Source organism: Halovenus carboxidivorans, assembly GCF_009831575.1.
GTDB lineage: Archaea > Halobacteriota > Halobacteria > Halobacteriales > Haloarculaceae > Halovenus > Halovenus carboxidivorans.
On record NZ_WUUT01000001.1, the window covers coordinates 55863 to 112231 of the forward strand.

The 56369-nt window shown below is 65.3% G+C and carries 52 protein-coding genes and 1 tRNA gene (2 of these 53 cut by a window edge); 29 read left to right on the forward strand and 24 right to left on the reverse strand.

Annotated features, from left to right (window positions below; all coding sequences use genetic code 11):
• Positions 1-630 carry the 5' portion of a ribose-phosphate diphosphokinase gene (locus GRX03_RS00275; RefSeq protein ID WP_159762211.1) on the reverse strand. Its footprint begins 213 nt before the window's first position, so the window shows 630 of its 843 coding nt (coding positions 1-630); its start codon is at positions 628-630; its stop codon lies off the left edge, out of view.
• A gap of 120 nt (positions 631-750) precedes the next feature.
• Between GRX03_RS00275 and GRX03_RS00280 the strand changes: the two genes are divergently transcribed.
• From GRX03_RS00280 to GRX03_RS16445, 3 genes are all read left to right on the forward strand, one after another.
• A tRNA-Pro gene (locus tag GRX03_RS00280) sits at positions 751-823 on the forward strand.
• A gap of 184 nt (positions 824-1007) precedes the next feature.
• Positions 1008-2054: a sensor histidine kinase gene (locus GRX03_RS00285; RefSeq protein ID WP_159762212.1), complete on the forward strand. Its 1047-nt coding sequence runs from the start codon at positions 1008-1010 to the stop codon at positions 2052-2054.
• A gap of 81 nt (positions 2055-2135) precedes the next feature.
• Complete coding sequence (locus tag GRX03_RS16445) at positions 2136-2282, forward strand: DUF7560 family zinc ribbon protein (RefSeq protein ID WP_201289143.1); 147 nt, start codon at positions 2136-2138, stop codon at positions 2280-2282.
• Here the strand turns inward: GRX03_RS16445 and mdh are convergent.
• Positions 2275-3189 (reverse strand): malate dehydrogenase, encoded by a 915-nt coding sequence (mdh, locus tag GRX03_RS00290; protein WP_159762213.1) that lies wholly within the window; start codon positions 3187-3189, stop codon positions 2275-2277. The two genes, GRX03_RS16445 and mdh, sit on opposite strands and share 8 nt — an antisense overlap.
• 164 nt (positions 3190-3353) lie before the next feature.
• On the opposite strand from mdh, the gene GRX03_RS00295 reads away from it, so the two are divergent.
• Complete coding sequence (locus tag GRX03_RS00295; protein ID WP_159762214.1) at positions 3354-4796, forward strand: replication factor C large subunit; 1443 nt, start codon at positions 3354-3356, stop codon at positions 4794-4796.
• Between the two features lie 6 nt (positions 4797-4802).
• Here GRX03_RS00295 and GRX03_RS00300 read toward each other — a convergent pair whose 3' ends face one another.
• Positions 4803-5294: a cytochrome AA3 biosynthesis protein gene (locus tag GRX03_RS00300; RefSeq protein WP_233739751.1), complete on the reverse strand. Its 492-nt coding sequence runs from the start codon at positions 5292-5294 to the stop codon at positions 4803-4805.
• A 130-nt stretch (positions 5295-5424) separates the two neighbouring features.
• Between GRX03_RS00300 and GRX03_RS00305 the strand changes: the two genes are divergently transcribed.
• A complete protein-coding gene (locus GRX03_RS00305) occupies positions 5425-7677 on the forward strand; it encodes an NADP-dependent malic enzyme (RefSeq protein WP_159762215.1) in 2253 nt (750 codons plus the stop codon).
• Positions 7678-7731: 54 nt separating this feature from the next.
• Here the strand turns inward: GRX03_RS00305 and GRX03_RS00310 are convergent, their stop codons facing one another.
• From GRX03_RS00310 to GRX03_RS00320, 3 genes are all read right to left on the reverse strand, one after another.
• Positions 7732-8190 (reverse strand): hypothetical protein, encoded by a 459-nt coding sequence (locus GRX03_RS00310; RefSeq protein WP_159762216.1) that lies wholly within the window; start codon positions 8188-8190, stop codon positions 7732-7734.
• Positions 8191-8254: 64 nt separating this feature from the next.
• The gene (locus GRX03_RS00315) at positions 8255-9361 is read right to left on the reverse strand and encodes a tRNA (guanine(26)-N(2))-dimethyltransferase (RefSeq protein WP_159762217.1); all 1107 of its coding nucleotides are present in this window, start codon (positions 9359-9361) and stop codon (positions 8255-8257) included.
• 41 nt (positions 9362-9402) lie between these two features.
• A complete protein-coding gene (locus GRX03_RS00320) occupies positions 9403-9933 on the reverse strand; it encodes a hypothetical protein (protein WP_159762218.1) in 531 nt (176 codons plus the stop codon).
• A gap of 254 nt (positions 9934-10187) precedes the next feature.
• Between GRX03_RS00320 and GRX03_RS00325 the strand changes: the two genes are divergently transcribed.
• The 6 genes from GRX03_RS00325 (at position 10188) to cmk (ending at position 14507) form a co-directional block, all read left to right on the forward strand.
• On the forward strand, positions 10188-11177 hold the full coding sequence (locus tag GRX03_RS00325; protein WP_159762219.1) for a metal-dependent hydrolase: 990 nt from the start codon (positions 10188-10190) through the stop codon (positions 11175-11177).
• Positions 11178-11224: 47 nt separating this feature from the next.
• The gene (locus GRX03_RS00330; protein ID WP_159762220.1) at positions 11225-11848 is read left to right on the forward strand and encodes a hypothetical protein; all 624 of its coding nucleotides are present in this window, start codon (positions 11225-11227) and stop codon (positions 11846-11848) included.
• On the forward strand, positions 11835-12485 hold the full coding sequence (locus GRX03_RS00335) for a hypothetical protein (RefSeq protein ID WP_159762221.1): 651 nt from the start codon (positions 11835-11837) through the stop codon (positions 12483-12485). The genes GRX03_RS00330 and GRX03_RS00335 overlap by 14 nt, the downstream gene beginning before the upstream one ends.
• Positions 12486-12530: 45 nt before the next feature.
• A complete protein-coding gene (locus tag GRX03_RS17115) occupies positions 12531-12647 on the forward strand; it encodes a DUF7859 family protein (RefSeq protein ID WP_449271931.1) in 117 nt (38 codons plus the stop codon).
• A gap of 53 nt (positions 12648-12700) precedes the next feature.
• Complete coding sequence (locus tag GRX03_RS00340; RefSeq protein WP_159762222.1) at positions 12701-13783, forward strand: aminopeptidase; 1083 nt, start codon at positions 12701-12703, stop codon at positions 13781-13783.
• A 106-nt stretch (positions 13784-13889) separates the two neighbouring features.
• Positions 13890-14507 carry a (d)CMP kinase gene (gene cmk, locus GRX03_RS00345; RefSeq protein ID WP_159762223.1) on the forward strand — a complete coding sequence of 206 codons (618 nt, stop codon included), beginning with the start codon at positions 13890-13892 and terminating at the stop codon, positions 14505-14507.
• On the opposite strand, the gene GRX03_RS00350 is transcribed toward cmk, so the two are convergent.
• On the reverse strand, positions 14502-15863 hold the full coding sequence (locus GRX03_RS00350) for a D-aminoacyl-tRNA deacylase (RefSeq protein WP_159762224.1): 1362 nt from the start codon (positions 15861-15863) through the stop codon (positions 14502-14504). The two genes, cmk and GRX03_RS00350, sit on opposite strands and share 6 nt — an antisense overlap.
• Before the next feature lie 108 nt (positions 15864-15971).
• Between GRX03_RS00350 and GRX03_RS00355 the strand changes: the two genes are divergently transcribed.
• Genes GRX03_RS00355 through GRX03_RS00370 form a run of 4 tightly spaced genes read left to right on the forward strand, consistent with a single transcriptional unit; the run spans position 15972 to position 19892 of the window.
• Positions 15972-17069, forward strand: coding sequence for a branched-chain amino acid ABC transporter permease (locus GRX03_RS00355; protein ID WP_159762225.1), 1098 nt, complete (start codon positions 15972-15974; stop codon positions 17067-17069).
• Positions 17066-18376, forward strand: a complete 1311-nt coding sequence (locus GRX03_RS00360) for a branched-chain amino acid ABC transporter permease (RefSeq protein ID WP_159762226.1) — start codon at positions 17066-17068, stop codon at positions 18374-18376. The genes GRX03_RS00355 and GRX03_RS00360 overlap by 4 nt, the downstream gene beginning before the upstream one ends.
• A complete protein-coding gene (locus GRX03_RS00365; RefSeq protein ID WP_159762227.1) occupies positions 18373-19191 on the forward strand; it encodes an ABC transporter ATP-binding protein in 819 nt (272 codons plus the stop codon). The genes GRX03_RS00360 and GRX03_RS00365 overlap by 4 nt, the downstream gene beginning before the upstream one ends.
• A complete protein-coding gene (locus GRX03_RS00370) occupies positions 19188-19892 on the forward strand; it encodes an ABC transporter ATP-binding protein (protein ID WP_368277880.1) in 705 nt (234 codons plus the stop codon). Before GRX03_RS00365 ends, GRX03_RS00370 begins: the two co-directional genes overlap by 4 nt.
• A 3-nt stretch (positions 19893-19895) precedes the next feature.
• Here the strand turns inward: GRX03_RS00370 and GRX03_RS00375 are convergent, their stop codons facing one another.
• On the reverse strand, positions 19896-21149 hold the full coding sequence (locus tag GRX03_RS00375; RefSeq protein ID WP_159762228.1) for an ABC transporter substrate-binding protein: 1254 nt from the start codon (positions 21147-21149) through the stop codon (positions 19896-19898).
• Positions 21150-21322: 173 nt separating this feature from the next.
• Here GRX03_RS00375 and leuS point away from each other — a divergent pair, with 173 nt between their 5' ends.
• Positions 21323-23956: a leucine--tRNA ligase gene (gene leuS / locus GRX03_RS00380; protein WP_159762229.1), complete on the forward strand. Its 2634-nt coding sequence runs from the start codon at positions 21323-21325 to the stop codon at positions 23954-23956.
• Positions 23957-24212: 256 nt separating this feature from the next.
• Positions 24213-26345 (forward strand): catalase/peroxidase HPI, encoded by a 2133-nt coding sequence (katG, locus tag GRX03_RS00385; protein ID WP_159762230.1) that lies wholly within the window; start codon positions 24213-24215, stop codon positions 26343-26345.
• 32 nt (positions 26346-26377) lie between these two features.
• Here the strand turns inward: katG and GRX03_RS00390 are convergent, their stop codons facing one another.
• Genes GRX03_RS00390 through GRX03_RS00400 form a run of 3 tightly spaced genes read right to left on the reverse strand, consistent with a single transcriptional unit; the run spans position 26378 to position 30244 of the window.
• Positions 26378-27385, reverse strand: coding sequence for a sodium:calcium antiporter (locus tag GRX03_RS00390; RefSeq protein WP_159762231.1), 1008 nt, complete (start codon positions 27383-27385; stop codon positions 26378-26380).
• Between the two features lie 47 nt (positions 27386-27432).
• Positions 27433-28575 (reverse strand): acyl-CoA dehydrogenase, encoded by a 1143-nt coding sequence (locus GRX03_RS00395; protein WP_159762232.1) that lies wholly within the window; start codon positions 28573-28575, stop codon positions 27433-27435.
• A 52-nt stretch (positions 28576-28627) separates the two neighbouring features.
• Positions 28628-30244 (reverse strand): ATP-binding protein, encoded by a 1617-nt coding sequence (locus tag GRX03_RS00400; protein WP_159762233.1) that lies wholly within the window; start codon positions 30242-30244, stop codon positions 28628-28630.
• A 109-nt stretch (positions 30245-30353) separates the two neighbouring features.
• Between GRX03_RS00400 and GRX03_RS00405 the strand changes: the two genes are divergently transcribed.
• The gene (locus tag GRX03_RS00405) at positions 30354-31370 is read left to right on the forward strand and encodes a BtrH N-terminal domain-containing protein (RefSeq protein WP_159762234.1); all 1017 of its coding nucleotides are present in this window, start codon (positions 30354-30356) and stop codon (positions 31368-31370) included.
• A 4-nt stretch (positions 31371-31374) separates the two neighbouring features.
• Here GRX03_RS00405 and GRX03_RS00410 read toward each other — a convergent pair whose 3' ends face one another.
• From GRX03_RS00410 to GRX03_RS00420, 3 genes are all read right to left on the reverse strand, one after another.
• Positions 31375-32253 (reverse strand): DUF6159 family protein, encoded by an 879-nt coding sequence (locus tag GRX03_RS00410; RefSeq protein WP_159762235.1) that lies wholly within the window; start codon positions 32251-32253, stop codon positions 31375-31377.
• 67 nt (positions 32254-32320) lie between these two features.
• Positions 32321-32596, reverse strand: a complete 276-nt coding sequence (locus GRX03_RS00415) for a hypothetical protein (protein WP_159762236.1) — start codon at positions 32594-32596, stop codon at positions 32321-32323.
• Positions 32597-32653: 57 nt separating this feature from the next.
• Entirely contained in the window at positions 32654-34318 is a 1665-nt protein-coding gene (locus GRX03_RS00420; RefSeq protein ID WP_368277881.1) for a long-chain fatty acid--CoA ligase, read from the reverse strand.
• Positions 34319-34447: 129 nt separating this feature from the next.
• Here GRX03_RS00420 and GRX03_RS00425 point away from each other — a divergent pair, with 129 nt between their 5' ends.
• Complete coding sequence (locus GRX03_RS00425) at positions 34448-34870, forward strand: acyl-CoA thioesterase (RefSeq protein WP_159762238.1); 423 nt, start codon at positions 34448-34450, stop codon at positions 34868-34870.
• A 4-nt stretch (positions 34871-34874) separates the two neighbouring features.
• Here GRX03_RS00425 and GRX03_RS00430 read toward each other — a convergent pair whose 3' ends face one another.
• On the reverse strand, positions 34875-36326 hold the full coding sequence (locus GRX03_RS00430; RefSeq protein ID WP_159762239.1) for an amidase: 1452 nt from the start codon (positions 36324-36326) through the stop codon (positions 34875-34877).
• 56 nt (positions 36327-36382) lie between these two features.
• Positions 36383-36949, reverse strand: coding sequence for a hypothetical protein (locus GRX03_RS00435; protein ID WP_201289144.1), 567 nt, complete (start codon positions 36947-36949; stop codon positions 36383-36385).
• Between the two features lie 126 nt (positions 36950-37075).
• Here GRX03_RS00435 and GRX03_RS00440 point away from each other — a divergent pair, with 126 nt between their 5' ends.
• The gene (locus GRX03_RS00440; RefSeq protein WP_159762240.1) at positions 37076-37498 is read left to right on the forward strand and encodes a TRAM domain-containing protein; all 423 of its coding nucleotides are present in this window, start codon (positions 37076-37078) and stop codon (positions 37496-37498) included.
• A gap of 8 nt (positions 37499-37506) precedes the next feature.
• Here GRX03_RS00440 and proS read toward each other — a convergent pair whose 3' ends face one another.
• Together proS and GRX03_RS00450 are read right to left on the reverse strand one after the other, a co-directional pair.
• Positions 37507-38967 (reverse strand): proline--tRNA ligase, encoded by a 1461-nt coding sequence (proS, locus tag GRX03_RS00445; RefSeq protein WP_159762241.1) that lies wholly within the window; start codon positions 38965-38967, stop codon positions 37507-37509.
• 371 nt (positions 38968-39338) lie between these two features.
• Entirely contained in the window at positions 39339-40409 is a 1071-nt protein-coding gene (locus tag GRX03_RS00450; protein WP_159762242.1) for an isocitrate lyase/PEP mutase family protein, read from the reverse strand.
• A gap of 346 nt (positions 40410-40755) precedes the next feature.
• Here GRX03_RS00450 and ilvD point away from each other — a divergent pair, with 346 nt between their 5' ends.
• The gene (ilvD, locus tag GRX03_RS00455) at positions 40756-42492 is read left to right on the forward strand and encodes a dihydroxy-acid dehydratase (protein ID WP_159762243.1); all 1737 of its coding nucleotides are present in this window, start codon (positions 40756-40758) and stop codon (positions 42490-42492) included.
• Between the two features lie 51 nt (positions 42493-42543).
• Here ilvD and GRX03_RS00460 read toward each other — a convergent pair whose 3' ends face one another.
• The gene (locus tag GRX03_RS00460; RefSeq protein ID WP_159762244.1) at positions 42544-43461 is read right to left on the reverse strand and encodes a GNAT family N-acetyltransferase; all 918 of its coding nucleotides are present in this window, start codon (positions 43459-43461) and stop codon (positions 42544-42546) included.
• A gap of 134 nt (positions 43462-43595) precedes the next feature.
• On the opposite strand from GRX03_RS00460, the gene GRX03_RS00465 reads away from it, so the two are divergent.
• Entirely contained in the window at positions 43596-45335 is a 1740-nt protein-coding gene (locus GRX03_RS00465; RefSeq protein ID WP_159762245.1) for a sensor histidine kinase, read from the forward strand.
• On the opposite strand, the gene GRX03_RS00470 is transcribed toward GRX03_RS00465, so the two are convergent.
• A complete protein-coding gene (locus GRX03_RS00470; protein ID WP_159762246.1) occupies positions 45336-45908 on the reverse strand; it encodes a cysteine hydrolase family protein in 573 nt (190 codons plus the stop codon).
• Between the two features lie 86 nt (positions 45909-45994).
• Here GRX03_RS00470 and GRX03_RS00475 point away from each other — a divergent pair, with 86 nt between their 5' ends.
• Both GRX03_RS00475 and GRX03_RS00480 read left to right on the forward strand, forming a co-directional pair.
• Entirely contained in the window at positions 45995-47302 is a 1308-nt protein-coding gene (locus GRX03_RS00475) for an Hvo_1808 family surface protein (protein ID WP_159762247.1), read from the forward strand.
• A gap of 48 nt (positions 47303-47350) precedes the next feature.
• A complete protein-coding gene (locus tag GRX03_RS00480; RefSeq protein ID WP_159762248.1) occupies positions 47351-48496 on the forward strand; it encodes a nicotinate phosphoribosyltransferase in 1146 nt (381 codons plus the stop codon).
• On the opposite strand, the gene GRX03_RS00485 is transcribed toward GRX03_RS00480, so the two are convergent.
• A complete protein-coding gene (locus GRX03_RS00485; RefSeq protein WP_159762249.1) occupies positions 48497-49099 on the reverse strand; it encodes a rubrerythrin family protein in 603 nt (200 codons plus the stop codon).
• Positions 49100-49251: 152 nt separating this feature from the next.
• Here GRX03_RS00485 and GRX03_RS00490 point away from each other — a divergent pair, with 152 nt between their 5' ends.
• The 5 genes from GRX03_RS00490 (at position 49252) to GRX03_RS00510 (ending at position 54184) form a co-directional block, all read left to right on the forward strand.
• Complete coding sequence (locus GRX03_RS00490; RefSeq protein WP_159762250.1) at positions 49252-49458, forward strand: cold-shock protein; 207 nt, start codon at positions 49252-49254, stop codon at positions 49456-49458.
• 134 nt (positions 49459-49592) lie between these two features.
• Positions 49593-52274, forward strand: a complete 2682-nt coding sequence (locus tag GRX03_RS00495) for a PAS domain-containing protein (RefSeq protein ID WP_159762251.1) — start codon at positions 49593-49595, stop codon at positions 52272-52274.
• 64 nt (positions 52275-52338) lie between these two features.
• A complete protein-coding gene (locus GRX03_RS00500) occupies positions 52339-52584 on the forward strand; it encodes a glutathione S-transferase N-terminal domain-containing protein (RefSeq protein WP_159762252.1) in 246 nt (81 codons plus the stop codon).
• A 67-nt stretch (positions 52585-52651) separates the two neighbouring features.
• Complete coding sequence (gene engB, locus GRX03_RS00505; RefSeq protein ID WP_159762253.1) at positions 52652-53269, forward strand: GTP-binding protein EngB; 618 nt, start codon at positions 52652-52654, stop codon at positions 53267-53269.
• A gap of 51 nt (positions 53270-53320) precedes the next feature.
• On the forward strand, positions 53321-54184 hold the full coding sequence (locus GRX03_RS00510; RefSeq protein WP_159762254.1) for an ATP-grasp domain-containing protein: 864 nt from the start codon (positions 53321-53323) through the stop codon (positions 54182-54184).
• A gap of 106 nt (positions 54185-54290) precedes the next feature.
• Here the strand turns inward: GRX03_RS00510 and yciH are convergent, their stop codons facing one another.
• The 3 genes from yciH to GRX03_RS00525 form a co-directional block, all read right to left on the reverse strand.
• Positions 54291-54584, reverse strand: coding sequence for a stress response translation initiation inhibitor YciH (gene yciH / locus GRX03_RS00515; RefSeq protein WP_159762255.1), 294 nt, complete (start codon positions 54582-54584; stop codon positions 54291-54293).
• 75 nt (positions 54585-54659) lie between these two features.
• Positions 54660-55346, reverse strand: coding sequence for a DUF420 domain-containing protein (locus tag GRX03_RS00520; RefSeq protein WP_159762256.1), 687 nt, complete (start codon positions 55344-55346; stop codon positions 54660-54662).
• Positions 55347-55428: 82 nt separating this feature from the next.
• Positions 55429-56369, reverse strand: the 3' portion of a protein-coding gene (locus GRX03_RS00525) for a M20/M25/M40 family metallo-hydrolase (RefSeq protein WP_159762257.1). It continues 394 nt past the right edge of the window; the window shows 941 of its 1335 coding nt (coding positions 395-1335); its start codon lies beyond the right edge, outside the window — the gene reads right to left on this strand; its stop codon occupies positions 55429-55431.

The following is a 56369-nucleotide window of genomic DNA, read 5'->3' on the forward strand; positions in this document are numbered from 1 at the left end:
GATGTCGTCGACGAGGACCACGTCACGCCCGTCGACGGCGGCCTCGCTCGGTTCGATCTCCACCTCGGTGCCGGAGTGCCGGGTCTTCTCGAAGTGATCGACGGCTCCGGCCCCGTAGGCGTCCCGAACCGTCTCGGCGAGGCTGATCGCCCCGGCGTCCGGCGAGAGAAACAGCGGATCGGACAGCTCTGACAGCGGGGCGGCGAGTCGGCCGGCGGCGTCGACGGTCTCGGTCGGCACGTCGAAAAACTCACAGACGGCGGCTTCGTGTGGGTTGACCGTCAGCACCCGGTCGCTTCCGGTGGAGATCGCCCGTGCCATCGCCCGTGCGGAGACGGGATCGCCCTCCTCGAAGGCCTTGTCCTGGCGGGCGTAACCCATGTACGGCAGGACGGTCGTCACGGTCTCGACGCCCGATTCGGTCAGGGCGTCCTGTAGCTGGAGCAGTTCGACCCAATCTCCATCCGAAACCGTCGACGCGACGATGGTCGCCCGGTCGCCCTCCGCCGCGACCTGGACTTTCCGTTCGCCGTCGGGGAACCGGTCGTAGGAGACCCGGGCGAGCGGTCTGCCCGTCTCGGCGGCGAGTTCGGCCGCCAGTCCCTGTGTGGCCGACCCTGCAACGATCATGTTGAGCCAGTCGCCGCGCGGGCTAAACCAGTTTACGATTTTTCGCCGCTCGTGGTGTTCGCTCCCACCCCAGCACCGCAACGAAACGCTTACACTTCCCTCGCCGCGAGTAGTAGATGCGGGACCGTAGGGTAGCTTGGTATCCTTCGGGCCTTGGGTGCCCGTGACCCCGGTTCAAATCCGGGCGGTCCCATAGCGACTAAAAGGCTTGCTAAAGCCTTATACGGCTGGTTTTATCGACTCTCAAAATACGTTGTTTCGCGGCAACTACGGTACAATTCTCAGCGGTTCGCTCACACACCCGAGCGACAGCCTCGCGGAGCGACGGACCTGGAAGTTCGTGAAGCAATCGAGCGCGTCGAGGACGGTGGTTCTCGATGACTGCCAGCCGGTCAGACTCGACCGCCATCGGCTGGTCGGCAGTCTCGAAGCCCGGTTCGGATCTCGCTGTCGATCTCCCCGCGGCCGTCCTGCGGTACCTCCAAGCCGATGCCGGAGATCGCGTGTTCTACCTCGTCGAGGACGAGGGAACAGTTCTCGCGTATCACGAGCGGGACGTTCCCGACGAGAGCGAGCGGATTGTCGGCGTTCGCACGGTCACCGAGCAGTCCGACGGCAGGCCGACCGTCCGGCTGACGAGTACCGCTCTCACCCTGCTCGACGCCGCCGAGGATGACCACATCTACGCCGACGACGGCCCCGGTGAGTCTGCGCGTCTCCACCACTCCCCCGGTCGGCCTGACGCCGGTCGTGACGTGACTGACCGGCGGCAGCGCGAACAGATTCTGGACGTTCTCAACCGCGTTCTGCGGCACAATCTGCGCAACGAGTTGAGCGTCATCAAATCCCGGACCGGAATCGTCGAGGAACGACTCGAGGACCCGGGGCTGAGGACACACCTCGAAAAGACGGCCGAGGCGGTCGACTCGCTGGTCGGGCTAGGCGAAGAAGCCCGGGTAATCGAGCGGGCACTGGAGTACGACACGGTCCCGACAGAGGTCGACGTCGACGAACTACTCGACGAGATCACGGCGGAGACTGTCCCGCCGGCTGGGACCGTCGAGATGAGCGGCGAGTCGACGACGGTACGGACAGATCGGTACCTGCTGGCGGTTGCTCTCGAAAATATCGTCGAAAACGCCGTCGAACACACCACCGATGGCCGTCCGTGGATTCGCATCCGGACAGTCGATACCGGTGCAGGAGTCCATATCCGGGTCGACGACAACGGCCCCGGGATTCCACAGGTGGAGGTGGACGTGATCCGCCGCGGCCGGGAGACGGCGACCGAACACGGAAGCAGCATGGGACTGTGGCTCATCTCCTGGGCGGCGACCGCCTGCGGCGGTACGGCGTCGTTCGGCGACGGACCCGACGGCGCCCGGGTCGACCTCTGGATTCCCGACCAGCCGGCGTCCGACTGACCGGGTGCCGACGGGAGCCACTTAAACTGGCCCGGATACTCGGGAGGGGCTACTTTGGAAGAACAGTACCTGTCTCTGTGTATGCACGCAAGCGACACGCGGGCGTTCGTCTGTCCGGGGTGTGGGGAGCGGATGAACGTCTCACCGGCGATGCGCGAAGCGGTACTGCAAAACGGCTGTCCGTTCTGTACCGACGCTGTCGAGAGTCCCGAGGCGTTCGTTAGCTGATCTTCTCGTACTGCTCGGAGAGTTTGTCGGCGGCCTCCTGCATCTGCTCGCGCTCGAACTCGGTGAGTTCCCACTCGATGACCTCTTCGACGCCGTTCTCCCCGAGTCGGACCGGGACACCGAAGCCGACGCCCTCGTGACCGTACTCGCCGTCAAGCGGGATCGAACACGGGAGCACTTCGCCGGTGTCGTTGAGAATCGCGTCGACGATGTGGGTGACACCGCGGGCGGGACCCCACTCGGTCGCGCCCTTGCGCTCGATGACGTTCATGGCGCTTTCCTGCAGATCCGCGAGAATCTCCTCCTGTTCGTCCTCGGTGAACTCCGGATCCGTGCCGTCGACGCGGACCTTCGAGAAGACCGGAACCTGCGCGTCGCCGTGCTCGCCCAGAATCGTCGCCTCGACGTTGCCGACCGGCGTGTCGAAGCGCTCGGAGAGTACGTAGCGGAAGCGGGCGGAGTCGAGTCGGCCGCCGAAGCCGATGACTTTGCTCCGGTCGCGGTCGCCGGCCTCGTAGAGGTGCCGGTTGAGGAGGTCGACCGGGTTCGAGGTGGTGACGGTGATGAAGTCGTCGCTGTGCTCCGCGAGCGAATCCTGAATGTCCTCCATGATCGGGGCGTTGTCGTCGGCCAGATCAAGCCGCGTGTCGCCCGGACTGCGCGGCAGTCCCGCTGTGATGACGACGACATCGGAGCCGGCGGTGTCGGCGTAATCGCCCTGTCGAACCTCGGTGTTCGAGTCGTAGGCGATGCCGTGGTTGGTGTCGGCCGCCTGTCCGACGGTCACGTCCTCCTGCTCGGGAATGTCGACGAAGACGACCTCGTCGGCGATATCTTCCAGTGCAATCGTGTACCCTGCTGCCGCGCCGACGGTGCCTGCCGCACCGACGATGCTTACTTTTGCCATGGTTGCATCTCCCTCAGCCCTCGCCGTAAACATGTCGAAACGACGGCGCGTATCTTCATTCGATATTACTGTTAACAAATACTATATTTTCACTTACCCCCTCACAGCGGGGGCGGGTCGGTGGCTCCGCAACCACTAAACGCGCTTCGCACCTTGTCCCGGTAATGACCGACTGGACGGAGAAGTACCGCCCCAGTTCGCTGTCGGAACTGCGGGGCAACGACAAAGCCCGTGACGCCTTGCGGGAGTGGGCCGAGACCTGGGACGACCACCGCAAGGCGGTCATCCTCCACGGGCCGCCGGGGATCGGGAAGACCTCGGCGGCGCACGCCCTGGCCGCGGACAAGGGCTGGCCGACCATCGAACTGAACGCCTCGGACTCCCGGACGAAAGACGTGATCGAACGGGTCGCCGGCGAGGCCGCAAAGAGCGGAACGCTCACCGGGGGTGGCGGCGGTCGCCGTCTGCTCATCATGGACGAGGCCGACAACATTCACGGCAACGCCGACCGCGGTGGCTCCCGGGCGATCACCAGCCTCGTCAAGGAGGCCAGCCAGCCGATGATTCTCATCGCGAACGACTTCTACGAGATGTCGAACGGCCTCCGCAACGCCTGCGAGGACATCGAGTTCCGCGGCGTCTCGAAACGCTCGATTCTTCCCGTCCTGCGTGATCTCTGCCGCAAAGAGGGAATCGAGTTCGACTCCGAGGCGCTCGAACAGATCGCGGAGACCAACAGCGGCGACCTGCGCGGCGCGATCAAGGATCTGCAAGCGCTCGCCGAAGGGAAGGACCGACTCACGCCCGAGGATGTCGTCACCAGCGAGCGCGACACCACCGAGGGCGTGTTCGACTACCTCGACACCGTGATCAAAAACGCGGGACCGCAGGAGGCCTTGGAGGCCAGCTACGACGTCGACGAGACCCCGGACGATCTGATCAACTGGATCGAGGACAACATGCCCAAAGACTACCACGGCGAGGAACTCGTCGTCGCCTACGACTTCCTGGCGAACGCCGACCGCTGGCTCGGGCGCGTTCGCGCCACGCAGAACTACTCGTTTTGGCGCTACGCCGGGGACAACATGACCGCGGGCGTGGCCGCCGCCCGCCGCGAGGAGAAAGGCGGATGGACCCGCTACGGCCCGCCGAGCTACTGGTCGAAACTCGGCCGCTCGCGGGGCACGCGAGACAAGCGCGATTACATCGCCCGGAAAATCGCCGAGGCCAACGGCGTGAGCATGTCGACCGCCCGCCGCAAGATCATGCCGCAACTCGCGGTGATGACTCACCACTGCAAGAACCGCGAACTGACGGTGGCGATGGCCGCCCGCTACGAGCTAGACGAGGAACACGTCGCCTTCGTCACTGGCAGCGGCAAGAACACCAACAAGGTCGAATCGATCGTCGAAGACGCCCAGGAACTCCGGGAGGCGGCGTCCGTCGCGGCCTCACAGGGCGCTTTCGAGGGGACGGCCGAGGGGGACCACGACGCGTCGGAGTCGGCGGACGACTCCGAGGAGTCCGACCCGGCCGCCGCTGAGGAGACGAGCGAGGAGGATCCCTCGGAAGAAGACGAACAGGCCGGGCTTTCGGAGTTTATGTGAGGCTTCTCAGTCGCCGGTGACTGCGGTTTCCGTGTCTGCTTCTGTCGTGCTCTCGGTGGGGCGCCCGCTGGCGGTCCAGAAGGACAGCGCCGTCGCGTAGACGAGCGAGGCGAAGATCAACTGCGCCGCGGTCTGGTGGAGCATCGACGCGGTGATGCCGAAGTTGAGCACGGTGTTCGCGCCGAACAGGATCTGCAGCGGCAACATCACGACCGCGACGCCGAGGGCGTAGGTGATCCGGGTGTCGTACTCGCCGCGCCAGGCGATCAGTCCCGCGCCGAGGATCATGAACCCGACGACCATCGCGACCAGACGGTGGAACCACTCGACGAAACTCGGCCACGTCGCCGGGAAGAGCCCGAGCCAGCCGTCACAGAACGGCCACCGCCCCGCACAGGTCAACCCCGCGCCGATCTTGCCGGTGTAGACGCCGAGCAGGATGAGCCCGAACGTCCCGACCGTCGTCGCAGCCAGGTAGTGGCGGAATGAAAGACGCATATCCAACCCTCAGGAGTGCGGATATTTCAATTGTGGCATTCGTCTCTCCCCGGATCGGCCCGCCCGTCCCCCCCGATTCGAGCCCCGGGGTTCCGATGCTCTTTTGGGCTCTCCGCCTGCTGATACTGGCATGGGACTAGACGAGGACGCTCTCGATTACCACCGGGACGATCCGCCCGGGAAGATCGAGATTTCGACGACAAAGCCAACGAACACCCAGCGTGATCTCTCCCTGGCGTACTCGCCGGGCGTCGCCGCGCCCTGCCGGGAGATCCGCGACGACGCCGAACAGGCCTACACCTACACCACCAAGGGGAACATGGTGGGCGTCGTCTCCAACGGCAGCGCGGTACTCGGCCTCGGTGATATCGGCCCACAGGCCAGCAAACCAGTCATGGAGGGCAAAGGCGTGCTGTTCAAGCGGTTCGCCGACATCGACGTTTTCGATATCGAACTCGACCACGAGGATCCCGAAGCGATGATCACTTCGATCAAGGCCATGGAGCCGACCTTCGGGGGGATCAACCTCGAAGACATCAAGGCACCGGAGTGTTTCGAGATCGAGTCCCGCCTGCGCGAGGAGATGGACATCCCCGTCTTCCACGACGACCAGCACGGGACGGCGATCATCTCCGGGGCGGCACTGCTCAACGCCGTCGACATCAGCGGCAAGGACATCTCCGATCTCGACATCGTCTTCTCGGGGGCCGGTGCCAGCGCGATCGCTACGGCCCGGTTCTACGTCTCGTTGGGGGCGGACAAAGACCGGATCACGATGTGTGACTCCGGCGGGATCATCACCCAGAAGCGGGCCGAGGCCGGCGATGTCAACGAGTTCAAACAGGAGTTCGCCACCGACCGCCCCGAGGGCGGCCTCGCGGACGCGATGGAGGGGGCAGACGTCTTCGTCGGCCTCTCCGTCGGCGGTATCGTCGACGAGGAGATGGTCCGCTCGATGGCGGAGGATCCGATCATCTTCGCGATGGCCAATCCGGACCCCGAAATCGACTACGAGACGGCCAAGGCCGCCCGCGACGACACCGTCATCATGGCGACGGGCCGCTCGGACTACCCCAACCAGGTCAACAACGTGCTCGGGTTCCCGTTCATCTTCCGCGGTGCGCTCGACGCGCGCGCGACCGAGATCAACGAGGAGATGAAAGTCGCGGCGGCGGAGGCGCTTGCGGACCTCTCCCGGCAGGACGTGCCCGACGCCGTGGTCAAAGCCTACGGCGACGATCCGCTGCAGTTCGGCCCGGATTACATCATCCCGAAACCGCTCGACCCGCGGGTGCTGTTCGAGGTCGCGCCCGCCGTCGCAGAGGCGGCGATGGAAAGCGGCGCGGCCCGGGGCGAACTCGACCTGGAGGCGTACACCGAGCGACTGGAGGCCCGCCTGGGCAAGTCCCGCGAGATGATGCGGGTCGTCCTCAACAAGGCCAAAAGCGACCCCAAGCGGGTCGTCCTCGCCGACGGCGACGACGAGAAGATGATCCGGGCGGCATACCAACTGATCGATCAGGGGATCGCGGAGCCGATTCTGCTGGGCGACCAGCAGGAGATCTGGGAGACGATGGAGCGACTCGGACTGAGCTTCGAGCCCGAAATTGTCGACCCCACCGGCGACAACCTCGACCCCTACGCCGACCGACTGCACGAACTCCGCAAACGCGACGGGGTCACCCGCCGCGAGGCCGAGGACCTCATCCAGGACGGCAACTACCTCGGCAGCGTGATGGTCGAGATGGGCGACGCCGACGCCCTGCTGTCGGGGCTGATGCACCACTACCCCTCGGCGCTGCGACCGCCGCTGCAGATCATCGGTACCGACGACGACGCCGACTACGCGGCCGGCGTCTACATGCTCACCTTCAAGAACCGCGTGATCTTCATCGCGGACGCGACGGTCAACCAGCACCCCGACAAGGACGCCTACGAGGAGATCACGAAACACACCGCCGAACTGGCCAGGCGGTTCAACGTCGAACCCCGCGCCGCGCTGCTCTCGTACTCCGATTTCGGCTCCGTCCGCGCGGAGGGGCCGGCGGAGATCCGCGAGGCCGCCGCCTCCCTGCGGGAGGACGAGGCGGTGGACTTCCCGGTCGACGGCGAGATGCAGGCCGACACGGCGCTGGTCGAGGACATCCTCAACGACACCTACGAGTTCTCGGAACTGGACGAACCGGCGAACGTGCTCGTCTTCCCGAACCTGGATTCCGGTAATATCGGCTACAAACTGCTGCAGCGACTCGGCGGCGCCGAAGCAATCGGCCCGATGCTCGTCGGCATGGACGAACCGGTCCACGTCCTCCAGCGGGGTGACGAGGTGAAAGACATCGTCAACCTCGCAGGCGTGGCGGTCGTCGACGCACAGGAGGAGTAACCCGAAGGAGTGGGCGGGCGGTTTTTTCGCCACCGGAAGACTCGCCGTCCTCGATTAGTTCGCGTACTCGAACAGTACCGACGCGAGCAGGAACACGGCGAGTCCGGCCGCGACGCCGGCGCCGCCCCCGAGCAACACGTCCTCGAACGCGAGTCGACCGGCGAGCATCCCGATTGCAGCGGCCTCCAGACCGGCACCGAAGGCGGCCGTTCGGGCGCCGCTTGACTCCTCCTCGCGGTGTGCCGCCGTGACCGCTTCCCCGACCTCGTCGCTCTCCGACTCGGCTTCCTGTTGCTGCTGGAGGAGCCACGGCAGCAGGAAGAACGATCCGACGCCCGAGAGCAACCCGACCGTCAGCCCGAAGACCAGCCAGTTGCTCTCGAAGAGGAAGTAACTGACCGCCGTCAGCGCGAGGAAGTTCCCGACGCTCGAAGCGACGCCGATGAGCCGTACGACGTTCTCGCTGAGTTCCTCCGCTCCGCTGTCTCCGACGCCGACCGGTTCACCCGACATACACGCCGCTATCAGTTCGATCACAAAAACAGCTCCCTCGCGTTTCTCGAAGAGAAACGACCGCTCAGAACAGCGGCCCCGTGGCGGTCCGCATCTCCGGAACCGAGGCTGTCGTCTTGAACGTCGTCCCGCCGTAGTGGGTGCGTGAGGCCTCGAATCCGGCCGCTCGCAGCGCCTCCAGGAAGTCGTCCATCGCGGGCGCGGGCTCGCCCCACTCCTCACAGAGTCGGTGCTGGTCGTAGTGCGTTGGCTCGTCGAGTTCCGCCCCGAGACGGTCGATCAGGTCCCGAGCCTGCTCGGCCGTGCCCATCTCGCCGCCGACGGCCGCCTTGACCGCGGGGAGGAACTCGGGGTCACAGATGCGCTCCAGCCAGACCGGTCCGGCCGTCGTTATCGCACTGCCGCAGTTCGGACACGCCTCGGGCGGGTCGGAGAGCAGTCCCGCCTCGCTGTCGCGGTACAGACAGTGCTCGCAGTGGTAGATGAACCCCAGTCCTTCGACGACGGCGTTGGCGTCGCGAGCGCCGCGGTCCAGTTCGAGGTAGGTCCGCACGTAGTGTTTGGTGGCGTGAGTCAGGATCGGTCGGACGGCGATGTCGTAGCGAGCGCCGGTCCGGGCCAGCCCCGAGAGGAGGATCCGCACCCCCATCTCGGCGTGGTACTCGGTGTTTCGCGGGACGGCGCTGTAGGAGCGGACGCCGCTCTCGAAGTGTGCGCCACACAGCGGTGCCGTGTCGGTCGCGGTCACACAGAGGAGGTTGCGGGTCCCCTGAAAGGCGGCGTCGGCGAAGGGAATCGGCGTCCCGAACGGATCCAGATCGACTACGTCGAAGTACTCCTCGTGCAGGAGGGCGTTGACATCACGCTGGACCGTCTCGGCGTCGAGGTCGTTGCGTGCGAGGTTCGACTCACAGAGGTCGAGCGCGTCGCTGTCGACGTCACAACAGGTCACCTCCCAGCCGTCGGCGGCGGCCCGGACCCCTCGAATTCCGCTCGCGGTCATCGCGTCGAGATACGTCTCCGCCCGGGGTTCGCGCTCGCGGTAGGCGCGCAGGACGGCGAGCGTCAGGTCTCGGTTGAGTTCCTGGACGGGGTTGAAAAAGACCCCGTCACCGACGCCGTCCTCCTGTTCCGGGACTTCGATTTCGACGGCCCCCTCCCGAACGTCCATGTCGTTACTGGCCGGGCCAGCGTGAAAACCGATGCGATCCGCTACGGGTCGTCCGGCCCGGCCGCACTCTCGTTCCTACCGGCGACGCGGTCGGCAAGCAACTCCGCGGTCGGATCTAGACTCGCGTACAGGCGCGCGGCGACGATTGCCACCGCCGGGAGCGCGAGCAGGAGAAACACCAGATCGTACAGCCAGCCGACGCCGCCGACGAGCGGCCTGACCGTGCCGGACAGCCCCGCGTGAGCGATCAGCACCGCCGCGAGCACGGTCAGCCAGTAGACCAGCGACGCGGCGTTTTCGACGATATCGGCGGGTCCGTCGAGACTCATTCGCGCGAGCGCCGCGAGCCTTGGCGCAACCGACAACAGCAGTGCGACGACGGCCAGCGAGACGACGGACCCGATCAGCGCCGCGAACGTCACGGGCGTGCGCGGAACGAGTCGGCCGACGCCGGGCAAAAGCGTCAGCAGGTACGCGACGAAGACCAGCGACCCCGCACCGAGCAGAATCTTGCTCACCGCTCTGACTGTCTCGCGTTCGACCGTTCCGTCGGAACTGTCGTGCGTGATCATGGCTCCATCCGACCGGAGGGGTGGACGACCAATATACGTACCAAACCGTTGATGCGATTTTCCGACGATTCAGTTCTGTTCGAACTGTTTAGCGCGCTCGAATCGTCGCCGGACGCGGCCAGTCGGCCGAAACAGGATCCCGGTGCGTTTCCACCACGAAAGGGGGAATTTGGGGTGAGAGGGTCTCTACCGCGGGAAATGCTCCCACTCCTGCCGCGAGGTTTATATCTATTGACACCGAAGTTCTGCAAACTGTGTTCATCGGACACGCGCTTCTGGCCTTCGCCCTCGCGGTGCTGATCGCGGAGTGGCGAGGCTGGGACACCCGTCAGGCCTTCGCGCTCGGTATCGCGACCGGTGCGTTCGCCGCCCTGCCCGATGTCGACGTGCTCTACGCCGCCGTTGCGGCCGATCCGACGAAGTTCGTCGCCGGGGCCGCCGTTCGCCCGGAAGCGTTCTGGGGGCCCGCAAACGAGGCTCATCGACTGATGACCCACTCGCTCGTGGTCGCCGCCCTCGCCGGCCCGGCCTTCGGACTCTGGACGCTGCGCTCCGAGCGCGGCTGGCGACGCGGAGCGGCGGCGCTGGCGGCGGTTGTGCTCGCGGCGCTGGTCGCGGTCGCCGGCCTGACCAGCGGACTGGTCGGGGCGTTCGTCGTGGGTGCGTTCGTTCTCGTCGGGGTCGTCCTCGCCGAGGCGGCGCGCTCACGGCTGGCGCTCAGCCCCCGGATCGTCGCGCTCGCGGCGACGGCGGGCATCGCCTCGCACCCGTGGGGCGATCTGGTCACCGGCGAACCGCCGGCGCTGTTCTATCCGCTGAACGTCTCGCTGTTGAGCGAACGTATCCTGTTGAGCAGTGATCCCACACTGCACCTGCTCGGTGCCTTCGGGCTCGAACTGGGAGTCGTGGCGCTGGCCGTCGGCGTCGTCGCCCGGCAACTGGAGTACGAGCCCCACCGACTGATCGACCGACGGGCGCTGCTCGGCGTCGCCTACGGGGTTGCGGCCGTCGTCATGACGCCGCCGACGATTCATCTCTCCTATCGGTTCGTCGGTTCCATTCTGGCCGTCGGCGGCGTCTGTGGCGTCGCCCACCCCTCCGTTCGCGGCTGGTATCCGCTCCGGACCGTCCTCGACAGGCTGGTCGGGACGACCGAGCGGGCGCTCCGGACGGTCCTGACCACGCTGACGGGTATCGCAATCGCGCTGGTGAGCTACGGCGCGGTCTATCTCGCGATCAGCTGACCCACTCGCCCCAATCGATTAAGAGTGCGGCCGTCGAACAGGAAGCTATGAGTACTTCGCTCTCAGATTTGCTGGCCGAGCGCCGTCGCAACGCGACGATTAGCTGGGCGTTGCTCGGTATCGCGGCACTCTCCGGGGTCGGCGGGGTGATCGTGACGGGGCCGTTGTGGTCGGTGTTCGCGGTCGTGATCGTGTTGCTCGGTCTCCTCCCGCCGATTGCGTACCGCTCGCGGTACGTGATGCTGCCCTGGGAGGTGCTGGCCATGGCGACGCTCCCGCTGGTCGGTATCGCCGTCGGCACGCAGCGGCTGTCGAGTCCGCTGATCGCGTATCTGGCCATCGCGGCCGTCGGACTGGTCATTGTCGTCGAACTCGACTCCTTTACGTCGATTCGGATGTCCCCCGGGTTCGCAATCGTCCTGGTCGTCGCCTCGACGATGGCTGCCTCGGCGCTGTGGGCGATGCTCGAATGGTACGCCGCGATTGCCCTCGACCGCCCGTTCAATCTCACCAACGACGAACTGATGATCGAGTTCCTCTACGCCGCGTTGGCCGGCTTCGCGGCGGGCGTGACCTTCCGGACGTATTTCAGGCGGTACGTCTCGCCGTCCGACCGTGTGCCCGAGGAACTCGAAGATTCCATCGAGGAGGTGAGCTATGTCGACAATTAGCCGGATTCTCCCGAACGAGCGCCGACAGCGCCAGCTCACGCGGGGGATGGAGCTTCTGTTGATCGGGTTGCTGTTCATCGGTATCGACCGCGGCAACGTCGGGATCATCGTCAACACGACCGCGTCGCTGGTCGTCGTCCAGCTACCGGCCATCCTCGAACGGGACTTCGACCTGACGATGGACCCCCAGCTCGTGCTGTGGATCACGGCGGCGGGCTTTCTCCACGGTATCGGAATCGTCGGGATTCCGGGCGTGAGCCGGTCGTTTTACACGAACATCTGGTGGTGGGACCACCTCACCCACTCGCTATCGGCGTCGGTCGTCGCCGCGGCCGGCTACGCCACCGTCCGGGCCGTCGACCTGCACTCCGACGAGGTCGGGATTCCGTCGCGGTACATCGGGGTCGTCCTGCTGATTTTCGTCCTCGCTTTCGGCGTGCTCTGGGAACTGCTCGAGTTCGCCATCGGCGTCACCGCAGACGCGGCCGGGACGCGGACGATTCTCACGCAGTACGGCATCGAGGACACGCTGAAGGATCTCACGTTCAACTCCATCGGCGGCGTGATCGTCGCCATCTGGGGCGGACTCTACCTCTCCGATCTCTCGACGGCGATCAGCGAGAAACTCGCCGAGTGACCGGCGGTCGTAACCTCTTTTTTGTTGGCCGACAGATCCTCCGACATGAACACCATCATCGTCGTCTCGATTCTGGGGCTCATTCTCGGCTTCATCTTCTTCGTCTATCTAATGATCCGCCGGACGACCGAGGAGTTCAAACGCGGCATGAACAGCGAGTAGACCGCAACTGCCGGAACCAAAACGGTTTGCCGCTGCCGCCCTCTCTATCCGGTATGGATCCACGCGTTCGCGACCACGCAGAGACGATTGCAACGCACTCTGTCGACCTGCAGGACGGCGACAACGTCGTCATCGCCGCCCCGCCGGCAGCGGAACCGCTCGCCGTTGCTCTCCACGAAGTAATCGGCGACCACGGCGCGAATCCGGTCGCACTGAACGGAAACGACCGGTTCAGTCGCGCGTATCTGCGCGCACGCGACGACGACTTCGAGACGCCGGACCACGAACTCGCCCTGATCGAGGAGACAGACGTGTTCATCGCCATCCGAGCCAACGAGAACGTCACCGAGACCAGCGATGTCAGCCCCGAGACCAACGCCGCCTACTCCCAGGCGAGACAGCCGATTCTGGACGAACGGCTCTCCAAGCGCTGGTGTCTCACCCAGTATCCCGCCCCGGCGAACGCCCAACTGGCGGAGATGAGCACCGCCGCCTACGAGAACTTCGTCTGGGAGGCCATCAACAAGGACTGGGTGGCGGTTCGGGAGTACCAACAGCAGATGGTCGAGATTCTCGACCCCGCCGACGAGGTCCGGATCGTCTCCGGGGAGACGACCGACGTGACCATGTCGATCAGCGGGAACCCGACGCTGAACGACTACGGCGAGAAGAACCTCCCCGGCGGCGAGGTCTTCACCGCCCCGGTTCCCGACAGCGTCGACGGCGAGGTGCTGTTCGACAAACCGCTCTATCACCAGGGCCGGGAGGTGACCGATGTCTACCTCGAATTCGAGGACGGGAAAGTCGTCGACCACGCCGCGGAGAAAAACGAGGACGTGCTGACGGAGGTGCTCGAAACCGACGAGGGGGCGCGCTATCTCGGCGAACTCGGAATCGGCATGAACCGAGATATCGACCAGTTCACCTACAACATGCTGTTCGACGAGAAGATGGGCGACACCGTCCACATGGCCGTCGGCCGCGCATACGGAGAGACCGTCGGCGAGGGCAACGAACAGAACCAAAGCGCCGTCCACGTCGACATGATCGTCGACATGTCCGAGCACTCCCGCATCGAGGTCGACGGCGAAGTCGTCCAGCGAGACGGCACCTTCCGGTTCGAGGACGGCTTCTGAGTTCCGCGGCGAGCCGTCTCCGCCCCGACGCTCCGCTTTCGTGTCAACAATCACCATAGTCGCCGGAGAACACCCGGTTTTTACACCTGGCGCGCCACCCCGCGATATGGTCGAGCAAGGAACGCAGGTGTCGCCGATCGACGCAAATCTGTTCGTGACGGTGTCCGGTCCGCCGGGTTGTGGTGCGACCTCGCTGTGTACGCGACTGGCCGAGGCACTCGATTGTCCGTACGTCTCCGGCGGGGAGATCTTCCGCGACATCGCCGAGGAACGGGGGATGGGACTGACGGAACTGAGCGCGAAAGCCCAGGAGTCCGACGAGATCGACCGCGAGCTGGACCGCCGGCTTCGCTCGATCGCCGAGAAGTGGGGGGCCTCGAACAAGCCGTTCGTTCTCGAATCCCGACTCGCCGGCTGGCTCGCCGGCGAACGAGCAGATCTGCGGATATACCTCAACGCTCCCGAGGAGGTGCGCAAGGACCGGATCAGCGACCGCGAGGAGACCGCCGCCGAGATGAGCGTCCGCGAGGTCAACGAGGCCGGCCGCTACCAGGCCTACTACGACATCGACCTCGACGACCGCACCTTCTACGACATGCACGTCAACACCGCCCGCTGGAGTCAGGAGGGGGTCTTCCGCATCGTCAGCGCCGCCATCGAGGGGTACGATCCGGAGAGCGACGAGGGGTCGTTCCCGACGCCGCCGGTCGATTTCGACCTATAGCTCGAACTCGACCTCGCGCTCGGTGCGGACCTCCTCGGGGGGAATCGTCCGACCGTCGACCTCGACGGCCTCGCCGCTGGCCAGCCGGCCGAACGCCGGCCCCTCCGAGAGCCCGAAGGTCTCGGCCTTCTCGGGGTCGAACCGCTCCGTTCTGGCGACGATTCGATCCCCCCGGTGCTCGATTTCGTCGTACCGCTCGGTGAGCAGGTCGGCGAGGTCGTCGATGATCGCCTCGCGGTCCTCGTCGGCGAGGACGACCGTCCCTGTCGGCCGGGTTCCCCCCTGTTCCGTCTGGAAGGCGACCGTCGCCTCGTCGATTCGCTCGTAGACCGTCTCCCGGTCGATCCCGCAGACCTCGTCGATCAGGTTCTCCGGCAGTGAGTCGACGGTAAACGCCGTGTCGTCGTGTGTCTGTGCCTGCTTGCCGAACCGAAGGCCCTGCTCGACGGTTCCGACCGCCTCCTCGACGGCGGCGACCAGATCGAGGTCCACCCCGTCGGTTTCCCGCACCCACGTCTCCGTCACCGGACGGTAGCCGTACTCCTCGATTATCTCGACCAACTCCGGCTTGCTGCCCTCGACGAGTCCGTACGCGGCGGCGCTCTGCTCGAAGGCTCGCTCGACGACGGCACGTCTGTCCGCCTCGCTTTCGATTGCGTCGAGCCCCCAGTCGACGGCGACGTGGCCGACCGCCCAGTCGGTCTCTCGGGTGATGCGCTCGAATCGTGGAGTGTAGTGGCCGCCGCCGAACCCCACGAGGTGGCGCCGACGCTCGTTCCCCGAGTCGTCCGCTCCGTCGGCCGGCTTGTCTGGATCGACCCCGCGGAGGTCGAGAATCGCCTTCGCGGCCGCACGACAGGCGGCCTCGTCGGCCCACTGTGGCTCCGCGCTGCCGACTTCGACGAACATCGACGGCGCGCCGACCGCCGACGGGCCGTGGTGGGTTCCCTCCATGCCGACTTCGTACTCCTCGGGAGCGTGTTCGCGCATCGCCGCGAGGACGGCGTCGTGGGCGTTCGGACAGGCCCGTGCGAGTTCGTTGTCCTCCCCGCCGTGTTCCGCCGGCCCGACGTTGCCGGTGTGGTGTGCGGTCAGAAGCGGGCCGGTATCGCCGCTGTGGCGAGAGGCGAAGACGAGCAGATCGGGGTTCTCGAAGGCCTCGGCGGGGCGGTCGAGACGGAGATGCCACTCGTCGAACTCGCGGATAGCCGCGCCGTCAGTCCGGTAGACGGTTCCGCCGCCGCCGGCGTCGGGACGGCTCTCGTCGGTGACCTGTTGCCACTCGGTGACAGTCCGTAACTGTTCGCCGATGTTGACGGAGGCGGAATCGGCGCGGGAGACGACGATACCGAGCATACCGCAACTGGGGGGTCACCGCTCGAAAAGGTTGCCATCCGGCTCCCGATTGTGCCGGCTCCGGCGGCTTCGCAAAGGTTTACTGGGGACGGACAGGATACCAAACATATGTCCACACGCACGGAACAGGATCTCAGCCAACTCCTCCGGCAGTTTCTGCTTCCCGCGACGCTGGTCGTCGTCGCCGGTCTGCTCGTCGTCGATCTGTTCAGGCGGCTGGTGACCGGCGCGGTCGGGACCGCGACGCTGGCCACGTTTCTGTGGGACGGCGTCGTCTTCGGTATGGCGATCGGTCTCGCGGGGATCGGGCTCGCGATGACGTACAGCATCCTCAAGTTCGCGAACTTCGCACACGGAGATTACATCACCTTCGGTGCCTTCGCCGGCTGGATGGTCACCTTCGTCGTCGCCGGACTGGGCGATTTCAGTCTCGATCTGCTCGTCCTCGTCAGCGGGGAACTGTCCGTCGCCGACATCGGGATCAACGTCCTCGCCACCCCCCTGGCGATCGTGCTCGGACTCGTCGTCGCGGCTGCGGCGACGGCCGCGCTCGCGCTCGTCGTCGACCGGATCGTTTTCAAACCCATGCGAGACGCCGACGGCATCTCGCTGTTGATCGCGAGCGTCGGCGTCGCCCTGGCGCTTCGACACGTGCTTTTGCTCGTGTTCCAGGGGTCGAGCCGAACGCTCACGACCGATGTCGCTTCCGTCTCCGTCTCCGTCGGTGACGGAGCGGTCGCGTTCGGCGCACACGAGGTGACACTCGTCGTGCTCGCGGCCGTGTTGATGATCGGAACCCACGCGCTCCTGCAGTACACGAAACTCGGCACCGCGATGCGCGCGATGGCCGACAACGAGGACCTCGCTCGCGTGACCGGCATTCCGACCGAGCGGGTCGTCCGGACGGCCTGGCTGCTCGGCGGCGCTCTGACCGGCGCGGCCGGCTTTCTCATCGCGCTCGAATCCGGCACGATGAACACCTCGTTCGGCTGGGAACTGCTGCTCGTGATCTTCTCCGCGGTCATCCTCGGCGGGATCGGCTCGGTGTACGGTGCGATCGCCGGCGGGCTGATTATCGGCGTTGCGAGCCGCCTGTCGCTGATCTGGCTGCCGAGCGAACTGATCCTCGCGGGCGCGTTCGGCGTGATGATCGTCGCGCTGCTGGTCAAACCACAGGGGCTGCTCGGCGGGGTGAAGACGGTATGAGCGAGCCGACAGAGACGCCCGCGACACGTCTACTCGCCTGGCTGACCGACGGCGACCTCCGACTGCTGTCCGTGCTGACCGTGTCGCTGTTCGTCCTCGTCTGGGTGCTCTCGTTTTTCTCGGGCATTCGAGAGCCCGGCCGGATTCTGAGCCAGATCCAGGGCGTGGCGTTTATCGCCGTCCTGTACGTGATGCTCGCGCTGTCGCTGAACCTACAGTGGGGGTACACCGGCCTGCTCAACCTCGGCGTGGCCGGGTTCATGGCGATCGGCGTCTACACGATGGCGCTGCTCAGCATGCCGACCAGCGCCGCCGTTCCCGGGCTCGGTCTGCCGCTGTGGATCGGCATCCCCGGCGGCGTGCTCGTCGCGTCGCTGTTCGGGGCGCTGGTCGCTCTGCCGGCGATCCGGCTGCAGGCGGATTACCTGGCGATTGTCACCCTCGCGTTCAGCGAGATCGTTCGGCTGGTCATCCGCTCACAGGAGGCGGCCTCCTTTACCATCGCCGGCACCCGACTCGGCACCGGCGGCACCGACTCCCTCGCACTGCCGACGAGTCCGGTCAAGGTGTTGCTCTACGAGGATCCCAGCCAGCCGGCGGCGATCGCCGCCGCCTCCCCCACGCCGCTCGGTGATATCCTGTTCACTGCCGGCGAGCAGATCGGCGCGAGTCCGGCGGTCATGGAATCGCTCGTCTACACCGTCTTCCTGCTCGTGATCGCGGTGGCGTTCTTCTGGCTGGTCAGCCGGATCGCCAACTCGCCGTTCGGTCGCGTCCTCAAGGCGATCCGCGAGGACGAACTCGTCGCCAGTTCCCTCGGTAAGGACACCCGCCTGTTCAAGATCAAGGTCTTCGCGCTGGGCAGCGGCATGATGGGGCTGGTGTCGATTCTCTGGTTCCTCGAACGGGGCAGCGTGACGCCAGCGACGTTCGTCCCCGATCTCACGTTTTTCGTCTTCGTCGCGCTCATCCTGGGTGGCTCGGGATCGAACATGGGCGGCGTCATCGGCTCGCTCGTCTTCGTCGTTCTCCTGCTGGAATCGCCGCGGTTCATCCGCCGGATCATCCGCGAGAGCTTCGATCCGCCGGCCCCTCCGGAGACGATTTTCGACGCCCTCAGCGGCGTCGACCCCCTGCTCGGCTACTTCACCTCCCAGGAGAGTATCTCCGCACTCCGGTTTATCCTGCTCGGGATCATTCTCGTCTATCTCATGCAGCAGCGGCCGGACGGACTGCTCGGCCACCGAACCGAGGTCGCCTCGAACGTCGATCTGGCCGACCGACAACAGACGGAGGAGGAATCATGACAGCACAGCAATCGCGGACGGCCGACGCCGACAGCGAGACGGACGCGATTCTGTCGGTGCAGGATCTCCGGAAGAGTTTCGGCGGGATCACCGCCGTCGACGGCGTCTCCTTCGAGATCGAACCCGGATCGATCACCGGGTTGATCGGCCCGAACGGGGCGGGCAAATCGACGACGTTCAACCTCATCAGCGGCGCATACACGCCCGACAGCGGGACGATCGTCTTCGACGGGACTGACATCACCGGCTACCGCCCCGACCGCGTCGCCACGCGAGGGCTCGTCCGGTCGTTCCAGATCGCCCGCGAACTCCCGGAGATGTCCGTTCTCGAAAACGTGATGCTCGCGCCACAACACCAGCTCGGCGAAACGCTGTACCGCTCGGTGCTGCCCGGGTTCCGTAGCGGCGTCGAAACACAGGAGCGAGAGCTGCGAGAGCGCGCCTGGGAGACGCTGGAGTTTTTCGAGATCGACCATCTCGCGACCGAAAACGCCGGGAACCTCTCCGGCGGGCAGCGTAAGCTACTCGAGATGGCCCGCGTGCTGATGACCGACCCCGAGATGATCCTGCTCGACGAACCGCTCGCCGGCGTCAATCCGACGCTGGAACAGAAACTGATCGAGCGGTTGCACGAACTCAAAGCCGACGGCTACACCTTCCTGTTCGTCGAACACGACATGGATATCGTCATGAACAACTGCGATCCGATCATCGTGATGCACCAGGGACAGAAACTCGCCGAGGGCGCTCCCGAGACGATCAAGGAGGACGACCGGGTGCTCGAAGCGTACCTCGGCGGGGAGGTGGAACAGTGAGCCTCCTCTCCGTTCGCGATCTCGACGCCGGTTACGGCGAACTGCAGGTGCTCGACGGCGTCGATATGGACGTCGAGGACGGGGAGTACGTCGCCATCGTCGGCCCGAACGGCGCCGGCAAGTCGACGGTGATGAAATCGGTATTCGGGCTGACCGACTACATGGGCGGAGAAATCGTCTTCGACGACGAGGACATCAGCGGACTCCGACCCGATCAGATCATCACGCGCGGGATCAACTTCGTCCCGCAGTCGGACAACGTCTTCCCCGGCCTCACGATCAGAGAGAACCTCGAGATGGGGGCGTACATCCTCGACGAGGTCCCCGAGGAGCGCATCGAGGCGGTCTACGACCGGTTCCCGATCCTGGAAGAACGCGAAGACCAACTCGGCGGCTCGCTGTCGGGCGGCCAACAGCAGATGCTCGCGATGGGGCGAGCGCTGATGCTCGATCCCGACCTGTTGTTGCTCGACGAGCCAAGCGCCGGCCTCGCCCCGGATCTGGTTCAGGAGACCCTCGACCGGATCGACCGGATCAACGACTCCGGCACGGCGGTCCTGATCGTCGAGCAGAACGCAAAAGAGGCACTCAAGCGGTGTGATCGCGGCTACGTCCTCGTTCAGGGCCAGAACCGCCACGAAGACACCGGCGAAGCCCTGCTGAACGACCAGCAGGTCAGAGACGACTTTCTCGGTGGCTGACGATCAGCCGGTGATCGTCCGGAGCGATTCCAGCGCGGGATCGCCGTTCTCGTCGGTCGTCCACCGGAAGTACTCGTAGACCGGCGTCGCGACATCGCCGTTCTCGTCGAACTCGATCGGCCGGGAGACGCCGCGGTACTCGATCTCGTCGCCGTTGCCGGCCATCTCGACGCCTTCGACGAGATTCTCCGCCGTCACGGTCTCGCCGCCGGGCGCGGCGACGCCGGAAATCTCCGCTCTGATCGCGTTCGGATCGTCCCCGTCGGCAGCGGCGTACGCGAGACACAACACTGCGGCGGCGTCGTACGCCTCGCGGACGAAGATCCCGTCCTGATCGACCTGCTGCTGGTAGGCGTCGAGTCCGCTCGCGACGTCGTCGCTGATTCCGGGTCCGGTTCCTCTGACGTTCGAGAACGTCTCGACGTCCTGTCCGGAGTTGACCGGCAGGGTCGCGGACTGGAGGCCGTCGGGCACGAGAATCGGCAGATTCGGCTGGTCGAACTCCTGATAGAAGTCACGGAAGATGACCTGGCCCTCCTCGGGGAACCCGACGATGTATAGCATGTCCGGGTTGCCGGAGAGCGCCTGCTGGAGCTGTGAGGTGTAGCTGTCCTGTGTCGGGTCGATCAGGAGTCGTTCCTGTACCGTTCCGCCGTCGTCGGTGAACGACTGGACGAACTGCTCGGCCAGACCACGCCCGTACGCGTCGTCACGGGCGATCGTCGAGACGCTGTTGGCGCCGATGTCGTTTCTCGCGATCTGTGCTGCCACCGTCCCCTGGAAGGCGTCCGACGGGGTCGTCCGCCAGAGCAGATTTCCGTCGATATCCTCGTCGAGCGTGGAGTACTCGACGGCCGTGCTCGCCGGCGTCATCTGGATGACGCCCTCTTCGAGGGTGACATCCCGGGCGACCGGGAGGCTGACATCCGAGGCCAGCGCCCCGACGAACATCGGGTATCCGCTGTCGACGAGCGCCTGCGCCCCGTTGATGCCGGACTCCGGACTCGTCTCTGTGTCCTCGAAGGCGGTGTCGACTTCCCAGTCGTTGTCGGCGTCGTTGATCAGCCCCGGGACGGTCTCTGCGCCTCCCCGGATCGGCGGGCCGAGTTCCTCTAACCCCCCGGTGATGCCCATCAGCAGACCGAGTTCGATTGTCGTGCTACTACTCGAATCGCCGCCGGTACAGCCTGCGAGCGCCAGGGTGCTCGCAGCGCCCATCCCGGCCAGAACCTCGCGTCGTTTCGGCTTCCGTCGCATATCGGCTGGTCGTTTGCGGCGAGTATATATAAATCCTGACCAACGATTAGGCGACGTAGTTCTACGATTTTGCCCCGTAAGCCCGCCTTTTGTCGACACTTGTGCTATTCTGGCTCGACGGTGGCCGGGCCGAACAATCATATGCCCGCCGGTCCCATCTCCGACAACGACCGATGTCGAGACGCAGTTACAACAGCGCGCAGGTCCAGGAGTACTGGCAACACGCGTGGGATCGGGAGGATGTCTACGAACTGACCGAGACCGACGATCCGACCTACGTGCTCGGGATGTTCCCCTACACGTCGGGCACCCTCCACATGGGCCACGTCCGAAACTACGCGATCACGGACGCCTACGCCCGATACCGTCGGATGTGCGGTGACGACGTGCTCCACCCGATGGGCTGGGACGCGTTCGGACTGCCCGCGGAAAACGCCGCACACGAACGGTACACCGACCCCGAATCCTGGACCGACGCCTGTATCGACCAGATGCGCGAGGAGATGGAGACGCTGGGGTTCGGCTACGACTGGTCCCGGGAGATCACGACCTGCGAGCCGGAGTATTACCGCTGGAACCAGTATTTCTTCCGGAAGTTCTACGAGGAGGGGCTGGTCGAGTACAAGGCCGCCGACGTGAACTGGTGTCCGGACTGCGAGACGGTGCTGGCCGACGCGCAGGTCGTCGAGACCGACGACGGCGACGTCTGCTGGCGCTGCTCGACGCCCGTCGGTCGCCGGGAACTCGATCAGTGGTTCCTGACGATCACCGACTACGCCGAGGAACTGCTCGACGGCCTCGACGACCTGGAGGGGTGGCCCGACAGCGTCCGGGAGATCCAGCGCAACTGGATCGGCAAACAGGAGGGCGCGACCGTCACCTTCGATATCGACGGCGAGTACGACACCGGGCGCGTCGAGGCCTTCACGACCCGTCTCGACACCGTCTACGGCGCTACCTACCTCGCGCTCTCGCCGGGCCACGACCTCGCGCGCGAACTGGCCGAGGAGGACGACGACCTCGCCGCCTACATCGAGGACGCCCGGACGGACGACGTCGCGGAACTCTCGGGCGTCGAGACGGACGCCACGGCGATCAACCCCGTCAGCGGCGACGAGATTCCGGTCTACGTCGGCGCGTACGTGCTCGAAGATGTCGGCACCGGCGCGGTGATGGGCGTGCCGGCGCACAACGAGCGCGACCACGCCTTCGCGAGCGAGCACGACCTTCCGGTCCGGCAGGTCATCGAACCGGTCGACGACCACCGCGTCGACCTCGACAGCGAACCGTTCACCGGGCAGGGGATGCTCACGGACAGCGGTCCCTACGACGGCCTGGCGAGTGCGGCCGCCCGCGAGCAGATTCTCGACGACAGCGACGCGGTCGAGACCGACACCACCTACCGCCTGCGGGACTGGCTGATCTCCCGCCAGCGGTACTGGGGGACGCCGATTCCGGTCGTCCACTGCGAGGACTGCGGCCCGGTGCTCGTGCCCGAGTCCGATCTGCCGGTCGAACTGCCGGAGTTCGTCCAGAGCCGCGGCAACCCCCTCGAAGAGTCGACCGAGTTCGTCGAGACGGAGTGCCCGGACTGTGGCCGCCCGGCCGAACGCGAGACCGACACGATGGACACCTTCGTCGACTCCTCGTGGTACTTCCTGCGGTATCTCTCGCCGGACCTCGACTCCGCTCCCTTCGACGCCGAGACGGCCGACGAGACGCTGCCGGTCGACGTCTACGTCGGCGGCGAGGAGCACGCGGTGTTGCACCTGCTGTACATCCGGTTTTTCGCCCGCGCGCTCGCGGACGTCGGCCTGCTCGACACCCGGGAACCGGTCGAGCGACTCATCAACCAGGGGACGGTGTTACACAGCGGCGAGAAGATGTCCAAGACGAAGGACAACGTCGTCAGCCCCCACGAGTACGGCGCGGAGACGACCCGGCTGTTCGTGCTCTCGGCGGCCCATCCCGAGCAGGACTTCGAGTGGACGGCCAGGGACGTGAACAGCTCCTACGACCTCCAGCAACAGCTGTACGGGATGGTCGCGGAGTTCACCGAACGGGCCGTGGTGCGCGAGCAGCGCCAGTCACACGACGAGTACGTGGCCAGAGAGATCGACCGGACGATCCAGGCCGTCTCCGAGCACTACGACCGGTTCCGGTTCCACCGCGCGGTGAGCGAGATCCGCACCCTGGCGGCGCTGCTCCGGCAGTACCGGGAGTTCGAGACGCCACACGAGGCGGTCTACCGCCGCGGGCTGAGCGTTCTCGCTCGCCTGATCGCTCCCATCGCCCCGTATCTCGGCGAGGAGATGTGGAACATGCTGCGCGGGGAGGGGCTGGTCGCCCAGGCGGACTGGCCCGAACCGGAGCACGAGGTGGGCCACGCCGACATCGAGCGCCGGATCGTCGAACAGCTACGCGACGACGTTCGGGACATCGTCGAGGTCGCTGCCATCGAGGATCCCGCGGAGATCGACGTCGTCGTGGCGCCGGACTGGAAGTACACCGCATACGAGATCGCGCGCGAGGCCGACGAGACGGACGCGCTGGTCGGCAAGATCATGGAGCGGGAGTCGATGCAGGCGGTCGGCACCGCCGCACAGCGCTACGCCGCCGACCTCCAGGACCGCCAGCAGGAACTCCGGCCGGTGCTCGATCCCGAGGCAGAACTGGCCCTGCTAGAGCGGGCCTCGTGGCTGCTGGGTGACGAGTTCGAGACGACCGTCACCGTCCGCCAGGCCAGCGAAGGCGGGGAGTTCGCCGACAAGGCCAAACCCGGCAAACCGGCGATTCACATAGAGTGAGCGCCCCCCGCCCCTGACGGCGAGTCGGTCGCGGGCCAGGTTCGCTCTCCCAGTCCCGACACGATTCATTGGTCAGAACGCCGAGAAGTTTCCGCGGTCGTCCGGAGAGACAGACGATTTACCGACTGGAAAGCTCTGTCGCGGGTGACACGATCACAAGCGAGTATTCAGTTATCCGATAGATTGGTTGGCGTTTCCCGAAATCGCGCTTACTGATTCGACAATATTAACACGCCAAAGCGACAATGACTGCGTGATGAGTAAAAGTAACCAAGATTGGTGGCCCGAAAGCCTCGATCTGAGCATCCTCGACCAGAACGCACGCGACGCTGGTCCGATGGACGAGGAGTTCGACTACGCCGAGGAGTTCCAGAAACTCGACCTGGAGGAGGTCAAGTCGGATATCGAAGACGTGCTGACGGAGCCACAGGACTGGTGGCCCGCAGATTACGGCCATTACGGACCCTTCATGATCCGGATGGCCTGGCACAGCGCCGGCACGTACCGCGCCTACGACGGGCGTGGCGGCGCGGCCGGCGGTCGACAGCGGTTCGCGCCGCTGAACAGTTGGCCCGACAACGCCAACCTCGACAAGGCCCGCAGACTGCTCTGGCCCGTCAAACAGAAGTACGGCAAGAAACTGTCGTGGTCCGATCTGATCATCCTCGCGGGCAACGTCGCCATCGAGTCGATGGGCTTCCAGACCTTCGGCTTCGCCGGCGGCCGCGAGGACGCCTTCGAGCCAGACGAGGCCGTCGACTGGGGTCCCGAGGACGAGATGGAGACCCAGGAACGGTTCAAAGAGCCCGGCGAAATCCAGGAAGGGCTGGGTGCCTCGGTGATGGGGCTGATCTACGTCAACCCCGAGGGACCGAACGGCGAGCCCGACCCCGAGGCCTCCGCGAAGAACATCCGCCAGACCTTCTCCCGGATGGCGATGGACGACAAGCAGACGGCGGCGCTGATCGCCGGCGGCCACACCTTCGGGAAGGTCCACGGCAAGGAGGACCCCGAAGAGGCACACGGTCCCGAGCCCGAGGCCGCGCCCATCGAGAACATGGGGCTGGGCTGGCAGACCGGCGAAGACGCCAAGGAGAACGGCGTCACCACCAGCGGTATCGAGGGTCCGTGGACCTCCTCTCCGACCGAGTGGGACATGGGCTACGTGAACAACCTGCTCGAATACGAGTGGGAGCCGGAGAAAGGCCCCGGCGGTGCCTGGCAGTGGACGCCGAAAGACGGCGAACTCGAAGGCTCCGCGCCGGACGCCCAGAACCCCGACGAACAGGTCACGCCGATGATGCTCACGACGGACATCGCGCTCAAGCGCGACCCGCAGTACCGTGAGATCATGGAGGAGTTCCAGGAGAACCCGATGGAGTTCGGCATGGCCTTCGCGAAGGCCTGGTACAAACTGACCCACCGTGACATGGGCCCGCCGGAGCGGTTCCTCGGCCCCGAGGTGCCCGAGGAGACGATGGTCTGGCAGGATCCGATCCCGGACGTCGAGCACGACCTGATCGGCGACGAGGAGATTGCCGAACTCAAATCGGAGATTCTCGACTCCGACATCTCCCGCTCACAGCTCGTCAAGACGGCGTGGGCCTCGGCCTCGACCTACCGCGACAGCGACAAACGCGGCGGAGCCAACGGCGCTCGCATCCGACTCGAACCTCAGAAGAACTGGGAGGTCAACGAGCCGGCGAAGCTCCAGTCCGTCCTCGCCACGCTCGAAGACATCCAGGCCGAGTTCAACAACACCCGCGACGACGACGTTCGCGTCTCGCTCGCGGACCTGATCGTGCTGGGCGGCAACGCGGCCATCGAGGAGGCCGCGGCCGAGGCCGGCTACGACGTCGAGGTGCCCTTCGAGCCGGGTCGAGCGGACGCCCTGCCGGAGCAGACCGACGCCGACTCCTTCGAGGCGCTGAAGCCGCGAGTCGACGGTTTCCGCAACTACATCCGCGACGACGTCGACCAGCCCGCCGAGGAGCTGATGGTCGACGACGCGGATCTGCTGGATCTCACCCCAGAGGAGATGACGGTGCTCGTCGGCGGCATGCGCGCGCTCGGCGCGACCTACCAGGACACCGACCTCGGCGTCTTCACCGACCAGCCGGGCACGCTGAGCAACGACTTCTTCACGAACCTGCTCAGCATGGACACCAAGTGGGAGCAGTCCGACTCCTCGGATCAGATCTACGAGGGCTACGACCGCGAGACCGGACGGTTCAAGTACGAAGGCACTCGCCTCGACCTCATCTTCGGCTCGCACTCCCGCCTTCGCGCCATCTCTGAGGTCTACGCGGCCGACGAACAGCAGTTCGTCGAGGACTTCGTCGACGCCTGGCACAAAGTGATGACCAACGACCGCTTCGACCTCGCATAGGCCGACACTCGGCCCCGCTGGCACGCTCGTTTTCAGATTCCCTGCACGGTCTCGATCACCTGGGTCGACTCCAGGACCATCCACAGCAGGAACAGCCCGTAGAGACCGAGAAAGCCGTACGCCTCCACGTCGGTCAGTTCGAGATCCGTCCGGGTGAAGACGATGAACACCAGCGTCGCGACCATCAGAAAGCCCATCGTCGGCACCGCGACCAGGAAGCTAATCGTCGCCGATCCGGCGAGGAGAACGCCGAGCGGGATCGCAACGAGCAGGTTGAACGTGTTGCTGCCGAGGACGTTCGTGAGGCTGGTCACGCTGTCGTCGTTGCGGGCGGCGCTGACGCTGACGAACGCGTCCGGGAGGCTGGTGCCGGCCGCGATGACCGTCACGCCCCACAGGAACGTCGGCGTGTCGAACAGCGCCCCCAGTGAGAGCGCGGCCCGGATCAGTCCCTCGACGCCGATGGCGATCACCACCAGCGACACCAAAAGCGTCCCCCACTGCTTGATGGGGCGCACGTCGGGAGAGCTCTCGGTCACCTGCTCGCTGGCGTCCTGCTGGTGGAGGAAGAGATAGATGCCGTAGGTGACCAGCGGGAGCAACACGAGCGTCGGCGTCAGTATCGCCTCGGAGTTGCTCCCGCCCGGGACGTACGTCGCCCCGAGCGCGAAGGTCACGAAGAGGACGAGCACGCTTATGACGTAAAACTGTGCGTCCTTGTGGACGAGGCTGCGTGTCGACTCCAGTTCCTCGCTGAACAGCGCGGACAGCGCCGGAATCACGAGCAGGTTGAAGATTGCGCTGCCGACGATTGCCCCGACACCGAGGGAGAACTCACCGTGGACGGCGGTACTGATGAGAATCGAACTGATCTCCGGAAAACTGGAACCGACGGCGACGACGACGGCCCCGTGGATGGCCAGCGGCAGGCCGTAGTACTTGCTGAGCAGCCGCGCGGCACCCTCGAAGTACTCGCTGCCCTTCCAGATGACGACCACAGCGACGGCCGCGAGTCCGACTGATCCGGCGAGTCCTGGCATCACTCTCCCTTCTCAGCCCGCGATGAAAATAGCTTCCGCGTCGACGGTTAGTCGAGCAACTGGTCGGCAATCGTGTTCCGCAGCACCTCGCTGGTCCCCTCGTAGATCTCGTTGATCTTGGCGTCGCGGAGGAACCGCTCGGCGGGGAAGTCCTTGACGTAGCCGTAGCCGCCGTGGATCTGGATGCCCTCGTTGGCGACCTCGCGCGATACTTCGGAGGCGTACAGTTTCGCCTGGGCGGCCTCCTTGCGGAACTCCTCGCCGTTCATCTTCAGGTCGGCGGCCCGGTGCATGAGCATCCGCGCGGCCGAAATCTTCGTGTCCATGTCCGCGAGTTTGTGCTGGATCGCCTGGAAGTCGCTGATCGGCTGGTCGAACTGCTCGCGGTCCTGGGCGTACGCGAGCGCCTCGTCCAGCGCCGCCTGCGCGATGCCGACCGAGCGGGCGGCGATGGTGATCCGGCCGCCGTTGAGCGTCTTCAGCGCCTGAATCATCCCTTCGCCCTCCTCGCCGATCCGGCGGGACTCGGGGATGGTCAGATCGTCGAAACGGAGTTCGGCGGTCGGACAGCCCTTGTCACCGAGTTTCTCCTCCGTCCCTTCGACGATGAACCCGTCGTCCTCCTCCGGCCGAAGGATGAACGAGGAGATGCCCTTCGCGCCGGCGTCCTCGTCGGTCTTCGCGAAGACGACGACCGTGTCCGCGACCGACCCGTTCGAGATCCAGAGTTTGCCGCCGTTGATGACGTACTCGTCGCCGTCCTTCTCCGCGACGGTCTCCATCGCCGGCGCGTCACTGCCCGCACCGGCTTCCGAGAGCCCGAAGGCACCGATCTCCTGGCCCTCCGCCAGCGGCGTCAGATACTCCTCTTTCTGGGCCTCGCTGCCGAAGTCGTAGATCATGTTGCAGGCCAGCGAGATGTGCGCCGCGACGATGGTCCCGACGCCGCCGCTGCCCCGGGAAATCTCCTCCAGCGCGGTCGCGTAGGCGTGATAATCCAGCCCGGCACCGCCGTACTCCTCGGGGATCGGCATCCCCATCAGGCCGAGACTCGCCATCTCGTCGACCAGTTCCCAGGGGAACTCGTCCGCTTTGTCGATCTCGGCCGCCCGGGGTTTGATCTCCTCGTCGACGAACTCGGAGACCATGTCCTCGATCTGCTGATGTTCAGTATCTTTCGTGAAATCCATATTGACGCATACTACTGGGAAACCAATAAATCCACGATTATGGCCACCCCAATCAACTCACGTCGGGAACGGTGAACCTGACGGTCGTCCCGTCGGCCGTCTCGAAGGAAAGCTCTCCGCCGACTGTCGTCACCGCCCACTTGAGTTGCCACAGCCCGAGTCCGGTCCCGTGCTGCAACGGCGTCTCTGTCCCCGCATCGATCGAGTCCAGTTCCTGTTCCGGAATCCCGCTTCCGTCGTCGCTCACGAGGACGGCGTAGCCGTCCCCGTCTGCTTCGATGACCACCTCGACGGTCGAACTCGCGTAGCTGACAGCGTTTTCGAGCGCACTTTTCAGGGCGGCTTCGACGGCCGCTCGGTCCGTGGTCACTACCGCCGTCTCCGGATGGTCGACCCACACCGAGAGGCCGTCAGTTTCGGGCTCGACCGTTTCGTACTGCGTCTCGAAGACCTCGACGAGATCGACCTCCTGTACCGTCGATTCCGAGAGGAAGCGATCGATCGTCCGTGCCTCGTAGCCGAGGTCACGGATCTCGTCGGCGGTCTCGGTGATCGTGTGGACGTGCTGGTTCGGCCGGTCGTCTCGGAGCACCTCCGCGTGGCTCTTGATCACGTCGATCTTGTTGCGGAGGTTGTGCCGGAGGACGCGGTTGAGCACGGCCAACCGCTGTTCGCGTAGCTGTCGGTCCGTCACGTCACGTAGACTGAGCACGGCACCGAGTTCGGTGTCTCCGTGGGTGAGTTCCGAGACCTGCGGGTCGTACTGCCGTCTCCCGGCTGTCGTCTCCAGTGAGATGGTCTCCCGCGTTCGGAGGTCACCGGGGCCCTCGCCCAGGCCCTCGGTTACTGGTTCTCCGAGTATCTCCGGTCTGTTCACCCCGAGTATCTCGACGACACGCGGATTACACTCGACGACCGTCCCGCGGTCGTCGACGACGAACACGAGGTCGTCGGTCTCCTGGATGATCTCGCGGGTCCCGACCGTCTCGACGGCGGGGACCCGATCCAGAACCGAGTCCCGAGCGAGGACAGCCCACAGCGCCGCGGTACTGACGCTCAGCGACGCCGCGTACACCGCCGGCCCGAGTACCGTGGCGCTCTGTTGCAAGTTGGTGACGGAGTTCAGTGCGAGCACGACGAGCACCGGTGCGGCCGCGAGCCCGACCCCCTCGCGGAGCGAGAGATGGACGTACGACCGCGCCGCCTGCACGACCAACACCGCACCGAACGCCGCCAGCGCGAGTGTATAGAGCAGGACGAGCGACCCAATCGCGTTCGCGACGCCGGAGATGCCGCTGCCGACGAAGCCCCAGACGAAGTTCATCACGAGTCCGGCAAACGGGAGATACAGCGCGGCGACGGTCCGACGCCCGATCCTGTCGGACCGGCCGGTGTACACGAGCGCGAACAGGAACCACGGCACCGTCGACAGCGCCCAGCCGGTGAGTCCGAGTTGTGTCCACAGCGGCGTCACGGTCGGATTCGACGAACTCTCCCAGACGCCGACGACGGCGCTACAGACGGCTCCGAGACCGAGCACGACGGCAAACGTGGCCAGTAGCTTCGCCCCGGGCGCGTCGGATCGCCCGCTGAGCACGGACCCGAGCACGACGAGCGCAACCCCCGAACTGGCGACGACTGCGAACAACGCCGTGAAGACGACGGCCATCATCGGGCGTTATCGGAGAACCGATAAAAACCCCCTTGCCGGGTGCCGCGACCGGAAACGACCCCAGTCCGGGGGAATAGTTACCACGTCCCCGTGACAACCGGGGGACATGCCCAGACTCGATTTCGCTCACGAGACCGGTGCACACTGCGGTTCGACCTCGTTGCGCGACCTGTCGACGTACTACGGCTGGGGGTTCGACGAGGCGACCTGTTTCGGCCTCGGTGAGGGGCTCGGGTTCTCCTATCTCGACCTGCCGGAGTCGCCACACCGGGCGATTTTCGGCCGAACCGGCTGGCTCGAACGGGCGTTTTTCGAGAACTGCGCCGTCGAGCACACGATCCACGAAGGGGAGCGCTTCGCGGACGCGTGGGCGGCGATCACCGCCCGCATCGACGACGGCGACCCGGTGATGATCTTCACCGACCTGTACTATCTGGACTACTACGGGACCGACACCCACTTCGCGCCGCACTCGCTTCTGGTCGTCGGCTACGACGACCGCGACGGCGGCCACGTCCACCTCGCCGACAGCGAGTTCGCGGAGATTCAGCGACTCCCGACGGACCGACTCCGCGAGGCGCTGACCTCGGACCACGTCGTCCCCCTGCAGTGTCGGTATCTCACCGTCGACGACCCGACCGTGACGGTCGACTTCGAGACGGCGGCGACGAACGCTCTTCGGGAGACAGCCACCTACATGCTCGACCCCTCCGAGAGTCACCGCCACTCGAAGTACTTCAGCGGCCAGGGAGTCGCCGAAATCGCGGCTTTCGCGGAGGAGCTACCGGAGTGGGGCGACCTGCCCGACCCCTCCTGGACGATCCGGTTTGCCTACCAGAACATCGAGCGCCGCGGGACCGGAGGCGGGGCCTTCCGACGGCTGTTCGCGGCGTTTCTGAAGACGGCGGCCGACCGAGTCGGGATTCCCGACGACGCGCCCGGAGAGATGACCGACATCGCGGACGACTGGACGGCGCTCGGCGAGACGCTCCGGGAGGCCAGCGAGACGGACGACTCCGACCAGCGGCGGGAACTGCTCGCCGAGGCCGGCGAGCAGGCTCGGGCCCTCGGAACCCGGGAGGCGGAATTTCACCGGATGATCCGTGACGCGCTCGGGGAGTAGCCACTCAGGAGCCAGCGGCGGCGGTGTCTCGACCGCTCTCTGACTCCCCGCTGGCGAGCGCCTGGATGTCGATTTCCGCCAGGACGGACGGCATCGTCCCCGTCTGTGCGTACTCGTACAGTGCCGTCTTGCTGACTGCGTGTGCGGCCGCTCGGACGACCAACAGCGCGAAGACGAGTCCCAGCGCGAGCAGGACGACAGCGCCGAACGCGACCGCCGGCAGACCCGCCGCGGCGACCGCGACGAGACCGACAATCGTCGCGACGACGGCCAGCGCCGACAGCAGATCGATCCCGAAGGAGGCGGTCAGGCTCTCGCCCCACACGTCGTAGAAGGTGTCCGCGCTCTCCTCGAACATCCCCCCGATTCCGGTGTCGGTAAACACCATCACGGGGACGACGAAAAACGTCAGGACCACCCACGAGGCCTGGAGAATCGTGGAGACGAACCACGCGATTCGGCTGTCACTGCTCTCTAAGATTTCGATGACCACCCCGAACACCGAACTGATGACCCCCCAGACGACGATCTTCGATTTGATCCGCCAACTGGCGGCGAATCCGCTCCGTATCGAGGGCTGTTCCCCCCGGAGGACGCGGGCGGTCTCGTGGACCAGCGCGGCGTTGAAAAACGTGCTGAGCACCGCCGCGACGAAGTAGCCGACGGCGACGGTCCCGAGCCACCAGTAGCCGTTCAGAATCTCCTCGCCGACGCCGGAGACGACGGCGAACACCGACAGCCCGACCACACCTCCGACGAAGAAGACGACCGGCGACACCGCCGAGAGCAGCGGAAAGACGAGCAGTTTCGGATGGGCACGAAGCACCCCGAAACTCCGGCGCATCGTCAGTAGACCGGTCTTGAGCGTCTGTACGAATCCCATACTCGTCGGACACCCGGTGCTGTGTTAGTAGTTGTGTCTGGCCGAGCGGTATCCAGGCGGCGGGTCGTTACGGTCGCTCCGACCTCTGCGTCCGGCGACGGACCGCCGCGACCGCGAGCACGACCGCAGCGACCACGCCCACCAGAAGTTGTCGCCGCGTCAGAAGCGACCCGTCACCCTCGGCCGACGCCTGGTCGGTCCGGGTGTCGGCCGCCCGTTCCCCTCCGGTGTCGGTCGGTCGCTTATCTCCGGTCTCGGCAGTCTGTCTCCCTCGGGTGCGCGGTCGGTCGTGTGACTCGACCCCCAGGCGCTCTTTCAGATACGGCGTGAAGACGACGGGCATACGATCAGTACGGCCCGAAGCGGGATATAACCGCGTCAAAAAGACGCTACGCGGTCGTCAGTCGTCGGCCTCTTCCGGAGCGGCCTCCTCGGAGACCTCCTCCTGGAGGAGTTCGTCCTCCTGTCCCTCGTACATCTCGCGGAGATCCTTCTTCGAGAACTTGCCCGTCGCCGTCTTCGGAATCTCGTCGATGTACTTGAAGCCGTCCGGGAGCCACCACTTCGGATACTCCTCCAGCAGCATCTCTTTGAGTTCCTCGGTCAGCGCGTCGTTGTCGACCTCGTCCGGCGTGACGACCATCGCGACCGGCCGCTCGGACCAGCGCTCGTGGGGGACGCCGATCACTGCCGCCTCGGTCACGTCGTCGTGGGCCATGATGGCGTTTTCCAGTTCCTGGCTGGAGATCCACTCGCCGCCGGATTTGATCACGTCGCCCGCCCGGTCGACGATTTCGATGTAGCCGTCCTCGTCGACGGTGACGATGTCGCCGGTCTTGAGCCAAGAGCCCTCGAAGTCCTCCTCGTTGGCCTCGGGACGCTCGAAGTACGACTGGGTGACCCACGGCCCGCGGACGTACAGTTCGCCGAAGTCCTCGCCGTTCCAGGGCACCTCGTTGCCGTCGTCGTCGACGACCTTGAACTCCAGGCCGGGGACGATCAGGCCCTGTTTGGCCTTGACGTTGAACTGCTGTTCTTTCGGTGCGTCTTCGAGATCCGACTTCAGGTTGGCGACGGTGCCGATCGGCGACATCTCGGTCATGCCCCACGCGTGGACGACCTCGACGCCGAGTTCGTCGAACTGCTCGATCAGCGCCTTCGGCGCCGCCGACCCCCCGATGATGACCCGTTCGAGCGAGGAGAGATCCACCTCGTTGTCCTCCATGTACTCGAGCAGACCGAGCCAGACCGTCGGAACCCCCGCAGTGAGCGTGACCTCTTCTTCCTCGATGAGCCGAGCGATGTCCTCGGGGTCCGGCGACGGGCCGGGATAGACCTGCTTCGCACCGGCCGCCGTCGCCGAGAACGGCATCCCCCAGGCGTTGACGTGGAACATCGGGACGACCGGCATCAACACGTCCGAATCGTCGATTCCCAGCGCCTGGGGCACCATCGTCGCCATCGTGTGCGACCACAGCATCTGCTGGGTGTACTCGACTCCTTTCGGCATCCCCGTCGTGCCGGAGGTGTAACACATCCCCGCCGGCTGGTCCTCGCTCAGTTCGGGGAACTCGTAGTCGGTGGACTCGTCACCGATAAAGGACTCGTAGTCCGTGACGGGTTCGATGGAGAGGTCGGGCACCTCGGACCCCATGACGACGAACTGCTCGACGCTGGAAAAGGAGTCCTCTTCGTAGGCGGAGTCGAGTTTCTCCGCCAGCGACGGATCGACGAAGATGACCTTGTTCTGGGCATCGCTGACGATGTGCTGGATGTGCCCGTCCGGCAGCAGCGGGTTGATGGTGTGTAGCTGGGCACCGATGTTCGGCACCGAGAAGTACGTCTCGAAGTGCCGGTCCGTGTTCCAGCAGATGGTCCCGATCCGGTCCCCCTCTTCGACCCCCGCGTTCTCGAGCGCGTTCGCGAGCTTTCGGACGCGGTCACCGTACTCGTCGTAGGTGTACCGCTTCATGCCTTCGTGGGTACGGGCGACGATTTCCTTCTCCGGGAAGACGTTTTCCGCACGCCACAAGAACGGTGTCAGTGTCTGTTGATGTCCAGTCACACTATACCACTGGGCACACTCCCAAATAGTGTTTTCTGAACGTCTGAACGAAAAACCGCTCATGACCGTGGTTTTATCAGGGGGTTTCGATGTGAGGAACTTTACTCCCCGAGTGAGACTGTCACAGGTATGCACGACCTCTACGAGAACGACGTCCGCTTCGAGGAGACCGACGCGCAGGGAATCGTCTTCTACGGCAACTACGTCACCTACCAGGACGAAGCCTTTACCGAGTATCTCGACGCCATCGGATTCGACTACCAGAGCTTCGAGGACCGAGACTGGGACGTCCACGTCGTCAACGTCGAACTCGATTACCGCGGTTCCGCGGAGTTCCGGGATCGCCTGGTCAACGCCGTGCGGATCAGCGCGATCAGCGAGTCCAGCCTCACCTTCGAGTACGAGTGCCGACGCAAGGCCGACGACGAACTGCTCGCGGAGGGGTCGGTCACCCACGTCGCCGTCGACGAGTCCGGCTCCCCGACGCGGATTCCCGACGAGTTCCGCGACGCCGTCGTGGAGTTTCAGGACGAACCGCCCGAGCCGGTCTGAGTTCTCAGCTCTCGGCGAACGGATACTCCGCGGCCCACGGGCGAGCCTCCTCGATTGCAGTTGCGACTGCCAGCACGTCGGCCTCCGCGTAGCGGCGACCGACGATCTGCAGCCCCACCGGAAGCCCGTCGTCGGTCCGGCCTGCCGGCACCGCCGCCACCGGATGGCCGGTCATGTTGAACACCCAGGTGAGCATCTGGTCGGTCGGCACGCCCATCACCTCCTCCCCGTCGATCTCCGTCGGGTAGCCGTCGGCGAGATCACGGCTGTACGGCGGGACGGTGAGTGTCGGCGTGACGAGCACGTCGTACTCGTCGAGGACGGCCTCGATTGCGTCGTAGGCGGCGGTCCGCGGGACGTTCTGTAACTGGGTTTCGAGCGCGTCGGCACTCTTTCCGAGGGCAATCGTCGACGGAACGGTGTCGACGACATCGGCGGTCTCGAAATCGATGCCGAACCGCTCCTCGATCTGCGTGGCGATGGCGGCGAAGGACAGCCCCACCTGTGCCATGTACGCCTCGCTCAACTCGGCGTAGGAGGGGAGGTCCGGATCGCGCTCGTCGACGGTCGCGCCCGCGGACGCGAGGTCGTCGACGGCACCGCCGACGGTCTCTCGCACCTCGGGGGCGACTGGCTGGAGGTCGAGATCCGGGCTGTACGCCACCGAGAACTGCGCGGCCGGCCGGTCGATCCGGTCGCTGACCGGCGGCGTCTCGGGCACGCTGAAGGGGTCTCGATCGTCCGGTCCCGCGAGCAGATCGTACGCCAGCGCCACGTCCTCCACCGAGCGAGCCAGCGGGCCGAGCACCAGAAACGGCGAGTGGTCGTTGAACCGGTCCAGCCCCTCGCTGTCGGAGGGCACGCGTCCGAAGGTCGGTTTGATGCTGGCGACGTGACAGCAGGAAGCGGGCACGCGCAGCGAGCCACCGATGTCCGATCCGGTGGCGATGGTCGTCAGTCCGGCCGCGAGCGCGGCCGCCGACCCCCCGGAGGACCCGCCTGCCGAGTGCCCGTCGTCGAACGGCGTCGGCGTCGAGCCCTGCAGTCTGTTGTCGGTCTTGATCGTGTGTCCGAGCGCGGGGGTGTTCGTCGTTCCCAGGATGACCGCTCCGGCCGCTTCCAGCCGTTCGACGGTCACGGAGTCGGTTTCAGCGACGTGGTCGGACAGCGGGGCCAGCCCCAGCGTGTTCCGGACGCCGGCTTTCCGCTGCATGAGGTCTTTGATTGCCACCGGAACGCCGTGCAGGGGGCCGAGACTCTCGCCCGCCTCGGCGGCCTCGTCCGCGCGACGGGCCTGTTCGCGCGCGGAGTCTTCGATCACCGTCACGAAGGCGTTCAGTTCCTCGTGGTCGGCAATCCGGTCGAGGTGGGCGTCGAGTACCGTCTCTGCGGACAGCTCTCCGGCCCGAATCGCGTCTGCGAGTGCGGTCGCGGATGCGCCGATCGGATCGTCCATGCCCGTACCGACCGGCGGTCAGCACATAAACGTCCGGGCGGCTGTCACCGCGAGACTCAGAAGGGCGCTTCGGGGTCAGTGCCGCGCTCTACCGTCGGTTCGGGAACCTCCGCGTCGGTTTCGACGGCGTCGATCTCGCCGGTCTCCTCGTACTGTCGTTCCATCTCGGCGAGTGCCTCGTTGACCGCCTCGCTCTGCTGGTGGGTCTCGGCGACGCGCACCCGGACGAGATCGTACCCGTGCCGGTCCGACAGCGCGTTCCACGCCCGGAAGGAGCCTTTCGTGAGCGTGTCGCTCTGCGGGCAGAACTCCGTGGTCGGGGAGAACTCCGCCCGAAGCACCGACGGGTCCTCGGCGTCGACGGCGTATCGATAGCCCGCGTCGGAGTGGCGCGTGTCCCGGTTCAACTTGGCGAGATTGTAGCCGAAGGTCATATCGTAGACGCCCCGCTCCTCGAAGATCTCGGCCGTGAGTCGGTGAAACTCGACGTGACGCCGCCCGTCGAGCACGTCGTGGCCCAGCAGAAACGATCCCGGCTCGGGGATGTGCTCGGGATCGAAACTGTCCTCGTCGGTGAACTCGGCCTCGTCGTCCCCGCCGATGATCGAACGGATTCCTCTCATACCCGAATCCAGGGTTCGGATTCCGACAGCAGTTGTCCCGAACATATTCGAGCCGCTCGCGTCGGCTCGCGCACCCGTATTCCTGCAAAAATTAATGATAGTACCGCCCGAACAGGGAAGCAGTACATGGTGGAGATTCCTGACTCTCTGCAGAGTTTGTTCACCGCGACCGTCGAAGAGCACGAGGATCGGTATTACGTCGAGATTCCGAACTCGGAGATCGAACACGAGGCGGCCGCGCCCGGCGAGACCTACCGAATCGCTGTACTCCCGCACGACGCACGGACAGACGACCGCCCGGAACCCGACACCGAGCCCGACGAGTCGACCGCCGCGGAGCCTCGACCGGAACCGCCGGTCGACGAGGGGGAGGTCCGCACCGTCGAGGTCGAATCCGTCGGCGACCAGGGCGACGGCATCGCGAAAGTCGAACGCGGCTACGTCGTCATCGTCCCCGGTGCGGAACCGGGCGAACGACCGACCGTCGAGATCGAACAGGTCAAACAGAACGTGGCCTTCGCCCGCGTCGTCGACGGACAGGCGGCCTGAGACGTTCGTTAGTACGTCCGTGCGAAGTAGGCGGTCTCCTCGGCTTCCTCACCGCAGATCGCACACTCGTCGTGGATCGGCTCTTCGTCGCGGTCCAGCGGTACCATCACGATTTCGGCCGCAATTGCCTCTTTGATCGGCTCCTCGCAGTCCTCGTCGCCACACCAGCCACACTTCACGTAGCCGCCGTGCTGACCGATGGTGCCGAGGATCTCCTCGCGGCTCTCGGCCTCGCGGGTTGCACCCTCCAGGGTCTCCTCGGCGCTGGCGTACAGTTTCGCGAAGATCGTCTCCAGATGCTCGTCGACGGTCTCGTCGAGGCCCTCCCGGTCGACGCTCTCGCTCTCGCCGTCCGGGCGGTGGACCAGCGTCGCGGTCCCCTCGTCGACCTCGTTGGGTCCGACCTCGATCCGCAGCGGGACGCCCTGTAGCTCCCACTCGTTGTACTTGAAACCGGGGTTGCGGTTCTCGCGGTCGTCCAGGTGGACCCGGACGCCCGCCTCCGCGAGCGTCTCCTCGATTTCGGCGGCGTAGTCGATGACCGCCTCCTTGTTGTCCTCCTGCCAGATGGGGACGATGACGACCTGTTCGGGGGCGAGCGTCGGCGGCAGCACCAGCCCTTGATCGTCGCTGTGTGTCATGATCAGCGCGCCCATCGCCCGCCAGGACAGCCCCCACGAGGTCGTGTGCGCGGTCTGGTCGTTCTGGTCCTCGTCGGCGTAGGTGATGTCGAAGGCCTCGGCGAAGGAGGTGCCCAGATAGTGGCTGGTCGCGCCCTGAACGCTCTTGCCGTCAGGCATCAGCGCCTCGATTGTCGTCGTCGTGTGTGCGCCGGGGAACTTGTCGTGTTCGGGCTTGCGGCCGACCAGCGGCGGAATGGCGAGGACGTCTTCGTAGAGCCGCTGGTACTGCTCCAGTCGCGTCATCGTCTCGTCCCACGCGTCCTCCATGTCGCGGTGGGCGGTGTGGCCCTCCTGCCAGAGGAACTCCTTGGTCCGGAAGAAGGGCTTGGTCTCGGTCGCCTCCCACCGAACGACAGAACACCACTGGTTGAGACGCATCGGCAGATCCCGATGCGAGCGGATCCACTGGGACATAAACGGCGCGATGATCGACTCGCTCGTGGGTCGGACCGCGAGTCGCTCCTCCAGTTCGTCGTACCCTCCGTGGGTCACCCACGCCACTTCCGGATCGAACCCCTCGACGATATCTTTCTCCCGTTCGAGATAGCTCTCGGGGATAAACAGCGGAAAGTAGGCGTTCTGGACGCCGGTCTCCTTGAACCAGCCGTCGAGATAGTCCTGCATCCGTTCCCAGACCGCGTAGCCGCGGGGCTTGGTGACGATAAAGCCGCCCATCGGTGCGTAATCGGCCAACCCGGCCTTCTGGACGACCTCCGCGTACCAGTCGCCCGTGCTGTGTTCTTTCGACTCGGTGATCCCGAGTTCCTGGTGTGACTCCTCGCTCATACCGCTCATTCACGCCGCCACCAATAAACCAATGCTGTTTTGCTCCCCGACGGGCGGCCGAAAGATTTCCCGGCGAACTCTGTTGGAAAATTTACACAGCATTTATGTCTGCCAAGAGTCATGTTTCGGGTGAGGTGTCCACGATGGATCTGGGCATCGACTCCGAGAACGGTTCGCTGTGGGAACGGCTCAAGCGACTGTTCAGCCGCGGTTCCGGAGACTGACGGAACCGCGCTCCGGAGTCGTCGCGTACCCTCGATTTTTATCGACAGATCGGTTCCGATCAGCACCGCGTCTCGACAGCGCCGCCGCTAGCCGAGCAGAAAAAAGACAGCGAGAACGCTGTCTCGGAGAATCGTCAGTATCCGTCGTCAGTCGTCGTTGTCGCTGGTGATGACGGCTTCTTCCTCGTCGTCGCTGAAGCCGGCGGACTCCTCCTGTCGCTTCTTGGCTTCCGGATCGTACTGCGCCTCGATCTCCTGGAAGCGCGGGACGAAGGAGAGTTCGTGGTGGCTCTCGGTCGGGTGGCCGAGGTAGCGGTCTTCGAGGTCCCACTGGGCCTGTTCGTCGTTTTCGGCGATGTTCTTCATGTCCTCGTAGACGGCGTGTGCGCCACTGTGCAGGGCGTACAGCGTGATGAACTGGTACTTGTAACCGAGGTCGCCCAGCTCCTCGAACGTGAGCGGGTCCTCCTCCTCGCTCCAGGCGAACGAACTGGAGTAGTTGAACGCCAGTTTCAGATCGGGGTGGGTCTCGTGGATCTTCTCGGCGTACTTGACGGCGTCCTCGCGCGAGGGGTCCGGCATCTCGGGCCAGACCAGGTCGACGCCACAGTCGGCGTAGAGTCGACCGCGTTCGAGGTGTTCCTCCCAGTCACCGTTGGCCGAGCCGTAGGCGTCGGTCCGGGCGATGATGATGGTGTCGTCGTCCTGCTTGGCGTCGACCGCGGCGGAGAACCGCGCTTCGGCGTCCTCTCGCGAGATGATCTGCTTGCCGGCGATGTGACCGCAGCGTTTCGGCGTCGTCTGGTCCTCGATGTGGACCGCCGCGACGCCCGCTTTCTCGTACTCCCGGACCGCTCGGCGGACGTTGTGGATGCCACCGTAGCCGGTGTCACAGTCCGCGATGATCGGCAGGTTCGTCGCCTCGACCTGCCGCTTCGCGTTCTCGACCATCTCTCGCATGTCGACCATCTCCAGATCCGGGAAGCCGAACTGGCCCAGCACCGTGGAGTAGCCGGACATGTAGACCGCATCGAGACCGGCCATCTCGGCCAGTCGCGCGTCGAGTGCGTGGTAGGTACCAGGCGCGAAGACGAAATCCTGGTTGTTCAGTTTGTCTCGCAGTTCTCGGGCCGCATCGTTGTCGACATCACGGATGTAGGGATCCGTGCTCTGGACTCGGGACGCAACTTCGTCGATTCCGTCGTTATCTTGTGTCATAGTTGGTATGTAGTGTCGCGTTTCAGGCGCGACTCGCTTGGCGTCTGTTCGGAATCGGTGCGAGTAGAAAAACGTTATGAAAGATCATGATAAATGGGCCTTATACTCTTTATTTGGGTCCGAGTGCCGTTCCTGTCGAACGTTGACATGGGGCGTTAGACGGCTGTTACCACGGGTTTTTGCCGGCGGTTCACATTCCGTTCGTCCGCAGGAATCGTCTCGTGGTGAGACGCGTCCGCCATCTCGATAGCAGGGCCGTTCCGGACGATTCGTCGTATCGTAGCGTCCGACTCGCCTGCACCCGTCGAAAGCACCGTTTAAGTTCGCCGGGTGCCACCGAGGAACTATGAGCAGCGACGAGGAGCCATCCGAGGAGTTCCGCTACGAGAAGGATCCGGACCTGCCGAGCAACGAGGTGACACAGGGGGCCGACAAGGCCCCGCACCGCGCGATGTTCCGGGCGATGGGCTACGACGACGAGGACCTCTCCGCGCCGATGATCGGCATCGCCAACCCGGCCGCGGACATCACCCCCTGTAACGTCCACCTCGACGACGTGGCAGACGCCGCCTACGAGGGCGTCGACGACGCCGGCGGGATGCCAATCGAGTTCGGGACGATCACCATCTCCGACGCGATTTCGATGGGAACGGAGGGGATGCGCGCCTCGCTGATCTCCCGGGAGATCATCGCCGACTCGGTCGAACTCGTCGCCTTCGGCGAGCGGATGGACGGACTGGTCACCATCGGCGGCTGTGACAAGAACATGCCGGGGATGATGATGGCCTCGATCCGCGCGGATCTGCCGAGTGTCTTCCTCTACGGCGGGTCGATCATGCCCGGCGAACACGACGGCCGCGAGATCACGATCCAGAACGTCTTCGAGGGGGTCGGAGCCGTCGCCGACGGCGACATGTCCCCGGAAGAACTCGACGAGATGGAGCGCAACGCCTGCCCGGGTGCCGGCTCCTGTGGCGGCATGTTCACCGCCAACACGATGGCCTCCATCTCGGAGGCGCTCGGCTTCTCGCCGCTCGGCAGCGCCTCGCCCCCGGCGGAGGACGAGGCCCGCTACGCGGAGGCTCGCCGCGCGGGCGAACTCGCAATCGAGGCCATCGAAGCCCAGCGCAAACCCTCCGATTTCCTCTCCCGGGAGTCCTTCGAGAACGCCATCGCCCTGCAGGTCGCCGTCGGCGGATCGACAAACGCCGTGTTGCACCTGCTCGCGCTGGCCGCGGAGGCGGGGGTCGACCTCGACATCGAGACGTTCAACGAGATCAGCGCGCGCACGCCCAAAATCGCCAACCTCCAGCCCGGCGGCGAGCGCGTGATGAACGACCTCCACGAGGTCGGCGGCGTGCCGGTCGTCCTGCGGGAACTGCTCGACGCCGACCTGCTACACGGCGACGCGCTGACGGTGACCGGCGACACCATCGCCGAGGCGGTCGAACGGATCGACCCGCCGGCAATCGAGGATCTTGACGCGGACTTCCTGCACACGGTCGAGGACCCGATCCACGAACGCGGCGCGATCCGTATTCTCACGGGCAATCTCGCGCCCGACGGCGCGGTCATCAAGATCACCGGCGAGGACCACCTCCGCCACGAGGGCCCGGTCCGGGTCTTCGAGCGCGAGGAGGACGCCATGGAGTACGTCCAGGAGGGTAACGTCGAGTCCGGCGACGTGATCTGCATCCGAAACGAGGGGCCGCGGGGCGGCCCCGGGATGCGGGAGATGCTCGGAGTCACCTCTGCCGTCGCGGGCCAGGGTCACGCCGAGGACGTTGCGCTGTTCACCGACGGCCGCTTCTCGGGTGCGACCCGCGGCTTCTCCATCGGCCACGTCGCGCCGGAAGCCTACGTCGGCGGTCCGATCGCCGCGCTGGAAGACGGCGATACCGTCACCATCGATATCGACGAACTGGAGCTGTCGGTCGACCTCTCCGACGAGGAAATCGAGAATCGTCTCGACGACTACGACACGGAGCCGGCGTACGACAACGGCGTGCTGGCGAAGTACGTCCGGGACTTCGGGTCGGCGGCAAACGGTGCGGTGACGAATCCGGGCGCGCAGTGGGACTGACCGAGAGCCAGCGGTTCGGCTCGGACTGACTCTTTTCGAGGCACCAGCGATTCACTCGACGGTCGCCGCGAGCACGAAATCCGGGTGGTCCGCAATCTCGACGTGGTGAGCGGCCCCGTCGGAGACGTACCGCGCCGTCTCGGGGATCAGCACCCGCGTCGTCTCGGCGCCTCGCTCGGCGGCGTCGGCGGCGATCGCGTCGAGCAGTCGGCCGGCCGCCTCGGTGTCGGCCCACGCTCCGAGGCCGTACTCCGCAAGCCGCTGGGTGCCGTCGTCGGTCTCCTGGTCCTCGACGCGGGTGAGATAAGACAGCGCTCGCGTCCCGTTCTCCCCGCCGACGGTCAGCAGGCGGTCGTCGTCGGCGGCCTCGGCGAGTATCGACGGCGTCAGTTCTCGCAGCGCCCACGACTCCACGGGATCGAGCGCCAGCCCGCGGAGGTGGTCCCGCGCGCCGCTCGCCGTCCAGTACGTCCAGGCGGCGTCGGGGCTACCGCGGTAGCTGTCGAGGTCGTCGACGGCGGCGCCGTCCGGTTCGGGATGGAGCCACCGGAACTCCGTCGTCGGCTCGTAGCCCAGCGCGCGGGACTGGCCGAGTCCGGCCTGATTCCAGGAGAAGACCATGTTCCGGACCACAGTTGCGCCGCGGTCGCGCGCCCACGCGAACAGTCGGTCGTTGATCGCCCGGCCGATCCCCTCGCCGCGAAAGTCCGGGTTGACGCGCATTCCCTGTGCCCAGCCCTCTCGCGAGGACAGCAACACGACCTGTGCGATCCCGGCGATCTGGTCGCCCGCGTCGGCGACGATCGTCTGTCTCCGGTCGCCGCCGATCCACTCGTGATAGACGTCGGGCAGGTAATCCGAGACCTCGACATCGAGATCGGACCAGGTCTGTTCGGTGAACGCGACGACCCCCTCGTAATCGTCCTCGGTCGCCGGACGGTACTCGATCTCCGCTGTCGAACGCGACATACCGGCGGTACGGTCGGGCGAGACTTGAAACCGACTTTCCCCCAGCGTTTCTGGTAATCCGAACGGAAAGACAGGACGAGAGATATTTTCGGCCAGTACCGATTTATAATATAATCATCTAACGGACTAATCGGATGTGGGAACCGACGACTGAGTTTGCCGTTCTCCAACTGTTCTTGCTCGGCGGCCTGTGTGTCTCTGCTGGATTTCTCGGCTACTGTCTACAGCACCGGGAGAAACGCGGCGTCACCTCCCTCGTCGTGCTGTTCACCGGAGTCGGCATCTGGATCCTCTCGGAGTTGATCCAGATCCAACTCCGGGGTGCCCCGTACGCAGGATTCGGGATGGCCGTCCGGATTCTCGGCATCGAGGTGACCGTCGTCGGTATGCTGTTTCTGGGTCTCGAATACACGGGTCGTGAGCGGTATCTCGACTGGCGACTCGCCGCGCTGTGTTCGGTCGTCCCGATCATCGAAGTGGCGCTGGCGCTGTTCCCGTCACGGGCGGTCCTGTTCGAGACGCGGCTCAACGACGCCGTCCCGTGGGGGTACGAACTGATCCAGACGCCGCTGTTTCTCGCTCACACGGCCTACTCCTACCTGTTCATCTTCGTCAGCCTCGGTCTGCTCGCCGCGATGATGCTCCGGGCGAACACCGGCTACCGCAGACAGCTCGCCGCGGTCTTCGTCGCCATCCTCTTTCCGACCGCCGTCAACGTCGCCTTTCATTTCGGTCTCTCGCCGTTCGATCTCACGCCGGTGAGTTTCGTCGGCACGGCCGCAGTGTTGATGTTCGCGACCTTTCGCCTCCGTCTGCTCGATACCATCCCCGTAGCGCGACAGACGGTACTCGAGGAGATGGAGGACATGGTGGTCGTCCTCGACGAAGACAACGACATCATCACCACAAACAGCGCGGCACGCCGGCAGTTCGGCCTCGACTCCTCGCCGGCCGGCCAGTCCGCGAGCGAACTGTTCGGCCCCGAGGCGGTCGATCAGATCATCTCGGAGGACGACCAGCAACTCGATCTCACGGTCGACGGCGAGACGCGCGTAATCAACGTCAGCAGTTCGCCGATCACGGACTACCGCGACAATCTCCTCGCGCGTGTCGTCGTCTGCCGGGATATCACCGAACAGCGCGAGCAGGAACGACGGCTCCGCCGACGCGAGGAGGAACTCGAACTGCTCAAAGACCTCCAGAGCCGGTTTCTGCGCCACAACCTGCGCAACGAACTGAACGTCGTCCGGGCCAACGCAGAACTGCTCGCAGACATGGACGACCCCCAGCAGCGCGCCCGCTACGAGACCATCGTCGAAAAAACCGACCGGATTCTCGACTGGAGCGCCAAAGCGCGGCTCATCGAACAACTGATCGAGACCGATAACCGGATCACCTGTGATCTCTCCGAGCAGATCGACTCCCTGCTCGCGGATCTTCGCGATGCCTATCCGGAGGTGAGCTTCGAGTTCGAGACCGACCGCCCCGCAACGGTGGCTGCGGCCCCGCAGATCAGCCACGCGCTCCGAAACGTCCTCGACAACGCCGCTCGATACAACACCGCCACAGAGCCTCGGGTCCGGATCAGTATCGACCGGGACGGTGACGGGATCTGTCTTCAGATCGCGGACAACGGCCCCGGTATCGACCGCCACGAGATCGAAGCCCTGCGGGACGAGCGGGAGACCCAACTCCGCCACGGCACCGGCCTCGGCCTGTGGCTGGTCTACTGGGTGATGGACAAATCCGACGGCGACCTCTCCTTCGAGGTCGACGACGGCACGACCGTGATCCTCACCTTCGAGCCTGCAGAGCGAGAAGCGCCGCCTGCCGCCGACAAACAGCCGCTGACCGCCGACGGCGGCGAACAGTGATCACTCGAACGCGACCGAATCCAGCGTCGTCACCTCACCGAACAGCCAGTCGGCGTGATCGAGCGCGTACTCCCGGTCGTCCTCCTCGATGAAGCCGATTGCGTCCTCGACGAGCACCGGCCGGTAATCGCGCAGGCCGGCGCTGCCCGCGGTGTGCAACACGCAGACGTTGGCGAGCGTGCCGCCGAAGACGAGGTTGTCGATGTTGTGCGCGGAGAGGTACCCCTCCAGTTCCGTCTCGTGGAAGGCGTCGTAGGTGTGTTTGACGACGATGTGGTCCTCCTCGCGCACGTCGAGGCCGTCGACGAGTTCCGCCTCCCAGGAGCCCTCGACGACGTGTTCGCCCCAGCGCTCGAACTCGTCGTAGTAGTGGGCGTCCTCGAACTGCTCGGGCGGGTGCACGTCTCGCGTGTAGACGATCTGTGCGCCGGCCTCGCGGGCCCGCTCGACTAGCTCCCCGCAGGGCTCGATTGCCTCCTCGCTACCCGGCGCGTACAGACTCCCGTCGGGGTGACAGAACCCGTTTTGCATGTCGACGATTACCACTGCCGTCCGGTCGGGATCGAAGCTCATACTCGACAGTTCGTGATCGAGGCACATAAAAATCGAAACCGGGCCGAACGCGGTGCTTATTTCCTTCGCGTCCCTCGCTCCGAGTAATGTCCCGCCGCGCTCGCGCGCTGCTCGTCGCCGTTGCGCTCGTGGTCGTCTTCGCTGGCTGCAGTACGATCCTCCCCGGCGGCACCACGGAGCGGACGGTCCCCGACGGCTACGGCGAGGTCGGCGGTATCAGCTACGACGACGACATCAACGTCGACCCCGAAGACGGGCTGAGCGAGGCGGAACTCGAACGCCACGTCAACCGGACGATGGCCCGGATCGAAGCCGTCCGGAAACTCAACTACGACCACCCGGTCGACGTCAGGGTCATCAGCCGCGAGGAGTACCGCAGCCAGCGCGATGCCCGGCATCCGACGAACCCGGCCTGGAACAACCAGATCTGGCGGGCGCTGTTTCTCGTCGGCAACGACCGCGACGCGACCGAGGCCGTCGACGAGGCCTTCGGTGAGGCCGCGCAGGGGTTCTATCGGCCCGGGACGAACGAAATCGTCGTCCTCAGCGACAGCGAGACGACCACGGTCGATCAGCAGACGCTGGTCCACGAACTGACTCACGCGCTGCAGGACCAGCGGTTCGGCCTCGAAGTGGGCCAGTCGACCCGCGACGAACAGGCGGCGTACAACACGCTCATCGAGGGCGAGGCCGACCTCGTCGCCCACCTGTATCTCTCCGAGTGGTGCAAGCAGTGGGACTGCCTCCGCCCCGAGGAGGCCGCCGGAGCGGAGGCCGAGGATCCGCCCGACCTCCCCGAGGAGATCGCACTGGTCGTCGCCCAACCGTACCGCCAGGGGCCGAGCTACGTCCAGGAACTCAAGCAGTCGGGGGGCTGGGAGGCGGTCAACGAGCGCCACAGGAACCCGCCGCGGACGACCGCCCGAATCATCGACGACGACGGTGTCTCGAAGCCGACCGAGATCACCGTCCCCGACCGGTCGACGGCCGAGTGGAACCGGTTCGACCAGGAGCCGACCGGTGACACGCTCGGGGCCGCGTCGCTGTACGCCATGCTGGCGGCAAACGGCGTCGCCGACAACGAGGACCCGCGGAGCTACGCCCACCCGGCCGTCGAGGGATGGACCGGCGACCGGATCGTGCCGTACCGAAACGGTGGGGAGTACGGCTACGTCTGGGAACTCGCCTGGGAGTCACCAGCGGAGGCCGAGGAGTTCGCCGACGCTTTCCGGCGGGTTCTGGACAGAAACGGCGGCCTGGCCCGCGGCACGAACGACTTCGTGATCGAGGCGGGAGCGTTCGAGGGGGCCTATCGGCTGACCGTCGACGGCAACCGCGTCCGGATCGTCGGCGGCCCCGACAGAGCGGCCCTCGATCAGATCCACGCCCGCTGACGGTACCGTGTCCCAATCTTTTCCACGATACCTGCCGAACGGTTCGGTATGACGAGTTTCGATATGCTCTCGCCGGAGACGATTGCGGCGGGGGATGCCACCGACGCCTACTTCGACCGCACCGTCGAGGCGCTGGAACACGCCGGCAACAACCCCCACGTCGTCGCGGAGGTGACCGCCTCGCAGTTTCCCAGCGGCGACTGGAACCTCTTCGCCGGGATCGAGGACGCCGCCCATCTGCTCGCGGGCCGTGCCGTCGACGTCGACGCTCTCAGGGAAGGACGGCTGTTCGACGGCGGCCCGGTGATGCGAATCGAGGGGCCGTATCTCGAATTCTGTCGGCTCGAAACCGCCCTGCTCGGCTTTCTCTCCCATCCGACCGGGATGGCGACCGCGGGTCTGGAAACCCGCGTCGCCGGCCCCGACTCGCTGGTGTTGAGTTTCGGGAGCAGACACATCCATCCCGCCCTCGCGCCGATGCTCGAACGCGCCGCGCTCGTCGCGGGCCTGGACGGCATCTCGAACGTCGCCGGGGCAGAGACCCTCGGCCGAGAGGCCGGCGGGACGATGCCGCACGCGCTTATCATCTCCTTCGGCCGCGGCAACCAGGAGCAGGCCTGGCGGGCCTTCGACGAGGGCGTCGATCCGGACGTTCCCCGGATCGCCCTCTGTGACACCTACTCCGACGAGGTCGAGGAGTCGTTGCGGGCGATTGCGGCCATCGACGACCTCGACAGCGTCCGGATCGACACCACCTCCTCGCGGCGGGGTGACTTCAGACACATCCTCCGGGAACTCCGCTGGAAACTCGACGCCCGCGGCCACGAGGACGTCGGTATCTTCGTCAGCGGCGGGATCGATCCCGAGTCGATCCGCGAACTCCGGGATCTCGTCGACGGCTTCGGCGTCGGCAGTCACATGACCGACGCCGACCCGCTGGATTTCGCCCTGGATATCGTCGAACGCGAGGGCGAACCCGCGGCCAAGCGCGGGAAACTCGACGGCCGAAAACAGGTCTACCGGACGCCCGACGGCGGCCACCACATCGGTCTGGCCGACCGCGACGGCCCGGAGGACGGCGAACCGCTGCTGAAGCCGCTCATCCGCGACGGCGAGATTGTCAGAGAGTTCGACATCGACGAAGCCAGCGAGCGGGCGTTGGAAGACGCCGAAACCGTCGGATTCGGTGGCTGATCAACAGACCGGCTTGGGATTCATCCCCAGCGACTCAAGCGTCTCGAAGTACTCGTCGTAGGCGGCCTCGATCACCGCTGTCGCTCCGTCTTCCGCCTGCTCGTACTCCTCGTCGGAGTCGCAGGCGTCGTCGATAGCGTCCAGCGCGGCCTCCCGGATCGCCTCGTAGTCGTCGCCGAACGAGCGGAACGTGCTCGCGGTCCCTGGCTGTGCCTGACCGGTGAAGTAGCCGCTCGACTGCGTGCTCTTGCGCTCGACGACCAGCGACCAGCCGACGGTCGCGCCGAGACGTTCGATCTCCCCCTCGGCGTCTCCCAGCGCCTCGACGACCGCCGGCGGGTCGCCGGCCTCGTGCTCGCCGAGTTCGTCGACGAGGTCGGCGTACTGTTCGCGCAGGTACTCGGCGGCGTCGGCGAACACCTCCCCTTCCCATCCCTCGAAGGTCTCGATTGCGGTCGCGGCGCTGTCGGCGGCCGCCCGGAGGATGGGGTCGGCGTCCATCTCGCCCTCGGTGTCGGCGTACAGCGACTTCGAGGAGCCGAGTCGGGAGAGTTCGGTCTGTAACTCCTGTTCGAGCGTGTCGAGCAGTTCGGCGCTATCCATATCCGCAGTTTGCCCGCCGGCTGTTTGTAACCATCGGGATTGGTGCCCACCGCCGGCTGAGTCCCGGCTCGCGGACAGATGTCTCCGTGTCGCCCCGTGGTACCGCGACCCTCGGAAGGGTTATCCCCGGTGGCGGCCAACGTTTGGGTGTAATGGCACACGGTAAGGTTGATTTCTTCAACGACACAGGCGGTTACGGTTTCATCTCGACTGACGACGGCGACCTCGACGAAGACGAAGATGTCTTCTTCCACATGGAGGATGTCGGCGGTGAGGATCTGACGGAAGGGACCGAAGTCGAATTCGACATCGAGTCCTCCCCGAAAGGCCCACGCGCAGCGAACGTCGTTCGACAGTAACGAACTCGTCGCTTCCAGCGACTCCGATTTCTCAATTTCTCAGCCACCGCCAGCGGCGGTGTCGATCACAGCCGTCTCGTGGCGGTCCTTGACACACCCATACGATTATTATAACAGGCTATTCAACGGCCTGTATGCCAGTCTCTCGTTCCGTCACGGTCCTGCACGTGGACGACGACTCCAATTTCGGCGATCTCGTTCAGACTGTCCTGACGCGAGAACGGGAGACCTTCGAGGTTCTCACGAAGACCGACCCGGAACAGGTGCTTCCCTGCCTCGACGCGACCGCGGTCGACTGCGTCGTCAGCGATTACGACCTGCCGGGGATGAACGGGCTCGAACTGCTCGAAGTCGTCCGGACGGAGTACCCGGACCTCCCGTTCATTCTCTTTACCGGTAAGGGGACGGAGGAAGTTGCCAGCCGAGCGATCTCCGCCGGGGTGACGGATTACCTCCAGAAGCAGGGCGGTACGGACCAGTTTACCGTCCTCGCGAACCGTATCGAGAACGCGGTCGAATCGAACAGACACCGGCAGGAAGTCACCGAGACGAACCGCCAGTTCGAGGCCGTCCTGGAGACGATGTCGGCGGTGGTCTTTCTCAAAGACGAGCAGGGACAGTACCTGCTCGCCAACGACGCCTTCCGGGATCTGTTCGCTCTCGACGACGACGTCGACATCACGAACATCACCGACGAGGACCTGTTTCCGCCGGCGCAGATCGAGAAATATCAGGCCGACGACCGCGAGGTGTTCGAAACCGGCAGCGTGGTCGAGACCGTCGAGGAGGTCCCGACCGACGACGGGGTCCAGATCAACCTGACGCGGAAGTCGCCGGTCTACGACGAAAGCGGCGAGGTCACTGCTATCTGTGGAGTCACGACCGACATCACCGAACAGAAACGCCGCGAGGAGACGATTCGAACGCTCAAGGAGCGCTTCGAGCTCGCCGTCGAGGGCGCACATCTCGGCGTGTGGGACTGGGATCTCACGACAGACGCCGTGGAGTTCAACGAGCAGTGGGCGGAGATGCTCGGCTACTCCCTCGACGACATCGACCCGACCCTCGACGCGTGGGAGCGACGCGTCCACCCCGACGACCTCCCGGCCGTCGAGGAGGCCCTGGAGGCGCACAAAAACGGAGCGACCGAATACTACGACACCGAACACCGGATGCGAACGGCCAGCGGCGACTGGAAGTGGATCCGCGACGTGGGCCAGATTTTCGAGCGCGACGACGACGGAACGCCGCTGCGGGCGGTCGGCATTCACATCGACATCGACGACCGCAAACGGGCGGAACGGGCGCTCAGAGAGGAGCGAGATCTGTTCACGAGCGGCCCCGTGGTCGTGTTCAGATGGGAGCAGACGGCGCGGTTGCCGGTGAACTACGTCTCCTCGAACGTCACTGATGTCTTGGGATACGACGCCGAAGCATTTCTCTCCGGGCGGTTGCGGTTCGCAGACATCGTCCACGAGGAGGACCGGGGCCGCGTTCTCCGACACCAGCACGACGGCCAGACGGGGTCGTTCACGCGGGATCCCTACCGCGTCAGGACGAAATCGGGCGGCGTTCGATGGGTGCTGAGCCAGACGGTCGAACTAGACGGTGACGGAACCGCCGAGCGGATTGGGTACCTCATCGACGTCACCGAGCGACAGCGTACCGAACAGCAACTCGACGAGTACGCCAGCACGTTCGACCAACTGCAGGAGACGACCGGTGATCTCCTCCGCGCGACGACACCCGAGGAGGTGGCGGAAGTCGCCGTCGACAGCCTCGAAACGGTCTTCGAGTTCGATGTCGCCTGTCTCTGGCTGGCGGACGAACACCGGCAACTCGAACCGGTCGCACAGACGACCCGCGGGGACGACCTGATCGGGCAGGTTCCGACCTACTCCGCCGACACCGAGTCGCTCTCTTGGGCGGCCTACGACGAGCAGACGATCCGGAAAATCGACGACACGCACGCCCACGAGCGCCGCCACAACCCCGATACTTCCATCAGAAGCGAACTCATCGTTCCGCTGGGGGAGTTCGGCGTCCTGAACATCGGATCGAGGACCACCGGAGCATTCTCCGACCGAGATGTTACCCGCGTCGACCTCTGGGCGGACACGATCCAGTCCGCGCTGGCCAGGGTTGACCAACTCCAGCAACTCAAGCGCCGGGAGGCGGAACTCCAGGCGGAGCGTGACCGTCTCGACGAGTTCGCCAGTTTCGTCTCTCACGACCTCCGGAACCCGCTGAGCATCGCCTCTCTCCGTCTCGAACTGGCGATGGAAGAGTGCAACAGCGATCATCTCCGGGACGCACAACAGGCCCTCGACCGGATGGACGGGTTCATCGAAGACCTACTGACGCTCGCGAAGCAGGGCGATACCATCGGGGAGACGGAACCGATCGACCTCCAGCATCTCGTCTCCCGCTGCTGGAGCGGTATCGAGTCGGACGCGGCCGACATCGAAATCAGGGACGCGGTGGTCCTCGAAGCCGACCGTAACCGACTCACGAGCCTGATCGAGAACCTGCTCACGAACGCGGTCACCCACGGCCCCGACGGCGTTCGGATCACCGTCGGGGCGCTTCCGGAGGAAGCCGGTTTCTACGTCGCCGATGACGGTGAGGGGATTCCGGAAGCGGACAGCAAACAGGTGTTCGAGAGCGGGTACTCGACAGATGCGGACGGCACCGGCATCGGGCTGGCTATCGTCGAGCAGATTGCGGACGCACACGGCTGGGACGTTCGCCTGACGGCGAGTGAGACCGGAGGTGCGCGCTTCGAGATCACGGGCGTCGAACTCGTCGACGAGTGAGGCGGTCGTGCGCGAGCCCGACAGTACCGTCCGATACTTGTGGCTGGCTCCCCTACTGCTGGTGATGGCAAATCTCGAACTCTACGAACTCGAAGGCTGTCCGTACTGCGCGAAAGTAATCGACAAACTCGACGAACTGGGTCTCGAATACGAGTCGCATATGGTTCCGCGCTCGCACAGCGAGCGTGACGAGGTGAAGGAGGTCAGCGGCCAGACCGGCGTCCCCGTGCTCGTCGACAAGGACAACGGCATCGAGGGGATGCCCGAGAGCGACGACATCGTCGAGTACCTCGAAGAGACCTACGCCTGATTCTCCGCCCCGTTGCGGGGCGTTCCGTTTCGGACGACCTTTCACGACGCCCGGCGTAGCGACGGCTATGTTCGAGACACGACCGGACCGGGACAGCGAAATCGTGCTGGCCGGCCGTTCCAACGTCGGGAAATCGACGCTGATGCGGGAGATCACCGGTCACACCTTCGACACCGGACAGCGACCGGGCGTGACCCGCGCGCCGAACCACTACGACTGGGCACCCGAGAGTTTCGTCCTCACCGATCTCCCCGGCTTCGGATTCATGGAGGGGGTTCCCGAGGACGTTCAGGAGGAGATCCGGACGGACATCGTCCGGTACGTCGAGGAGTACGCCGACCAGATCCTCGTCGGCGTGATCGTTCTCGACGGCAAGGCCGCAATCGACATCATCGACCGCCACACCGGGCCGGACTCGATTCCGCACACCGTCGAACTGTATCACTTCTTCCGGGACGTGGGCATCCCGCCGGTGCTCGCGGTCAACAAGATGGACAAGGTCGACGACAGAGACGAGCGACTGAACGAGATTGCCGACCGGTTCGGACTCCTCCCGCCGTGGCAGCAGTACGACGAGACGATTGCGCCGATCAGCGCCAAACGAGGCAGCGTCCAGCCGCTGTACGACGCGATCCGAACCCATCTGCACGACGCCGAGCGTGACGACCTGTTCAAGTTCTTTTGATCCGGCGTGGCTCGCGTGTGATTTTTTTGACTCGACCGCGAACGGCCTGCGATGGCACCAGCGGAGCCACGGGTGGGAATCGTCACGGGTGAGGCTGCACCGGAGTTGACCGAAGACGGCCAGGCGTTGCTCGCGGCGCTGCAGGAGATGGGTGTCGACGCTGTCCCGGTACAGTGGACGGCCGACCACGGGTGGAGCGAGTACGAGGCGCTTCTCGTGCGGTCGTGTTGGGGGTACCCCGACCAGATCGAGCGGTTCCGGGAGTGGATCGAGACTGTCGCCGACGCGGACGTGCGGGTGTTCAATCCCGTCGATTGCCTCCGATGGAACCATCACAAGTTCTACATGCGGGATCTCGCTCGCCGCGGCGTCGCCGTAATCGAGACGGCGTTTCTCGACCGGACGGCCGACCGTACTCCGGCGGCGGTCGCGGCCGACCGCGGCTGGTCACAAGCGGTCCGGAAGCCGGCAGTCGGAACGAGTTCGGAGGAGGTGAGCCGATTCAGTCCCAGCGATCCGCCGACAGAGCCTCTCGACGGTGACGTTCTCGTCCAGCGGTTCGCGCCGGAAATCGCCGATGGCGAGCGCTCGCTGGTCTTCATCGCGGGGGAGTTCAGCCACAGCTGGCTCTCGATTCCCGATGCCGACGATTTCCGCAGTCACAACCAGTTCGGCGGTCGGACGAAACCGTTCGACCCGCCGGCCGGGATCCTCGACGACGCGCGGGACGTACTCACTGCCGCGGCGGACGAACTCGACAGAAGCAGCGACGACCTGCTGTACGCCCGTGTCGACGGGGTCGACCGCGACGGTCGGCTGTTGTTACTCGAACTCGAACTGATCGAACCGTATCTCGGACTGCAGCGCGGCGACGCAGTTGAGCGGTTCGCGTCGGCTCTCACAGAGAGACTCTGAACTGCCCGCTGTCAGGCGGTGATCGATCGCCGGAGGCGAGGCTGTCGAGAACTGCGGTCCGCACAACACGGTGGCATCAGTGCACGACGGCCACGGAAAATGCTAGTTAGGCAACGTTGAACCCTTTGTCTTGGAGGAAATCCTCGACCCGGCCCAGGTGGTTGCCCTGGAGTTCGATCTGGTCGTCGTCGACGGTCCCCCCGCACGCGAACTTCGATTTCAGGTCCGACGACAGACTGTCCATATCGACGTCGTTGGGGTCGAAACCTTCGATGATCGTTACCTCTTTCCCGTAACGGCGCTCGTCGATGCGGATGTTGATCTCCTGGGAGTCTTTGGCCACGTCCTCGCAGACGCAAAGCTCCTCGGGCAGCCCGCACGTCGAGCAGACTTCCGACATTACAGTTCGGCTGTACGAAACGGATATATTAAACACTGTCGGGTAGGAGCGTCGACGGCTCAAATCCGCGATCTCTCAGGACCGCCCCTCTCGCAGTCCCCTCAGCCACGTTCGGAGCCACCGCCCGAACTGCTTTCCGGGCACGGCCAACAGCAGGAGCAGTTCGCCCCGTGGCTCGCGGGGTCGGGCACCGTAGACGTGGTTGAGCATGAGATAGGTGATGATCCCGAGCGCGAGACTGAGAATCCACGCCCCGCCGGCGATCCGTCCGACCAGTTCCTTACGGGTGTCTTTCAGTTCCGCGAAACTGTGGGTCAGCCCCAGCACGACCGCGTAGATCACCACGGGCACGGAGACGACCGACAGCACGATGTGGACCGCGAGCATCACCAGGTATGCGCCGTAAACCAGCGAGGGCGCGCCGACGATTTCGCGCTCGAAGCCGCCGCCGACCTTCGTCAGGTAGACGGCCAGAAACAGCAAGATCAGCGAAAACGCCGTCAGCATCGCGGCGCGGTGTTTCCGGTACTGTCCGTTCTTGACGAAGTACACGCCGGCGAGCAAGGCGACGAGTGCGAGCGTGTTGATGATCGCGATCAGGTGTGCCGCCAGCCGGACCCCCTCAGCCGAGAGACTCGGATAGAAGTCGAAGACACCGGCGAACGTGCCGATGACGAAGACGTAGCCGATCACCGACAGCACGGCGGTCACGGCGAGCGGGCGGGCCTTGACACCATCGCGGATCTCGGTTGCGACGGCCATATCAGAAGGAGGGGCTGCGGAATAAACTGTCTTTGGATACGACCGCCGTCACTCCGCGGCCCCGTCGGAGGCGCTGGCGCCGTTACTCCCCGGTGCCGTCGTAGGCGGTGATCGCCTCGTAGACGCGATCCGCGCCCCAGGAGACCGTCTCGGCGGGGATGCGCTCGTCGCCGCTGTGGACCAGATCGAGGAAGGGCAGATCGCCCAACTGCATCGGCGTGAAGCCGTAGCTCTGTACGTCGACTGCCGCGAGGTGGCGGCCGTCGGTCGCGCCGGCCATCAACAGCGGAATCGCGACGGCGCCGGTCTCGGATTCGAGAATCTCCGCTAACTCGTCGAAGTAGCTCAGATCCGCCGCCGGGGGGCCGGAGTCAAAGCGGATGATCTCGTACTCGGGTTCCATCCCGGTCAGTTCGGTCAGTTCTTCGATCACGTCCTCCGGCTTCTCGCCGGGGACGAGCCGACAGTCCAGCGAGACCGTCACCGCCTCGGGGACGACGTTCTGTTTGTCGCCGCCGTGGACCTTGGTGACGTTGGCGGTGTTGTGCAGGATTGCGTCGAACATCCGGGCCTCCTCGCCCATCTCGTCGAGAATCTCGTCCGTCCGCTCGGGGTCGAGCAGTCCCCGGAACTGCTCGGCGCGGTCGCCGTCGAGTTCCTCGGCGATGGACTCGATCATCTGCTCGGCGCTGGGGGTGATGTTCACGGGCAGTCGGTTCCCGTCGACGGCCTCGACGTAGCGGGCCATCTTCCCCATCGCGGTGTCCGGCGTCGGGAACGAGGCGTGACCGCTGTTGCCCCGGAAGGTGGCTTCGAGCCAGCAGACCTGTTTCTCGTTGGTCTGGATCGGGTAGGTCTCCGCGCCGGCGACGTCGAACTCGAAGCCGCCGAACTCCCCGAGCGCGTACTCCACGTCCTCGAACAGGTCGGGGTGTTCCTCGACCAGCCAGCCGAGGCCGTCGTCGCCGCCGGCCTCCTCGTCGGAGACGATCAACACCAGCACGTCTCCGGCCGGGGTCGTGT

Coding starts and splice junctions, on each gene's coding strand:
- GRX03_RS00285 (WP_159762212.1), top strand. CDS start 1,008: ATGACTGCCAGCCGGTCAGACTCGACCGCCATCGGCTGGTCGGCAGTC.
- GRX03_RS16445 (WP_201289143.1), top strand. CDS start 2,136: ATGCACGCAAGCGACACGCGGGCGTTCGTCTGTCCGGGGTGTGGGGAG.
- mdh (WP_159762213.1), bottom strand. CDS start 3,189: ATGGCAAAAGTAAGCATCGTCGGTGCGGCAGGCACCGTCGGCGCGGCA.
- GRX03_RS00295 (WP_159762214.1), top strand. CDS start 3,354: ATGACCGACTGGACGGAGAAGTACCGCCCCAGTTCGCTGTCGGAACTG.
- GRX03_RS00300 (WP_233739751.1), bottom strand. CDS start 5,294: ATGCGTCTTTCATTCCGCCACTACCTGGCTGCGACGACGGTCGGGACG.
- GRX03_RS00305 (WP_159762215.1), top strand. CDS start 5,425: ATGGGACTAGACGAGGACGCTCTCGATTACCACCGGGACGATCCGCCC.
- GRX03_RS00310 (WP_159762216.1), bottom strand. CDS start 8,190: ATGTCGGGTGAACCGGTCGGCGTCGGAGACAGCGGAGCGGAGGAACTC.
- GRX03_RS00315 (WP_159762217.1), bottom strand. CDS start 9,361: ATGGACGTTCGGGAGGGGGCCGTCGAAATCGAAGTCCCGGAACAGGAG.
- GRX03_RS00320 (WP_159762218.1), bottom strand. CDS start 9,933: ATGATCACGCACGACAGTTCCGACGGAACGGTCGAACGCGAGACAGTC.
- GRX03_RS00330 (WP_159762220.1), top strand. CDS start 11,225: ATGAGTACTTCGCTCTCAGATTTGCTGGCCGAGCGCCGTCGCAACGCG.
- GRX03_RS00335 (WP_159762221.1), top strand. CDS start 11,835: ATGTCGACAATTAGCCGGATTCTCCCGAACGAGCGCCGACAGCGCCAG.
- GRX03_RS17115 (WP_449271931.1), top strand. CDS start 12,531: ATGAACACCATCATCGTCGTCTCGATTCTGGGGCTCATTCTCGGCTTC.
- GRX03_RS00340 (WP_159762222.1), top strand. CDS start 12,701: ATGGATCCACGCGTTCGCGACCACGCAGAGACGATTGCAACGCACTCT.
- cmk (WP_159762223.1), top strand. CDS start 13,890: ATGGTCGAGCAAGGAACGCAGGTGTCGCCGATCGACGCAAATCTGTTC.
- GRX03_RS00350 (WP_159762224.1), bottom strand. CDS start 15,863: ATGCTCGGTATCGTCGTCTCCCGCGCCGATTCCGCCTCCGTCAACATC.
- GRX03_RS00355 (WP_159762225.1), top strand. CDS start 15,972: ATGTCCACACGCACGGAACAGGATCTCAGCCAACTCCTCCGGCAGTTT.
- GRX03_RS00360 (WP_159762226.1), top strand. CDS start 17,066: ATGAGCGAGCCGACAGAGACGCCCGCGACACGTCTACTCGCCTGGCTG.
- GRX03_RS00365 (WP_159762227.1), top strand. CDS start 18,373: ATGACAGCACAGCAATCGCGGACGGCCGACGCCGACAGCGAGACGGAC.
- GRX03_RS00375 (WP_159762228.1), bottom strand. CDS start 21,149: ATGCGACGGAAGCCGAAACGACGCGAGGTTCTGGCCGGGATGGGCGCT.
- leuS (WP_159762229.1), top strand. CDS start 21,323: ATGTCGAGACGCAGTTACAACAGCGCGCAGGTCCAGGAGTACTGGCAA.
- katG (WP_159762230.1), top strand. CDS start 24,213: ATGAGTAAAAGTAACCAAGATTGGTGGCCCGAAAGCCTCGATCTGAGC.
- GRX03_RS00390 (WP_159762231.1), bottom strand. CDS start 27,385: ATGCCAGGACTCGCCGGATCAGTCGGACTCGCGGCCGTCGCTGTGGTC.
- GRX03_RS00395 (WP_159762232.1), bottom strand. CDS start 28,575: ATGGATTTCACGAAAGATACTGAACATCAGCAGATCGAGGACATGGTC.
- GRX03_RS00400 (WP_159762233.1), bottom strand. CDS start 30,244: ATGGCCGTCGTCTTCACGGCGTTGTTCGCAGTCGTCGCCAGTTCGGGG.
- GRX03_RS00405 (WP_159762234.1), top strand. CDS start 30,354: ATGCCCAGACTCGATTTCGCTCACGAGACCGGTGCACACTGCGGTTCG.
- GRX03_RS00410 (WP_159762235.1), bottom strand. CDS start 32,253: ATGGGATTCGTACAGACGCTCAAGACCGGTCTACTGACGATGCGCCGG.
- GRX03_RS00415 (WP_159762236.1), bottom strand. CDS start 32,596: ATGCCCGTCGTCTTCACGCCGTATCTGAAAGAGCGCCTGGGGGTCGAG.
- GRX03_RS00425 (WP_159762238.1), top strand. CDS start 34,448: ATGCACGACCTCTACGAGAACGACGTCCGCTTCGAGGAGACCGACGCG.
- GRX03_RS00430 (WP_159762239.1), bottom strand. CDS start 36,326: ATGGACGATCCGATCGGCGCATCCGCGACCGCACTCGCAGACGCGATT.
- GRX03_RS00435 (WP_201289144.1), bottom strand. CDS start 36,949: ATGAGAGGAATCCGTTCGATCATCGGCGGGGACGACGAGGCCGAGTTC.
- GRX03_RS00440 (WP_159762240.1), top strand. CDS start 37,076: ATGGTGGAGATTCCTGACTCTCTGCAGAGTTTGTTCACCGCGACCGTC.
- proS (WP_159762241.1), bottom strand. CDS start 38,967: ATGAGCGAGGAGTCACACCAGGAACTCGGGATCACCGAGTCGAAAGAA.
- GRX03_RS00450 (WP_159762242.1), bottom strand. CDS start 40,409: ATGACACAAGATAACGACGGAATCGACGAAGTTGCGTCCCGAGTCCAG.
- ilvD (WP_159762243.1), top strand. CDS start 40,756: ATGAGCAGCGACGAGGAGCCATCCGAGGAGTTCCGCTACGAGAAGGAT.
- GRX03_RS00460 (WP_159762244.1), bottom strand. CDS start 43,461: ATGTCGCGTTCGACAGCGGAGATCGAGTACCGTCCGGCGACCGAGGAC.
- GRX03_RS00465 (WP_159762245.1), top strand. CDS start 43,596: ATGTGGGAACCGACGACTGAGTTTGCCGTTCTCCAACTGTTCTTGCTC.
- GRX03_RS00470 (WP_159762246.1), bottom strand. CDS start 45,908: ATGAGCTTCGATCCCGACCGGACGGCAGTGGTAATCGTCGACATGCAA.
- GRX03_RS00475 (WP_159762247.1), top strand. CDS start 45,995: ATGTCCCGCCGCGCTCGCGCGCTGCTCGTCGCCGTTGCGCTCGTGGTC.
- GRX03_RS00480 (WP_159762248.1), top strand. CDS start 47,351: ATGACGAGTTTCGATATGCTCTCGCCGGAGACGATTGCGGCGGGGGAT.
- GRX03_RS00485 (WP_159762249.1), bottom strand. CDS start 49,099: ATGGATAGCGCCGAACTGCTCGACACGCTCGAACAGGAGTTACAGACC.
- GRX03_RS00490 (WP_159762250.1), top strand. CDS start 49,252: ATGGCACACGGTAAGGTTGATTTCTTCAACGACACAGGCGGTTACGGT.
- GRX03_RS00495 (WP_159762251.1), top strand. CDS start 49,593: ATGCCAGTCTCTCGTTCCGTCACGGTCCTGCACGTGGACGACGACTCC.
- GRX03_RS00500 (WP_159762252.1), top strand. CDS start 52,339: ATGGCAAATCTCGAACTCTACGAACTCGAAGGCTGTCCGTACTGCGCG.
- engB (WP_159762253.1), top strand. CDS start 52,652: ATGTTCGAGACACGACCGGACCGGGACAGCGAAATCGTGCTGGCCGGC.
- GRX03_RS00510 (WP_159762254.1), top strand. CDS start 53,321: ATGGCACCAGCGGAGCCACGGGTGGGAATCGTCACGGGTGAGGCTGCA.
- yciH (WP_159762255.1), bottom strand. CDS start 54,584: ATGTCGGAAGTCTGCTCGACGTGCGGGCTGCCCGAGGAGCTTTGCGTC.
- GRX03_RS00520 (WP_159762256.1), bottom strand. CDS start 55,346: ATGGCCGTCGCAACCGAGATCCGCGATGGTGTCAAGGCCCGCCCGCTC.